The sequence below is a fragment of the Pseudomonas sp. P4_D7 genome, assembly GCF_056401755.1.
This window is the reverse complement of record NZ_JBFUIR010000033.1, coordinates 1-57,300: the sequence shown is the minus strand read 5'-3', so window position 1 is coordinate 57,300 and position 57,300 is coordinate 1. Positions and strand designations below refer to the sequence as shown.

The 57,300-nt window shown below is 59.8% G+C and carries 50 protein-coding genes, 2 pseudogenes and 1 riboswitch (1 of these 53 only partly in view); of the genes and pseudogenes, 33 read left to right on the top strand and 19 right to left on the bottom strand.

The genetic code is table 11. The features are described from left to right. The 3 genes in view from AC1DVF_RS20280 to AC1DVF_RS20270 are tightly spaced (each overlapping or abutting the next) and all read left to right on the top strand, a layout consistent with a single transcriptional unit that may run on beyond the window. On the top strand, positions 1-557 hold the 3' portion of the coding sequence (locus AC1DVF_RS20280; RefSeq protein ID WP_477783043.1) for an exonuclease SbcCD subunit D C-terminal domain-containing protein. Its footprint begins 688 nt before the window's first position; only the last 557 of its 1,245 coding nucleotides appear in the window; the start codon falls outside the window, past its left edge; the stop codon is at positions 555-557. Further along, entirely contained in the window at positions 554-4,195 is a 3,642-nt protein-coding gene (locus AC1DVF_RS20275) for an AAA family ATPase (RefSeq protein ID WP_477783042.1), read from the top strand. Before AC1DVF_RS20280 ends, AC1DVF_RS20275 begins: the two co-directional genes overlap by 4 nt. Beyond that, complete coding sequence (locus AC1DVF_RS20270) at positions 4,192-4,776, top strand: glutathione S-transferase (protein ID WP_460090619.1); 585 nt, start codon at positions 4,192-4,194, stop codon at positions 4,774-4,776. Before AC1DVF_RS20275 ends, AC1DVF_RS20270 begins: the two co-directional genes overlap by 4 nt. A gap of 137 nt (positions 4,777-4,913) precedes the next feature. Here AC1DVF_RS20270 and AC1DVF_RS20265 read toward each other — a convergent pair whose 3' ends face one another. The 8 genes from AC1DVF_RS20265 to AC1DVF_RS20230 form a co-directional block, all read right to left on the bottom strand. Next, positions 4,914-5,171 (bottom strand): hypothetical protein, encoded by a 258-nt coding sequence (locus AC1DVF_RS20265; protein WP_093437845.1) that lies wholly within the window; start codon positions 5,169-5,171, stop codon positions 4,914-4,916. After that, positions 5,168-5,380: a hypothetical protein gene (locus AC1DVF_RS20260; protein WP_093437841.1), complete on the bottom strand. Its 213-nt coding sequence runs from the start codon at positions 5,378-5,380 to the stop codon at positions 5,168-5,170. The genes AC1DVF_RS20265 and AC1DVF_RS20260 overlap by 4 nt, the downstream gene beginning before the upstream one ends. 360 nt (positions 5,381-5,740) lie before the next feature. Then, on the bottom strand, positions 5,741-5,920 hold the full coding sequence (locus AC1DVF_RS20255; RefSeq protein ID WP_007917967.1) for a hypothetical protein: 180 nt from the start codon (positions 5,918-5,920) through the stop codon (positions 5,741-5,743). Between the two features lie 156 nt (positions 5,921-6,076). After that, positions 6,077-7,252 carry a lactonase family protein gene (locus AC1DVF_RS20250; protein WP_477783041.1) on the bottom strand — a complete coding sequence of 392 codons (1,176 nt, stop codon included), beginning with the start codon at positions 7,250-7,252 and terminating at the stop codon, positions 6,077-6,079. Continuing rightward, positions 7,239-7,550, bottom strand: coding sequence for a DUF5629 family protein (locus AC1DVF_RS20245; RefSeq protein ID WP_477783040.1), 312 nt, complete (start codon positions 7,548-7,550; stop codon positions 7,239-7,241). The genes AC1DVF_RS20250 and AC1DVF_RS20245 overlap by 14 nt, the downstream gene beginning before the upstream one ends. Positions 7,551-7,729: 179 nt before the next feature. Beyond that, a complete protein-coding gene (locus tag AC1DVF_RS20240; protein WP_460090617.1) occupies positions 7,730-9,310 on the bottom strand; it encodes an aldehyde dehydrogenase (NADP(+)) in 1,581 nt (526 codons plus the stop codon). 9 nt (positions 9,311-9,319) lie between these two features. Next, the gene (gene araD1, locus AC1DVF_RS20235; RefSeq protein ID WP_477783039.1) at positions 9,320-10,312 is read right to left on the bottom strand and encodes an AraD1 family protein; all 993 of its coding nucleotides are present in this window, start codon (positions 10,310-10,312) and stop codon (positions 9,320-9,322) included. 144 nt (positions 10,313-10,456) lie between these two features. Beyond that, a complete protein-coding gene (locus tag AC1DVF_RS20230; protein ID WP_077573249.1) occupies positions 10,457-11,779 on the bottom strand; it encodes an MFS transporter in 1,323 nt (440 codons plus the stop codon). Positions 11,780-11,972: 193 nt separating this feature from the next. Here AC1DVF_RS20230 and AC1DVF_RS20225 point away from each other — a divergent pair, with 193 nt between their 5' ends. Both AC1DVF_RS20225 and AC1DVF_RS20220 read left to right on the top strand, forming a co-directional pair. Further along, positions 11,973-13,709: an IlvD/Edd family dehydratase gene (locus AC1DVF_RS20225; protein WP_093437804.1), complete on the top strand. Its 1,737-nt coding sequence runs from the start codon at positions 11,973-11,975 to the stop codon at positions 13,707-13,709. A 185-nt stretch (positions 13,710-13,894) separates the two neighbouring features. Further along, entirely contained in the window at positions 13,895-14,614 is a 720-nt protein-coding gene (locus AC1DVF_RS20220) for a FadR/GntR family transcriptional regulator (RefSeq protein WP_093437799.1), read from the top strand. 277 nt (positions 14,615-14,891) lie between these two features. On the opposite strand, the gene AC1DVF_RS20215 is transcribed toward AC1DVF_RS20220, so the two are convergent. Both AC1DVF_RS20215 and AC1DVF_RS20210 read right to left on the bottom strand, forming a co-directional pair. After that, on the bottom strand, positions 14,892-17,276 hold the full coding sequence (locus AC1DVF_RS20215; protein ID WP_477783038.1) for an efflux RND transporter permease subunit: 2,385 nt from the start codon (positions 17,274-17,276) through the stop codon (positions 14,892-14,894). Continuing rightward, the gene (locus AC1DVF_RS20210) at positions 17,273-18,316 is read right to left on the bottom strand and encodes a WD40/YVTN/BNR-like repeat-containing protein (protein WP_477783037.1); all 1,044 of its coding nucleotides are present in this window, start codon (positions 18,314-18,316) and stop codon (positions 17,273-17,275) included. Before AC1DVF_RS20210 ends, AC1DVF_RS20215 begins: the two co-directional genes overlap by 4 nt. A 449-nt stretch (positions 18,317-18,765) precedes the next feature. Here AC1DVF_RS20210 and AC1DVF_RS20205 point away from each other — a divergent pair, with 449 nt between their 5' ends. The 7 genes and pseudogenes from AC1DVF_RS20205 (at position 18,766) to AC1DVF_RS20175 (ending at position 24,011) form a co-directional block, all read left to right on the top strand. Further along, positions 18,766-19,356 carry an amino acid synthesis family protein gene (locus tag AC1DVF_RS20205; RefSeq protein WP_007917992.1) on the top strand — a complete coding sequence of 197 codons (591 nt, stop codon included), beginning with the start codon at positions 18,766-18,768 and terminating at the stop codon, positions 19,354-19,356. Between the two features lie 30 nt (positions 19,357-19,386). Continuing rightward, positions 19,387-20,220, top strand: coding sequence for an alpha/beta fold hydrolase (locus tag AC1DVF_RS20200; RefSeq protein WP_320337015.1), 834 nt, complete (start codon positions 19,387-19,389; stop codon positions 20,218-20,220). Continuing rightward, positions 20,217-21,698 carry an aldehyde dehydrogenase gene (locus AC1DVF_RS20195; protein ID WP_093437780.1) on the top strand — a complete coding sequence of 494 codons (1,482 nt, stop codon included), beginning with the start codon at positions 20,217-20,219 and terminating at the stop codon, positions 21,696-21,698. The genes AC1DVF_RS20200 and AC1DVF_RS20195 overlap by 4 nt, the downstream gene beginning before the upstream one ends. A 12-nt stretch (positions 21,699-21,710) precedes the next feature. Then, positions 21,711-22,148 (top strand): annotated as a pseudogene (locus AC1DVF_RS20190) (flavin reductase family protein); the annotation flags it as partial. 97 nt (positions 22,149-22,245) lie between these two features. Continuing rightward, on the top strand, positions 22,246-22,635 hold the full coding sequence (locus AC1DVF_RS20185; protein ID WP_007968634.1) for a carboxymuconolactone decarboxylase family protein: 390 nt from the start codon (positions 22,246-22,248) through the stop codon (positions 22,633-22,635). Between the two features lie 58 nt (positions 22,636-22,693). Then, positions 22,694-23,446, top strand: coding sequence for a GntR family transcriptional regulator (locus AC1DVF_RS20180; protein ID WP_116256671.1), 753 nt, complete (start codon positions 22,694-22,696; stop codon positions 23,444-23,446). 1 nt (position 23,447) lies between these two features. Further along, the gene (locus tag AC1DVF_RS20175; RefSeq protein ID WP_477783036.1) at positions 23,448-24,011 is read left to right on the top strand and encodes an NUDIX hydrolase; all 564 of its coding nucleotides are present in this window, start codon (positions 23,448-23,450) and stop codon (positions 24,009-24,011) included. A 123-nt stretch (positions 24,012-24,134) separates the two neighbouring features. Here AC1DVF_RS20175 and AC1DVF_RS20170 read toward each other — a convergent pair whose 3' ends face one another. Continuing rightward, positions 24,135-24,431, bottom strand: a complete 297-nt coding sequence (locus tag AC1DVF_RS20170; RefSeq protein ID WP_477783035.1) for a DUF1330 domain-containing protein — start codon at positions 24,429-24,431, stop codon at positions 24,135-24,137. A gap of 68 nt (positions 24,432-24,499) precedes the next feature. On the opposite strand from AC1DVF_RS20170, the gene ribBA reads away from it, so the two are divergent. The 5 genes from ribBA to AC1DVF_RS20145 all read left to right on the top strand — a co-directional run bounded on the left by ribBA (position 24,500) and on the right by AC1DVF_RS20145 (position 29,932). Next, a complete protein-coding gene (gene ribBA / locus AC1DVF_RS20165; RefSeq protein ID WP_093437765.1) occupies positions 24,500-25,609 on the top strand; it encodes a bifunctional 3,4-dihydroxy-2-butanone-4-phosphate synthase/GTP cyclohydrolase II in 1,110 nt (369 codons plus the stop codon). Positions 25,610-25,974: 365 nt separating this feature from the next. After that, positions 25,975-27,000 (top strand): ABC transporter substrate-binding protein, encoded by a 1,026-nt coding sequence (locus AC1DVF_RS20160; protein ID WP_093437763.1) that lies wholly within the window; start codon positions 25,975-25,977, stop codon positions 26,998-27,000. Beyond that, complete coding sequence (locus tag AC1DVF_RS20155; protein ID WP_414926168.1) at positions 26,997-27,944, top strand: ABC transporter permease; 948 nt, start codon at positions 26,997-26,999, stop codon at positions 27,942-27,944. Before AC1DVF_RS20160 ends, AC1DVF_RS20155 begins: the two co-directional genes overlap by 4 nt. A gap of 6 nt (positions 27,945-27,950) precedes the next feature. Then, positions 27,951-28,760, top strand: a complete 810-nt coding sequence (locus AC1DVF_RS20150; protein WP_007918021.1) for an ABC transporter permease — start codon at positions 27,951-27,953, stop codon at positions 28,758-28,760. A 17-nt stretch (positions 28,761-28,777) separates the two neighbouring features. Then, entirely contained in the window at positions 28,778-29,932 is a 1,155-nt protein-coding gene (locus AC1DVF_RS20145; RefSeq protein WP_099758787.1) for an ABC transporter ATP-binding protein, read from the top strand. A gap of 202 nt (positions 29,933-30,134) precedes the next feature. On the opposite strand, the gene map is transcribed toward AC1DVF_RS20145, so the two are convergent. From map to AC1DVF_RS20130, 3 genes are all read right to left on the bottom strand, one after another. Next, positions 30,135-30,926, bottom strand: a complete 792-nt coding sequence (gene map / locus AC1DVF_RS20140) for a type I methionyl aminopeptidase (RefSeq protein WP_460128232.1) — start codon at positions 30,924-30,926, stop codon at positions 30,135-30,137. Continuing rightward, complete coding sequence (locus tag AC1DVF_RS20135; RefSeq protein WP_007918027.1) at positions 30,923-31,150, bottom strand: ParD-like family protein; 228 nt, start codon at positions 31,148-31,150, stop codon at positions 30,923-30,925. The genes map and AC1DVF_RS20135 overlap by 4 nt, the downstream gene beginning before the upstream one ends. Before the next feature lie 64 nt (positions 31,151-31,214). Further along, positions 31,215-32,072, bottom strand: coding sequence for a LysR substrate-binding domain-containing protein (locus tag AC1DVF_RS20130; protein ID WP_477783034.1), 858 nt, complete (start codon positions 32,070-32,072; stop codon positions 31,215-31,217). Positions 32,073-32,181: 109 nt separating this feature from the next. Between AC1DVF_RS20130 and phnD the strand changes: the two genes are divergently transcribed. The 11 genes and pseudogenes from phnD (at position 32,182) to AC1DVF_RS20075 (ending at position 43,516) form a co-directional block, all read left to right on the top strand. Next, the gene (gene phnD / locus AC1DVF_RS20125; RefSeq protein ID WP_093437749.1) at positions 32,182-33,048 is read left to right on the top strand and encodes a phosphonate ABC transporter substrate-binding protein; all 867 of its coding nucleotides are present in this window, start codon (positions 32,182-32,184) and stop codon (positions 33,046-33,048) included. Beyond that, positions 33,045-33,836 (top strand): phosphonate ABC transporter ATP-binding protein, encoded by a 792-nt coding sequence (gene phnC / locus AC1DVF_RS20120; protein ID WP_320337019.1) that lies wholly within the window; start codon positions 33,045-33,047, stop codon positions 33,834-33,836. The genes phnD and phnC overlap by 4 nt, the downstream gene beginning before the upstream one ends. 2 nt (positions 33,837-33,838) lie before the next feature. After that, positions 33,839-34,657 carry a phosphonate ABC transporter, permease protein PhnE gene (phnE, locus tag AC1DVF_RS20115; protein WP_320337020.1) on the top strand — a complete coding sequence of 273 codons (819 nt, stop codon included), beginning with the start codon at positions 33,839-33,841 and terminating at the stop codon, positions 34,655-34,657. A gap of 110 nt (positions 34,658-34,767) precedes the next feature. After that, positions 34,768-35,859: an iron-containing alcohol dehydrogenase PsrA gene (gene psrA / locus AC1DVF_RS20110; protein ID WP_093437740.1), complete on the top strand. Its 1,092-nt coding sequence runs from the start codon at positions 34,768-34,770 to the stop codon at positions 35,857-35,859. Between the two features lie 130 nt (positions 35,860-35,989). Next, a pseudogene (locus AC1DVF_RS20105) lies at positions 35,990-37,283 on the top strand (MFS transporter). Between the two features lie 10 nt (positions 37,284-37,293). Further along, positions 37,294-38,163, top strand: coding sequence for a LysR substrate-binding domain-containing protein (locus AC1DVF_RS20100; RefSeq protein ID WP_460090606.1), 870 nt, complete (start codon positions 37,294-37,296; stop codon positions 38,161-38,163). A gap of 74 nt (positions 38,164-38,237) precedes the next feature. After that, positions 38,238-39,065: a phosphonoacetaldehyde hydrolase gene (gene phnX / locus AC1DVF_RS20095; RefSeq protein ID WP_477783033.1), complete on the top strand. Its 828-nt coding sequence runs from the start codon at positions 38,238-38,240 to the stop codon at positions 39,063-39,065. Between the two features lie 347 nt (positions 39,066-39,412). Beyond that, the gene (locus AC1DVF_RS20090) at positions 39,413-40,348 is read left to right on the top strand and encodes a Ppx/GppA family phosphatase (RefSeq protein WP_320337024.1); all 936 of its coding nucleotides are present in this window, start codon (positions 39,413-39,415) and stop codon (positions 40,346-40,348) included. Between the two features lie 42 nt (positions 40,349-40,390). Then, a riboswitch (cobalamin riboswitch) is annotated at positions 40,391-40,584 on the top strand. Positions 40,585-40,728: 144 nt separating this feature from the next. Continuing rightward, positions 40,729-41,742: an ABC transporter substrate-binding protein gene (locus tag AC1DVF_RS20085; protein WP_116256660.1), complete on the top strand. Its 1,014-nt coding sequence runs from the start codon at positions 40,729-40,731 to the stop codon at positions 41,740-41,742. A gap of 8 nt (positions 41,743-41,750) precedes the next feature. Continuing rightward, the gene (locus tag AC1DVF_RS20080) at positions 41,751-42,755 is read left to right on the top strand and encodes a FecCD family ABC transporter permease (protein ID WP_175559651.1); all 1,005 of its coding nucleotides are present in this window, start codon (positions 41,751-41,753) and stop codon (positions 42,753-42,755) included. Then, positions 42,752-43,516: an ABC transporter ATP-binding protein gene (locus tag AC1DVF_RS20075; protein WP_460128209.1), complete on the top strand. Its 765-nt coding sequence runs from the start codon at positions 42,752-42,754 to the stop codon at positions 43,514-43,516. Before AC1DVF_RS20080 ends, AC1DVF_RS20075 begins: the two co-directional genes overlap by 4 nt. Here AC1DVF_RS20075 and AC1DVF_RS20070 read toward each other — a convergent pair. Together AC1DVF_RS20070 and metE are read right to left on the bottom strand one after the other, a co-directional pair. Continuing rightward, complete coding sequence (locus tag AC1DVF_RS20070; RefSeq protein ID WP_460092202.1) at positions 43,500-44,006, bottom strand: GNAT family N-acetyltransferase; 507 nt, start codon at positions 44,004-44,006, stop codon at positions 43,500-43,502. The two genes, AC1DVF_RS20075 and AC1DVF_RS20070, sit on opposite strands and share 17 nt — an antisense overlap. 207 nt (positions 44,007-44,213) lie before the next feature. Next, complete coding sequence (gene metE, locus AC1DVF_RS20065; protein ID WP_477783032.1) at positions 44,214-46,502, bottom strand: 5-methyltetrahydropteroyltriglutamate--homocysteine S-methyltransferase; 2,289 nt, start codon at positions 46,500-46,502, stop codon at positions 44,214-44,216. A 424-nt stretch (positions 46,503-46,926) separates the two neighbouring features. Here metE and AC1DVF_RS20060 point away from each other — a divergent pair, with 424 nt between their 5' ends. Together AC1DVF_RS20060 and AC1DVF_RS20055 are read left to right on the top strand one after the other, a co-directional pair. Further along, positions 46,927-48,303 (top strand): pyridoxal-phosphate dependent enzyme, encoded by a 1,377-nt coding sequence (locus AC1DVF_RS20060; RefSeq protein ID WP_093437711.1) that lies wholly within the window; start codon positions 46,927-46,929, stop codon positions 48,301-48,303. After that, complete coding sequence (locus AC1DVF_RS20055) at positions 48,300-49,472, top strand: cystathionine gamma-synthase (RefSeq protein ID WP_477783031.1); 1,173 nt, start codon at positions 48,300-48,302, stop codon at positions 49,470-49,472. Before AC1DVF_RS20060 ends, AC1DVF_RS20055 begins: the two co-directional genes overlap by 4 nt. A gap of 645 nt (positions 49,473-50,117) precedes the next feature. Here AC1DVF_RS20055 and AC1DVF_RS20050 read toward each other — a convergent pair. Then, positions 50,118-51,332: a hypothetical protein gene (locus AC1DVF_RS20050; protein ID WP_477783030.1), complete on the bottom strand. Its 1,215-nt coding sequence runs from the start codon at positions 51,330-51,332 to the stop codon at positions 50,118-50,120. 412 nt (positions 51,333-51,744) lie between these two features. Here AC1DVF_RS20050 and AC1DVF_RS20045 point away from each other — a divergent pair, with 412 nt between their 5' ends. Further along, entirely contained in the window at positions 51,745-53,067 is a 1,323-nt protein-coding gene (locus AC1DVF_RS20045) for a tetratricopeptide repeat protein (protein ID WP_477783029.1), read from the top strand. A gap of 198 nt (positions 53,068-53,265) precedes the next feature. Here AC1DVF_RS20045 and AC1DVF_RS20040 read toward each other — a convergent pair whose 3' ends face one another. Next, positions 53,266-54,264, bottom strand: coding sequence for a bile acid:sodium symporter family protein (locus tag AC1DVF_RS20040; RefSeq protein ID WP_110720925.1), 999 nt, complete (start codon positions 54,262-54,264; stop codon positions 53,266-53,268). 84 nt (positions 54,265-54,348) lie between these two features. On the opposite strand from AC1DVF_RS20040, the gene AC1DVF_RS20035 reads away from it, so the two are divergent. After that, positions 54,349-55,137, top strand: coding sequence for an AraC family transcriptional regulator (locus AC1DVF_RS20035; protein WP_099758770.1), 789 nt, complete (start codon positions 54,349-54,351; stop codon positions 55,135-55,137). Here AC1DVF_RS20035 and AC1DVF_RS20030 read toward each other — a convergent pair whose 3' ends face one another. Further along, complete coding sequence (locus tag AC1DVF_RS20030; RefSeq protein WP_477783028.1) at positions 55,138-56,082, bottom strand: Dyp-type peroxidase; 945 nt, start codon at positions 56,080-56,082, stop codon at positions 55,138-55,140. Between the two features lie 164 nt (positions 56,083-56,246). On the opposite strand from AC1DVF_RS20030, the gene AC1DVF_RS20025 reads away from it, so the two are divergent. Then, complete coding sequence (locus tag AC1DVF_RS20025) at positions 56,247-57,221, top strand: TerC family protein (protein WP_477783027.1); 975 nt, start codon at positions 56,247-56,249, stop codon at positions 57,219-57,221. Positions 57,222-57,300: the final 79 nt, after the last annotated feature.

Sequence of the window (57,300 nt, the reverse complement as noted above, 5' to 3'; positions counted from 1 at the left end):
ACAAGCCGCAGAAGGTCAACGGTGAAGAGCGCATCCGCTATAGCGGTTCGCCGATTCCGTTGTCGTTCTCGGAGATCGGCTATCAGCACCAGATTCTCGACGTCACTCTCGACGGCGAAACCCTGGTCAGCGTCGAGCCGAAACTGATCCCGCGTTCGGTCAATCTGCAGCGCATCGGCCCGGCACCGCTGGCCGAAATCCTGCTGCAACTGGCGGACCTGCCGAACATCGACCTGCTCGCCGAAACCCAACGCCAGCCGTGGCTGGAAGTGCGCGTAACCCTCGACGAGCCACAGCCGGATCTGCGCCATCAAGTCGAAAGCGCCCTGCAAGGCAAAGCTGTGCGCCTGGTGCGCATCGCCGCCGAATATGCCGGCAACCGTGGCGCGGATGGCAGCGAGGACGGCACCGCGCTGATCGAACTCGACCAGCTCACTCCGCAGGAACTGTTCAGCCGCGCTTGGCTCGACAACTATGGCAGCGAGGTCGACGAGCAAACGCTGAAGGACTTCGCCGAACTGCTGCAAGACGTACAACTGGAGGGCGAGCAGCCATGAAGATTCTCGCCATTCGCCTGAAGAACCTCGCCTCGCTGGCCGGGCCGTTCGAGATTGATTTCACCGCTGAACCATTGGCCAGTGCCGGTTTGTTTGCGATTACCGGCCCGACCGGCGCGGGTAAAAGTACTTTGCTCGACGCCTTGTGCCTGGCGCTGTTCGGCGCCGTGCCGCGCCTGAACAACACCGGCCGTGACGCCAAGGTTCCGGATGCCGACGGTGAAATCGCCACCGGCGACCCGCGCACCTTGCTGCGTCGCGGTACCGGCGAAGGTTATGCCGAAGTGGATTTCGTCGGTGTCGATGGCCGTCGCTATCGGGCACGTTGGGAAGCTAATCGCGCCCGCGAGAAGGCCGGCGGCAAGTTGCAGGCCAGCCGGCAGAGCCTGCGCGACATCGATCAGGATCAACTGCTCGCCAGCCAGAAAGGTGAATACAAAACTCAGCTGGAAGCTGCGCTCGGCCTGAACTTCGAACAGTTCACCCGCGCCGTGCTGCTGGCGCAGAGCGAGTTCAGCGCGTTCCTCAAGGCCGACGACAACGACCGCAGCGAACTGTTGGAAAAACTCACCGACACCGCGCTGTACACCCGTCTCGGCCGCCGCGCCTTCGACAAGACTAAAGAAGCCCGCGAAGCGCATAAGCTGTTGCAGGATCAGGCGACCGGCGTGACCCCGTTGGCGCCCGAAGCGCGGGCCGAGTTGGATGAGCGCTTCAACGCCGCGCAACAGCAAATGAAGTTGCAGCAGGCGCAGCTCAAACAGCTTGAGCAACAGCACGGCTGGCTCAAGGATTTGCGTGTGTTGCAGGACGCGCAGCAAGCGGCCGCCGAGCAATTGCACAGCGCGCAACAGCATTCGGAAAGTCTGGCCGGCGAGCGGGTGAAACTGACGCGACTGGAGCAGCTCGGCCCGCAGCGACACCAGTTCGCGCGCAAAAGCGAACTCGATGCCCTGCTGACGCCACTGGCCGCGCAAATTGCCGCGCACACCCGGCAACATGCCGAACTGACCGAGCGCCAGACGCAACTGGAGCAGAATCTCGAAGCAGCGAAAGTCGCTCTGAGCGAAGCGCAACAACGGCAAAGTGAAAACGCGCCGCTATTGCGTCAGGCCTTCGAAGAGCAAAGCACCCTCGCCCGTCTGGCCAAGGATGTCGCGCAAAGTACCGAAGCCAGGCTCAATGCGCAGCAGGCTTGCACCGAGGGCCAGAATGCCATTCAAGCCTTGCTGGATAAACAGACCCAAGTCGCCGAACGCCTGCAACGCATCGCCGCTGAGCTGGAGCAAAGTACCCATCTGGCACCACTGAGTGATGCGTGGAATGCCTACCGCGATCGCCTGCAACAGTTGATGTTGATCGGCAATCGCTTGAACAAGGGCCAGACCGAACTGGCGAGCCTCGAAGAAAACGCCACGCGCAGCGCCGCAGAGCTGACCACGCAAAAGCAGCAACTGGAAGTGCTATTCAAGGAGGCCGGCGCCGAACCCGATGCCGTCGCTGAGCAGATCGGCATTCTCGGTACGCTGCTGCAGGACAACCGCAAGCAACTGCGCGCCTTCGAAGATTTATCACGCCTGTGGGCCACGCAACAGGATCTGGACAAGCGCAGCAGCGAGCTGCAACAGCGTCAGCTCAACGCCCAGCAGGAACGCGAACGGCTGACTCAGGACGGCGTGAAAACCAAGGCTGAACTGACCGTCGCCGAGCAAACCCTTAACGTCACTCGCGAACTACTTGAACGCCAGCGTCTGGCGCGCAGTGCCAGTGTCGAAGAATTGCGCGCGCAGTTGCAGGACGATCAGCCGTGCCCGGTCTGCGGCAGCAACGAGCACCCGTATCATCAGCCTGAAGCGCTGCTGCAAAGCCTTGGTCGTCATGATGAAAGCGAGCAGGCCAGCGCCCAGAAAGTCGTCGATCAGCTCAAGGAAAAACTCACTGAACTGCGCGCCGAAGTCGTTGGCGTCATTGCTCAGCAGAAAGAACTGCTGCAACAGCAGGAACAACTGGCCGCCCAGCAACAAGCGTTGGCGCCGAGCCTCGACGCGCATCCGCTGTCCACGCAGTTGTTCAATCAGGACGCCGACAAACGCGATGCCTGGCTCGCCCGGCAAAACGAGCAACTGAACCAGAGCATCACTCAGGACGAACAACGCCAGAACGCCCTGCTCACCTTGCAACAGGATGCCGCGCGGCTGACCCAGCAATTGCGTCAGGCCGAAACTGCGCACCAGCAAGCCGCGCAGCACCTGAGCAATCAGCAGCGTGAGCTGAGCAGCGACCGTCAGCGTCTCGACGAAGAACTCAGCGCGTTCGGCAGTTTGTTGCCGGCCGACACCCTGGAAGCCTTGCGCCAGGAACCGGCCGCGACGTTCATGCAGCTTGACCGGCAGATCGCCGAGCGCCTGGCGCAAGTCGAGCAGCAGAAAGAGGAACAGACCGAGCAGCAACAGCGCCAACAGACGCTGGAGAAAGAACAGGATCGCCAGCAGACCCGTGCACAGCAATTGCTCAGCGCCGAACAGCAATTCACGGCACTCACCGAGCAACAGCAAGCCTGCCAGCAAAAACTCGCCCAGTTGCTTGGCCAGCACAGCAGCGCCGAGCACTGGCAGCAGCAGCTTGAGCAAGCGGTCGAACAGGCGCGCAATGCCGAAACCGCTACCGCGCAGGAACTGCAGAATGTGCGCACGCAACTCGTGCAGATCGCCGCCGAACTCAAGGCGCAGCAAGAGCGTTTGCAGGCACTGGAAAACGAAGAGCAGGACCTGGCCGGCAAGATTGCCGACTGGCGCGCCCGCCACCCGGAGCTGGATGACGGTGGCCTCGAAGATCTGTTGCGAGTCGATGACGGGCAAGTCGCCGAACTGCGCCAGCGCTTGCAGCACAACGAAAAAGCCATCGAACAGGCCAAGGTATTGTTGCAGGAGCGTGATCGCTTGTTGCTCGATCATCAGGCGCAGCACAACGGCAATCTCGATGCCGAACAACTGGCCAGCGCCCTCGCCGACCTGCAGAACCAGTTCACCGTCAGCGAACAGCAATGCGCCGAACTGCGTGCCGAACAGGTCGAAGACCAGCGCCGGCAAAACGCCAATCAGGCGCTGGCGCAGCAGATCGCCTCGGCCTATGCCGAGTATCAGCGCTGGGCGCGATTGAGTGCCTTGATCGGTTCTGCGACCGGCGACACCTTCCGCAAGATCGCCCAGGCCTACAACCTCGATTTACTGGTGCATCACGCCAACGTGCAGTTACGCCAACTGGTCAAGCGCTATCGCCTGAAACGCGGCGGCAGCATGCTCGGCCTGCTGGTGATGGACACGGAAATGGGCGATGAACTGCGCTCGGTGCATTCGTTGTCTGGCGGCGAGACGTTCCTGGTGTCGCTGGCGCTGGCGCTGGGTCTGGCGTCGATGGCGTCGAGCACGCTGAAAATCGAATCGCTGTTTATCGACGAAGGCTTTGGCAGCCTCGACCCGGAGTCGCTGCAACTGGCCATGGATGCGCTCGATGGCTTGCAGGCGCAGGGCCGCAAAGTTGCGGTGATTTCCCACGTGCAGGAAATGCACGAGCGGATTCCGGTACAGATTCAGGTGCAGCGTCAGGGCAATGGTTTGAGCACGCTGGAGGTGAAATGAACACGCTGTACTCCTTCCGCCGCTGCCCGTACGCGATGCGCGCGCGAATGGCGCTGCGTTATTCGGGTGTGCCGGTGGACATCATCGAAGTCAGCCTCAAGGCCAAGCCGGCCGAGATGCTGGCGATCTCGCCCAAGGGCACTGTGCCGGTGCTGGATGCCGGTGGGCAGGTGATAGACGAGAGTCTGGAGATCATGCGCTGGGCGTTGGCGCAGAATGATCCGCAGGATTGGTTGCTTGATGGCGACTCGCGGATTGCTGAATTGATCGAAGCGAATGATCAAGGGTTCAAAGTGCATTTGAATCGCTACAAGTACGCCGAACGTTACCCGGAGCAACCGATGGAGATTTATCGGGCTGAGGGGGCGCTGTACTTGCAGAGGCTGGAGGAGCTGCTGACCGATCGCGATTACTTGCTGGCTGATCATCCGAGCCTGGCGGATATCGCCCTGCTGCCCTTCGTTCGGCAGTTCGCCCATGTTGATCGTGAGTGGTTTGCGCAGACGCCTTATGTTCGGTTGCAGGCCTGGTTGCAGCGCTTCCTTGAGTCCGAACTCTTCACTTCGATCATGAAGAAATAACCCTTACCTTCCTGCTTTGATCGTTCCCCACGCTCTGCGTGGGAATGCCTCAAGGGACGCTCTGCGTTCCAATCGGACGCGGAGCGTCCGGGGCTGCATTCCCACGCGGAGCGTGGGAACGATCAACTCCTACAGGGTCAAGCCAGCGCTTGGCACATGCCCAGTGCCATGCAATCTATCTCGAACGGCCCGAGAAAATCGGCCGAGACTTTTACCGGTGGATTGCCGGCCATCAGCCCCAGGGTATTCGCCCGTTCGATGTTGTGCGCGATGGTGTGATTGGCCTCTATGGCGCGGGCCAATGCACCTACCGAACCTTGGCCGATACCCAATAATGAAGCGCCGTTGGTGAAGAACGCTAAACCGGCGACAACCCAAAGTCTGTAGCCTTTCATGCTCCGCCAACTCCTGCGAGTTCAGCCCGGTCGACCATCACGCTTTGCGAGCGAACTTCGAACTGCACGCCGGGGTGGGCGACTTGAATCGGCGCTTCAAAACTGTGTTCCATCTGCGAGGCGATGCTGACGACCAACACCACGGCCAGGTAAAGACCGATGGCCAGATAGGCGCCGCGTTTGGCTGAATGAAGGATTGCGCTGGCCATGGTGTTCTCCCGTGGGCATGTTTCGATGCCCACAGAATCAATCAAAAAAGCCGTGGCAACCACTCAGGGTTTGCCATAGTAAACATCAGCTTCGTTGATTATTTAGCCAGTCTATTTACGTGTTGAAGAAAACCTATCAGGCCCATTTTTCGATTCGCCCACACACAAAAGCTGCCGAAGGCTGCGATCTGTTGAGTTTGCTGTACGGATCGTTCCCACGCTCTGCGTGGGAATGTAGCCCGTGACGCTCCGCGTCACTGGACGCAGAGCGTCCCTAGAGGCATGCCCACGCAGAGCGTGGGAACGATCAACAAATTCAACAGATCGCAGCCTTCGGCAGCTGTGGTCGAGGCGAAGATTTCAGTGTTGGGCTTTGTGATCCAGCGCAGCGTAGAAGTTGGCGCTCTGTTGCAGGTATTTCTGGGTGTAGCTCTGGGTGTGGGATTTTTTGCTGTTGATTTCAACGTTGGCACTGGCTGGCAGTACAACGGTAGCGGAGATGGCGGAAGCGGCAATCACGGAGAAGAGATTGAAGTTCATGGCGGTAACCCTCGTGTTCGGTTGGCATGTTTGCCCGGTTGGGCCGTGAAGCAAACTTAACGCTCGAGGGTTGATCGCTTGAAATGCTTTGTAGCATTACCCGATATCAGCGCGATTAATACAAAGAGGCAGGCCCCGTAAACCGGGGCCTGTGGCTTATTGTCGCACTAGAAACTTGAGGTCGCTCGGCGCGTCCATCGGCAGTTTCTGCACGGTTTTGCCGAGCAGACCGGTCTTGCCATCGCGCTCGACGACGACAATTTCGTTGCTCTTCTGGTTGGCAATCAGCAGGAACTTACCGCTCGGATCAAGGCTGAACTCGCGCGGGTGATCACCTTCCACCGAACGCTTTTGCAGTTCCTTGAGCTGGCCGCTCGCCGGATCGATCGCAAAGACCAGCAGTTGATTGGCGGTGCCACGGTTGCTGACGTAGAGGAACTCGCCATCCGCCGAGGCGTGCAGCGCCGCCGCAGCCTTGTCCGAAGTCGGCTGGCCGGCGGCCAGATCGACCAGTTGCGTCTGGGTCAGCACGCCGTCGTCGTAGTCGAACACAGCGACTTGCGCGCTCATTTCCATGGTCAGCCAGGCGTGTTTACCGTCAGCACTGAACAGCAGATGACGCGGGCCGCTGCCGGCAGGCAATGCCACGGATGCGGTTTTCGCTGGGGTCAACGGCAGCTCCGGGTTGGCCTTGGGATCGAATTGGTAGATGAAGACTTTGTCTGCGCCCAAGTCATTGGAGAACACGTAGCGTCCGTCCGGCGAAGAGACCGTCGAATGGACGTGATTGGAGGCCTGGCGCTCCGGGTTGACCCGGCTCGCCGGGTGCGCGCTCATCTGCACCACCGGTTTGAGTTTGCCGTCAGCACCCACCGGCAGTACCGCCAGCGTTCCACCCGGGTCTTCCACCACCGAGTAGTTGCTGACGAACAAGTGGCTGGCGTCACCGCTGAGGCTCGAATGAGTCGGCTCGTTGCCCAGGCTCTGCACCTGATTGATCAGGCTCAGGGCGTGAGTCTTCGGGTCGATCGAATAGCTGCTGACACGCCCGACCGAGTCTTTCTGGCCGGGGCCGTTTTCATTGACCACGAACAAGCGACGCTGGTCTTTGGACAGGGTCAGCCATGACGGATTTTCGCTTTTGACCACTTGCAGCGGTTTGGCGTCGATCTGGCCGGTGGCGCTGTCGAAGTTCATGCGATAGATGCCCTGACTGGTGCCGGCGGTGTAGGAGCCGACCAGCAACTGGAAGCTTTCGGCGTACGCCGTGGACAGGCCCATGGCACCGACGCTGCCGGCCATCAGCAGCGGCCAGAATTTACGCATTTTCATTAGTGTCATCCTCGTCGTCGCTGCTGCTGACTACATCGCCAAGGCAGACCAAGCGGTGTTCGCCAGTGGTTTTGGTGTCGCTGGCATAACCAATGACCAGCCAGCTCTGCAGGTCTTCGTCAAACGTTGCCGCTGCAACCTGCGCCGGGGTGAATTCCCAATGCTTGGCCAATCGGCCATCGATGCATTCGATGTGCAGGTTGTCGTCTTCGTCGAGGGCGAATTCGAAGGCGTGCAAGCCGTCGATTTCGACCATGCCGCAGTGTTCGAGGGCGTTGAGAAGGGTTTGGGCAGTCATGGCAAACAGTCTTTCTAGGGGGGAAAGGGCCAATGATAGCTCAATGTGATCCAGAGACCTTATGGGAACCCTTGTGGGAGCGAGCCTGCTCGCGAATGCGGTGTGTCAGGCCAAGAAAGGCTGACTGAAAGAATGCATTCGCGAGCAGGCTCACTCCCACAGGGGATATTGGCTGTCAGTTACAACGCGTCGCGTGAGGGCTTGCCGTCGACGAGGCGCTGGATGCGCAGCGGGTTGGCGTTCTTCAGCGGCTCGGGCAGCAAGCTGTCCGGGTAATTCTGGAAGCACACCGGACGCAGGAAACGGTCGATGGCCAGCGTACCGACCGAAGTACCACGAGCATCAGACGTCGCCGGATACGGCCCGCCATGCACCATCGAATCACACACCTCGACACCCGTCGGATAACCGTTAAGCAGGATCCGCCCGACCTTCTGTTCCAGCAACGGCGTCAGCTCAGGGAAACGTTCAAAGTCCGCCTGCTCGCCAATGATCGTCGCGGTCAGTTGCCCGTGCAGGCCATGCAGCGCAGCGCTGAGTTGCGCCTTGTCCGCCACTTCGACAATCACCGTGGTCGGGCCGAACACTTCTTCCTGCAGCACTTCATCGCCATCGATCAACAGGCTCGCATCGGCCTTGAACAATTGCGGCTGCGCCTGATTACCCTGCTGCGGATTGCCGGCCAGATGCTCGATGCCAGGATGCGCCAGCAGTTTCTGCAAGCCATTACCGTAGCTGCCGAGGGTGCCGGCGTTGAGCATGGTTTGCGCCGGTTGATCACCGATCAAACCCGCAACCTGCTGCACGAACGCGCTGAACTGCGGCGAACGGATGCCGATCACCAGACCGGGATTGGTACAGAACTGACCGCAGCCCTGCACCACCGAAGCGGTCAGGTCACGAGCAACGGTTTCCGAACGCTCGGCAAGTGCCTGCGGCAGGACGATCACCGGGTTGATGCTCGACATCTCGGCAAACACCGGGATCGGTTGCGGGCGTGCGGCGGCCATGTCACACAGTGCGCGTCCGCCTCTGAGCGAACCGGTGAAACCGACTGCCTGAATCGCCGGATGCTTGACCAGCCATTCACCGACGCCCCCGCCGTAGATCATGTTGAACACACCGGCAGGCATCGCGGTTTTTTCCGCTGCACGAATCACCGCGTCAGCGACCAGCTCAGCCGTGGCCATATGACCGCTGTGGGCCTTGAACACCACCGGGCAACCGGCGGCCAGCGCCGCTGCGGTGTCGCCGCCGGCCGTGGAAAACGCCAGTGGAAAGTTGCTTGCACCGAACACCGCGACAGGACCGAGGCCGATGCGGTATTGGCGCAGATCAGGACGTGGCAATGGCTGGCGATCCGGCAACGGCAGATCAATCCGCGCACCGTAGAAATCCCCCCGACGCAGAACCTTGGCGAACAGACGCATCTGCCCGCTGGTGCGTCCGCGCTCGCCCTGAATGCGTCCGGCGGGCAACGCCGTTTCGCGGCAGACCACGGCGACGAAATCATCACCGAGGGCATCGAGTTCATCGGCAATTGCGTCGAGAAACTGCGCGCGGCGTTCGGCGCTGAGGCTGCGATAGGCCGGGTACGCGGCAGCGGCAGCTTTGGCCGCTGCGTCGACTTCTTCTACCGTGGCCTGAATGAAATCGTGCGGCAACTGTTCGCCCGTCGTCGCATCGACGGAGTGCAGTTTGACGTCGCCAGCGGCGCTGCGCTGACCACCAATGTAGTTGTGACCGAGAATCTGAGTCATGGGATCTCCTTAAAGGGTGCCGATGCTGTCCGGTTCAAATGCCGCTGGAACCGGGACAATGCCGTTGGCCAGCGGGGCGCCGAATTCGGCCTGGCTGATTTCGAAGACGTCGCCCGGCTGGGTGCGGATGCCATCGGCGAACGACAGGGTCGCGGTGCCGAAGAAGTGAATGTGCACATCCCCCGGACGCAGGAACTGGCTGTACTTGAAATGGTGGTATTCGAGGTTGGCGAGGCTGTGGCACATGTTCGCCTCGCCGCTGAGAAACTCGTTCTGCCAGAGCACTTCGCCGTCACGCAGGATGCGACTGGTGCCGGCCAGATGTTGAGGCAGTTCACCGGTGCGAAGTTCCGGGCCGTAACTGCAACTGCGCAATTTCGAGTGCGCGAGGTACAGGTAATTCTTGCGCTCCATGATGTGATCGGAGAACTCGTTGCCCACCGCAAAGCCCAGGCGATAAGGCTTGCCGTCGTTGCCAATGAGGTAGAGGCCGGCCATCTCTGGTTCTTCGCCAGCGTCTTCAGCAAACGGCGGCACCGGGAACGGCTGGCCCGGGCGAACGACGATACTGCCGTCGCCCTTGTAGAACCATTCTGGTTGCACACCGGCCTGCCCCGCCGCCGGTTTGCCGCCCTCCACACCCCATTTGAAGATGCGCATGGTGTCGGTCATCGCCGCTTCGTCGCCAGCCTGCTGGTGCATTTTGTCCCGCGCCGAGGCGCTGCCCAGGTGAGTCAGGCCAGTACCGCTGACCAGCATGTGCGCCGGGTCCGGGTGATCGAGAGGCGGCAGAATGCGCAGTTGCGCGAGCAGTTCGGCGTAGTCGTGGCTGATGCCGAGGCCGAGGATCTGCACTTGCTGTTCCAGCGTGTTGCCGGCTTCGATGGCGGCGAGCGCCAGATCGCGCACGCTGCGCGCGTCTAGCACTTCGCGCACCAGATCGTTGTCGACCACGCCGACGCGGCGTTCGCGGTTGCTTAATTCGAATTGAACCAGATGCATGATTTTCTCCTGTGTTATTCGAAACACCGCCGCCCTTTGTAGGAGTGAGCCTGCTCGCGATAGCGGTGTGTCAGTCGACATTTTTTWWSCTGAYACACCGCTATCGCGAGCAGGCTCACTCCTACAGGGGCCGGTTTTGGTCAGTTAGGTGCGGGTGGCGCCACGGGCGCTGGCGGCGAATTGGTCGACTGGCAGGACGTGTTTGCGTTCCAGCACGCGGTAAACCACGCCCGTCAGGATCAAACCGAACACCATCACTCCAGAGAGGAAATACAATCCCGAAGCCAAATTGCCGGTGTACTCCTTCAACGCCCCAATCACGAACGGCCCGATGTACCCGCCCAGGTTCCCTACCGAGTTGATCAACGCGATTCCCGCCGCCGCACTCGCACCGGCAAAGAAGCGCCCAGGCAAGGTCCAGAACACCGCCGTGCAGGAAAACAGCGCAAACGCCACCAGACACAACGCCGCCAATTGCGCCACGGGCAGCGACAGCCACGCACTCAGGAACAAGCCAATCGCACCCAGCACATAAAGAACAGCCAGATGCCCGTAACGATCATTCAAACGATCGGAACTGCGCGGGATGATGAGCAAGCCGATGATCCCGAAGATATACGGCACCGACGACACAAAACCGGTGACCAGATCACTGCCGCCGAACTGTTTGATCAGCGTCGGTAACCATAGACCGAGGCCATAAATGCTCAACGTCACCGGCAGATAAAACAGCGCCAACAGCAACACACGTTTGTCTTTCAGCGCATGCAGCGGATTGCCGTGGCGGGTCTGGCCGTACTCCTGCAGATCCTTTTTCAACTCACCGGTCAGCCAGTCTTTCTCGGCTTGATCCATCCATTTCACTTGTTGCGGGCCGTCCGGCAACCAGCGCAGCACTGGCCAAGTCAGGAGGATCGCCGGGGTGCCGATGACGATGAACAGCCACTGCCAGCCATGCAGACCGAGGACGCCGTCCATGCCGAGTAAGCCGCCGGACACCGGGCCGGTGATCATCATCGCGATCGGCTGGGAGAGGATGAACAGGCCAAGGATCTTGCCGCGATGGCGCACCGGGAACCATTGGGTGATGTAGTAGAGAACGCCGGGGAAGAACCCCGCCTCGGCCGCGCCGAGCAGAAAGCGCATCACGTAGAAACTGTGCGGGCCCTGAACGAAGGCCATGCCGATGGTGATCGCGCCCCAGGTGATCATGATCCGCGCGAACCAGCGCCGTGCGCCGAAGCGTTCGAGCATCAGGTTGCTGGGGATTTCGAGAAGGAAGTAGCCAATGAAGAACAGCCCGGCGCCGAGGCCGTAGGCGGCGTCGCCGATACCGATGTCGGCGCCCATGTGCAGCTTGGCGAAGCCGACGGCGGAGCGATCCACATAGGCGATCAGGTACAGCAGGATCAGGAAGGGAATCAGTTTCAGCGTAATGCGCCGGATTAGCCGCAGTTCCTGGCTCATGAGATCGGTCTCCGATTGTTGTTTTTATAGAACCTCGGGGGACGCCTCTCACGGAAAACCGCCAGGGCCATCCCTCCGTCGAAAACGACTATATAGTATTACTAATTCACCAACAACACTTCCAAACCTAGGATTTTGCGCTTAGATTAGGCCGTAGCTGGAACACTATAGTCATACAATAAGAGAAACGATCATGTCTGATAAGAAACCCACCCTGCGCTCCGCCCAATGGTTTGGCACGGCCGACAAGAACGGCTTCATGTACCGCAGCTGGATGAAGAATCAGGGCATCGCCGACCACCAGTTCCACGGCAAGCCGATCATCGGCATCTGCAACACCTGGTCGGAACTGACCCCGTGCAACGCGCACTTCCGCCAGATCGCGGAGCACGTCAAACGCGGGGTGATCGAGGCCGGTGGTTTTCCAGTGGAATTCCCGGTGTTCTCCAACGGCGAATCGAACCTGCGCCCGACCGCCATGCTCACTCGCAACCTGGCGAGCATGGACGTTGAAGAGGCCATTCGCGGCAACCCGATCGACGGCGTGGTGCTGTTGACCGGTTGCGACAAAACCACCCCGGCACTGCTGATGGGCGCGGCCAGCTGCGATGTGCCGGCGATCGTCGTCACCGGCGGGCCGATGTTGAACGGCAAGCACAAAGGCAAGGACATCGGCTCGGGCACGGTGGTCTGGCAGCTCAGCGAGCAGGTCAAGGCCGGCACCATCACGATTGACGATTTCCTTGCGGCCGAGGGTGGCATGTCGCGTTCGGCAGGCACTTGCAACACCATGGGCACGGCGTCGACCATGGCCTGCATGGCGGAAGCACTGGGCACTTCCCTGCCGCACAACGCGGCGATCCCGGCGGTGGATGCGCGACGTTATGTGTTGGCGCACATGTCCGGTATGCGTGCAGTGGAGATGGTTCGCGAAGACTTGAAACTGTCGAAGATCCTCACCAAGGAAGCCTTCGAAAACGCTATTCGTGTGAACGCAGCTATCGGTGGTTCGACCAACGCGGTGATTCACTTGAAAGCTATCGCTGGACGCATCGGTGTTGAACTGGATCTGGACGACTGGACCCGTATCGGTCGTGGCATGCCGACCATCGTTGATCTGCAGCCGTCGGGGCGCTTCCTGATGGAAGAATTCTATTACGCCGGTGGTTTGCCGGCAGTGCTGCGGCGTCTCGGTGAAGCCAATCTGATCCCTAACCCGAATGCACTGACGGTCAATGGCAAGTCGATCGGCGAGAACACCAAAGATGCGCCGATCTATGGCGAGGACGAGGTGATCCGCACGCTCGACAATCCGATTCGCGCCGATGGCGGGATTTGTGTGTTGCGCGGTAACTTGGCGCCGCTGGGTGCTGTGCTCAAACCGTCCGCCGCGACGCCGGAATTGATGCAGCATCGCGGCCGCGCGGTGGTGTTCGAGAACTTCGACATGTACAAGGCGCGGATCAACGATCCGGAACTGGAGGTCGATAAGGATTCGATTCTGGTGATGAAGAACTGCGGGCCGAAGGGTTATCCGGGCATGGCCGAAGTCGGCAACATGGGCTTGCCGGCCAAGTTGTTGGCCCAGGGTGTGACCGACATGGTGCGCATATCTGATGCGCGGATGAGCGGCACGGCGTATGGCACCGTGGTTTTGCACGTGGCGCCGGAAGCGGCGGCCGGCGGGCCTTTGGCGACGGTGCAGGAAGGCGACTGGATCGAGCTGGATTGCGCCACCGGGCGGCTGCACCTGGACATTCCGGATGCCGAACTGGCGGCACGCATGGCCGATCTGCAGCCGCCGCAGCAGTTGTTGGTGGGCGGCTATCGTCAGTTGTACATCGACCACGTGCTGCAGGCGGATCAGGGCTGTGACTTCGACTTCCTGGTAGGTTGCCGAGGCGCTGAAGTGCCGCGTCATTCTCACTGATCACACAAATCCCTGTGGGAGCGAGCTTGCTCGCGAAGACGGCGGTACATTCAACAGTTATGTTGTTTGACCCACCGCTTTCGCGAGCAAGCTCGCTCCCACAGTTGTTCTTTACCCGCCTCAAGATTGCGCCGTGCCTGCTATGATGCGCGGCATCTCCATCGCTCAGGATCGCGCCACTCCCCATGGATTACCGCAAACCTTCCGACCGCAAAAGCATGCATTCGCGCATCGTCCAGGAACTGGGCATGCAGATCGTCTCCGGACGCTTCTTGCCCGACGACAAACTGCCCGCCGAAGCCCTGCTCTGCGAGGAGTACGCGGTCAGCCGGCCGGTGTTGCGTGAAGCCACGCGGGTGCTGGTGGCCAAGGGGCTGGTGTATTCCAAGCCTCGGGTTGGCACGGTGGTCAAGGCCCGGCGCGAATGGCACATGCTCGACCCGGACGTGCTGCACTGGCTGATGCAAAGCAGCCCGCAGAATGAGTTTTTCAATGTGCTGACCAGTGTGCGCAGCATTATCGAACCGGCGGCTGCCGCTCTCGCCGCTCAACATGCGACCGAGGCTGATATTGCCGCGATTGGTGAGGCGTACCAGCGCATGGAAGCGGCGCCGACACCGGAAGCGTTGTTGCAACCGGATCTGGATTTCCATAGCCGGATTGCCGATGCGACACACAACGACTTGTTGGCGAACCTGTGCAATATGTTGTCGGTGGCGATTGCCGAGGCGTTGAAGCATTCGAATCAGCGGCCGAATCTGCATGAGCTGGCGTTGCCGCGGCATAAGGCGATTTTGACGGCGATCGAGAATCGTGATGCGCTGGGGGCTCGGCATGCGACGTTGGTGCAGTTGGATGATGCGCGTAGTGCTTTGAGTGTTGTGCTTGGCGCTGAACTCTCCTAAGGCTGGAGACCGCTTACCCTCACCCTAGCCCTCCCGAAACGTCGGACCGCCCAGAGGTAGAGGGAACCGATTGGGGGATATTCGAGATTTACGCCGACTTGAACGATTTGCTGTGAATCCATAATCGACTCGGTATTTCAGGTCGATGTATCAAGCAGCACACCTCGGTCAGTCCCCTCTCCCTCCGGGAGAGGGCTAGGGTGAGGGGCTCTTGATCTTAAAACACAAAAAAAGCCGCAACCCTAAGGTTGCGGCTTTGTCGTTTCAGCCCTTCAGATCAATGCGCAAACAGCGAATTGCCCTTCTGCCCCGCCAGTTTCTCAGGCTTGATCAGGAACTTCGCCAGTGCCGGCAACAGCCACAGCGCACCGAACATGTTCCACAGCAGCATGAAGGTCAGCATCAGGCCCATGTCGGCCTGGAACTTGATCGCCGAGAAGATCCAGGTGCACACACCGATCGCCAGGCACAGACCGGTGAACAGCACGGCTTTACCGGTGGATTTCAGCGTCTGGTAATAGGCTTCCTGCAACGGCAGCCCCGCGCGCAGGAAACTCTCCAGACGGCTGTAGATGTAGATGCCGTAGTCGACACCAATCCCCACACCCAGCGCCACCACCGGCAAGGTCGCGACTTTCACGCCGATGCCCATGAACGCCATCAGCGCGTTGCCGAGTACCGAGGTCAGCACCAGCGGCAGGACGATGCACAGCGTCGCCGCCCACGAACGGAAGGTGATCATGCACATCACTGCCACGCAGATGTACACCAGAATCAGGATGGTCAGCTCAGCCTGCTTGATGACTTCGTTGGTGGCCGCTTCGATCCCGGCATTACCGGCGGCGAGGATGAATTCCAGACCGTCCTTGTTGTTGTCCTTGGAGAATTCCTGCACCGCGTGCACTGCACGATCGAGGGTTTCGGCCTTGTGATCGTTGAGGAACACCAGCACCGGCGCCAGCGAGCAACTGTTGTTGTACAGACCGTCGGCGCGGGCAATCGAGTTGTTCAGCACGTCCGGGTTGCGTGACAGGGTTTCCCATTTCAGGTTGCCCTCGTTCATGCCCTTGATCATCTGCTTGGACACGGTCACCAGCGAGATCGCCGACTGCACGCCCTCGGTGTTCTGCATCTTCCACATCAGTTCGTCGATCGGCGCCATGGCTTCGAAGCGTGAGCAGCCTTCGGCCTTGGTCTTGACCATTACCACCAGCACATCGGAACTGGTTGAATAGTTGTTGATGATGAAGTTGTTGTCCTTGTTGTAGCGCGAGTCCGGACGCAGTTCCGGCGCGCCTTGGTCGAGGTCGCCGATTTTCAGGTTCTGGCTGTACCAGAGGCCGCCGCCGAAGGCGATCAGCGCCAGCACCACAGAGACGCGTGCGACTTTCGGATTGGCGAAGTTCGACAGCAGGCGCCAGAACGGATGTTCGCGGTTGGCGTCCTTCTTGCTCCTGGCAATCGCGCGTTTACTGATGCCGACATAGGAGATGGCGACCGGCAGCAGAATCAGGTTGGTGAACACGATCACTGCGACGCCGATCGACGCACCAATGGCCAGTTCACGGATCACGCCGATGTCGATGATCAGCAGCGTGATGAAGCCCACCGCATCCGCGAGAATCGCGATCATCCCCGGCAGGAACAGTTGCCGGAAAGTGCGCCGCGCTGCGGTCAACGCGTTGTCGGCCTCGCTGGATTGCAGGGCGATGCCGTTGATCTTCTGCACGCCGTGGGAAATACCGATGGCGAAAATCAGGAACGGCACCAGCATCGAATACGGATCGAGCCCGAAACCGAAGAAGTGCATCAAGCCGAGCTGCCAGACCACCGCCACCAGCGTCGTACTCAACACCGCGATGGTGCTGCGTACGCAGTTGGTGAACCACAACAGCAGAATCAGGGTGATGACAAACGCGATGCCGAAGAACAGCACGACCATCACCAGACCGTCGATCAGGTCGCCGACCTTCTTGGCGAAACCGACGATGTGGATCTTGACGTTGGGGTTCTGCGCTTCGAACTTGTTGCGGATCTTGTCTTCGAGTTCATGGGAGAACTTGCGGTAGTCCAGCGCGAGCAACTTGCCCTGGTCTTCCGGGTCCGGGTAGGACTCCAGCAGCGGGATGTCGACAATGCTCGACTTGAAGTCGTTGGCCACCAGCCGCCCGACCTGGCCGGACTTGAGCACGTTGTTGCGCAGCAGATCGAGGCTGTCTTGCGAGCCGTTGTAGCTCTGCGGGATCACTTCACCGCCGGCGAAACCCTCTTCGGTCACTTCAGTCCAGCGTACGCTCGGGCTCCACAGCGACTTCAGGCCAGAACGGTCGACGCCGGAAATGTAGAACACCTCGTCGTTGATCTGGCGCAGAGTCTCCATGTACTCCTTGGAGAAGATGTCGCCGTCCTTGGCTTCCACCGAAATGCGCACGGTGTTGCCCAGGTTCGCCAGATCGTTGCGGTGCTCCATCATCTTCTCGATGAACGGATGCTTGAGCGGGATCATTTTTTCGAAACTGGTCGACGGCCGGATCAACGTGGCCTGCCAGAACAGGAAAATACTCACCACCAGGCAGATAAGGATCACTGCCGGACGGTTGTTGAAGATCAGGCGCTCAAGAAACGTCGCCTTGTCCTGCTGAGGAGTGATCAAGGAAGTCATAGCCCCGCCTTCTTATTATTGATCTCGGCACCGTTTGGCAGCGTGGTGTGAACGCCACCCTGCCCGCTCAGAATCAGATTGCCGTCGCCGGCAGCGGTGACCGACGACAGGGAAATACGATCCGGACGGTTGAACACGCTGAAGGTCTCGCCGTTGTCGCTGCTGCTGATCACCGAACCGCCGTTGCCAACGATCACGATCGAGCCATCTTCAAGCAGGGTCGCGCCGGACAGGCCGAATTCCAGCGATCCGCGCGCAGCTTTCAGCTCGACCTGCTGCCAGGTGCTGCCGAAATCCGTCGAGCGATAAAGGTTGCCGCGCAAGCCGTAGGCCAGCAGGGTCTGCGGTTGCGCCGTGCCGATCACGCCGAACAGCGAGCCTTCGTACGGGCCTTCGAGTTTTTCCCAGGTCTGGCCGTCGTCGGCGGAGCGGAACATGCTGCCCGACTCGCCGACGATGAACAGCCCAGCGTCCTTCACCGCCGCGATGGCGTTGAGGTGGAATTGATCTTCGTTGTCGAGGCGGTCGCTGACGTCTTCCCAGTTTTTGCCGCCGTCGGTGGTTTCCAGCAGTGCACCGTACGCTCCCACGGCGAGGCCGCTGTTGACGTCCTTGAACCAGACGTCGAGCAGCGGCGATTCGCGTTTGAGGTCTTCGAATTGCTTGGTCCAGGTCAGACCGCCGTCTGCGCTGGCGAGGATTTGCGCGTCATGGCCGACCGCCCAGCCGTGCTTGTCGTCGACAAAGTACACAGCGGTCAGCAGTTGCCGGCTCGGCACCTTGGCCTGGGTCCAGGTCTTGCCCTGGTCATCGGAATAGAGAATGTGCCCGCGATCGCCGACCGCGACCAGGCGTGCGCCAGCGTGGACGACATCGAGAATCAGGCTTTTCGCGGCTTTGGCGGATTCGGTGGCATAGACCACATCGGCTGGCGCCTCGGCAGCAATCACAGGTGCCGATAACGTGGCCAAGCCCAGCATGGAGAGTGCTGTGGCCAGCAACGCGGTGTTGCGTAACGCCGGCGGGCGGCAACGACTCATAGACCTTCCCCTATTTATTATTGTTAGGCCATTGGCCTTCAAGGGCGCCGCAAGTGTGCTCCGCTGATGGCTGGTCAGAAGCATAGTCCTGAAACCCGCAATCCAGAGCCACTTCGGAAGCTGGCTCATCCTATCGGGCTTTCGAAACGTCTGACAATCGGCGCCACGTTATCTTTTGTTAACCGAAAGCGACCTTCTGTTACGAAGAAATTCCCCTGTGGGAGCGAGCTTGCTCGCGAAAGCGGTGGATCAGCCAATAAAGAGGGTGAACGTTACGCCGCCTTCGCGAGCAAGCTCGCTCCCACAGAGGTTGGTGGTGGTTGTGGGATTTGAATACATGACCATTCGCCGGGGTGATGCGGCAAAAGTTACCGGAGGGACTTGCACGATCGGTATTATGGTATACCATCAGACGCACAGACACTCTTAATCCCCCAACGGAGCAGCTCATGAGTTTCGAAATTCGCAAGATCGTCAGCTATGTCGAAGAAACCTTCATTGAAGGCGGCAAGGCCACTGACAAGCCAGTGACCATGGTCGGCCTCGCCGTGGTGATGAAAAACCCATGGGTGGGCAACGGTTTCGTTGAAGACCTCAAGCCGCAGATCCGCGCCAATTGCTCCGACCTTGGTGCGCTGATGGTCGAGCGTCTGGTCGGCATCATCGGCGGTGCGGAAAAAATCGAGGCCTACGGCAAAGCGGCTGTGGTCGGCGCTGACGGCGAGATCGAGCACGCCTCCGCCGTGATCCACACCCTGCGCTTTGGCAATCACTACCGCGAAGCGGTCAACGCCAAGAGCTACCTGAGCTTTACCAACAAGCGCGGCGGCCCGGGCACTTCGATCCAGATCCCGATGATGCACAAGGACGACGAAGGTCAGCGTTCGCACTACATCACTCTGGAAATGCAGATCGAAGACGCACCGCGTGCCGACGAAATCGTTGTCGTGCTGGGTTGCGCTGACGGTGGCCGTCTGCACCCGCGCATTGGCAATCGCTACATCGATCTGGAAGAGCTGGCCGCCGAAAAAGCCCAGTAATCACAATAAAAGGCATTGCAGGAGCGCTCCATGATTCGGCTCACCGCTGAACTCACCCCGGCTGGCACCAGTTACCTGGCGACCGGCCAAGGCCAGCCCGTGGTATTGATCCACGGCGTGGGCCTGAACAAAGAAATGTGGGGCGGGCAGATCGTCGGTCTGTCCAGCCAGTACCAAGTGATCGCCTACGACATGCTTGGTCATGGCGCCAGCCCGCGACCAGCCAGCGGCACCAACCTGCTCGGTTACGCCGATCAGTTGCTGGAGCTGCTCGATCACCTGAATCTGCCGCAGGCAGCGGTGATCGGTTTCTCCATGGGCGGTCTGGTCGCGCGGGCCTTTGCCCTGCATTACCCGCAGCGCCTGCAAAGCCTGGTGGTGTTGAACAGTGTGTTCAACCGCAGCGAAGAACAGCGTGCCGGCGTCATCGCCCGTACCGCGCAAGCCGCCGAACATGGCCCGGACGCCAATGCCGAAGCGGCGTTGTCGCGCTGGTTCAGCCGCGAGTATCAGGCGGCCAACCCGGCGCAGATCGCCGCATTGCGCCAGACCCTCGCCAATAATGATCCTCAGGGTTACCTGACCACCTACGAATTGTTCGCCACCCAAGACATGTACCGCGCCGACGACCTGGGCAGCATTCAGGCGCCGACGCTGATCGCCACCGGTGAACTCGATCCGGGTTCGACCCCGGAAATGGCCGAGCAACTGGCCCGACGCATCCCCGGTGCGAAGGTTGCCGTGCTGGCCGAGCAACGGCATATGATGCCGGTAGAGTCGCCGCGCCTGGTCAACCAGACGCTGCTGGAATTTCTGCAATTCGCACACTCCCGACAAAACCATATAAAGGGGATCGTTGCATGACACTCGCACGCTTCCAGATGTGCATCGGCGGAGAATGGGTCGACGCCCTCTCCGGCAAGACCTTCGAAAGCCTCAACCCGGCCACGGCGCAAGCCTGGGCCGAACTGCCCGACGCTGATGAGGCGGATGTCGAACGCGCCGTGCAATCGGCACAGACTGCTTTCGACAGCCCGGCATGGCGTGGCCTGACTGCCACCGCACGCGGCAAATTGCTGCGCCGTCTCGGCGACTTGATCGCCGAAAATAAAGAACAACTGGCGCAGCTGGAAAGCCGCGACAACGGCAAGCTGATCCGCGAAACCCGTGGGCAAGTCAGCTATCTGCCGGAGTTTTTCCACTACACCGCCGGCCTCGCCGACAAGCTCGAAGGCGGCACGCTGCCGCTGGATAAGCCCGACCTGTTCGCCTACACCGTGCACGAAGCAATGGGCGTGGTCGCCGCGATCATTCCGTGGAACAGCCCGCTGTACCTGACCGCAATCAAACTCGCCCCGGCCCTCGCCGCTGGCAATACGATTGTGATCAAGCCTTCCGAGCACGCTTCGGCGACCATTCTTGAACTGGCACGTCTGGCGCTCGAAGCCGGGATTCCGCCGGGCGTGGTCAACGTCGTCACCGGTTACGGCCCAAGCACTGGCGCCGCCCTCACCCGCCATCCGCTGATCCGCAAGATTGCCTTCACCGGCGGCGCGGCGACAGCGCGCCATGTGGTGCGCAGCAGCGCCGAGAACTTCGCCAAGCTGTCGCTGGAACTGGGCGGCAAATCACCGAACATCATCTTCGCCGACGCCGATCTGGACAGCGCGATCAACGGCGCGATCGCCGGGATCTACGCGGCCTCCGGACAGAGCTGCGTGTCGGGTTCGCGACTGTTGGTGCAGGACGAGATCTACGACGAATTCGTCAGCCGACTGGTCGAACGCGCCCAGCGCATTCGCATCGGCAACCCGCAAGAAGACCACAGTGAGATGGGCCCGATGGCCACCGCGCAGCAATTGGCAGTGGTCGAAGGTCTGGTCGCCGACGCCATCGCTGAAGGCGCGCGTTTGCGCACTGGCGGCAAGCGCCCGGCGGATCTTGGCGAAGGCTGGTTCTACGAGCCGACGCTGTTCGAATGCGACCGCAATTCGATGAAGATCATGCAGGAAGAAGTCTTCGGCCCGGTGGCGTCGGTGATTCGCTTCAAAGATGAAGCCGAAGCACTGGCGATCGCCAACGACTCACAGTTCGGCCTGGCGGCTGGCATCTGGACCCGTGATCTGGGCCGTGCTCACCGCCTCGCTCGCGATGTGCGCTCCGGGATCATCTGGGTCAACACCTACCGTGCGGTGTCGGCAATGGCCCCGATCGGCGGTTTCAAGAACAGTGGCTATGGACGCGAAAGCGGCATCGATTCGGTGCTGGCCTACACCGAACTGAAAACGGTGTGGATCAACCTTTCTCAGGCACCAATGCCTGATCCGTTTGTGATGCGCTAGGAGTCCTGCGAAATGATCGAACCCGGCATTTACAAAGACGTCATGAGCTCGTTCCCGTCCGGCGTCACGGTGGTCACCACCCTTGACCCTGAGGGTGGGATCGTCGGCATCACCGCCAGCGCTTTTAGCGCGCTGTCGATTGACCCGGCGCTGGTGTTGTTCTGTCCCAACTATGCTTCCGACACTTACCCGGTGCTACGTGACAGCAAGAAATTTGCGATCCATTTGCTGTCGGCTGACCAGACGGCTGAGGCCTATGCTTTCGCCAGTAAAGGCAAGGACAAGGCCAAGGACATCGCGTGGCATTTGAGCGAACTCGGTAACCCGATTCTGGCCAAAGCGACGGCGATCATCGAGTGCGAGTTGTGGCGTGAATACGATGGTGGCGACCACGCGATCATTGTTGGCGCGGTGAAGAACCTGATCCTGCCCGAACAACCGGTGACGCCGCGCGATAGCGGTGGATCAGTCGACATCAATGTTGAATGTCAGTCCGCTATCGCGAGCAGGCTCACTCCTACAAGGGACCGTGGTCACAGGAGGAATGATGAGTAACGAAAAGTATGAGAAGGGCCTGAAGATCCGCACTCAGGTGCTCGGCGAAGCCTACGTGCAGCGTTCGATAGAGAACGCCGACGACTTCACCCGTCCGCTGCAGGAAATGGTTACCGAATACTGCTGGGGCCATGTCTGGGGGCGTGAGGGTTTGTCGCTCAAGGAGCGCAGCATGATCAACCTGGCGATGATCTCGGCGCTCAACCGTCCGCACGAACTCAAGCTGCATGTGCGTGGCGCCTTGCGTAACGGCCTGAGTCGTGAGCAAATACGCGAAATTCTGCTTCAGGTCGGCATTTATTGCGGCGTTCCGGCAGCCGTGGACAGTTTCCGGCTGGCCCGTGAAGCCTTTGCCGAAGCCGACGCCGAGGCCTCCAGTTAAACCCTCGGCTGTTTAGATGCCCGTCTGGCATGGACAGCCAACTTAAAGAGCGGACCCCATGAAACGCCAGCCACTCGACGACAGCTTCAAGGTCAATCGCAACCCCGTTACCCTGCGCGAAATCGTGCTGGATAAACTGCGTAGCGCGATCATGAATTTCCAGCTCATGCCAGGCGATCGTCTGGTCGAGCGCGATCTGTGCGATCGCCTCGGTGTAAGCCGTACGTCGGTGCGTGAAGCCTTGCGTCACCTCGAATCCGAAGGCCTGGTCGAGTTCGCCGATGCCAAAGGTCCGCGTGTCGCCATCATCACATTGGCCGACGCCGTCGATATCTACGAATTGCGTTGCGTGCTGGAAGGTTTGATCGTGCAGCTGTTCACCCTGCGCGCCAAGGCCAAGGACATCAAAGCCCTGGAAAAAGCCCTCGACGACAACCGCAAGGCGCTCAAGGACGGCGAACTGCAACAGGTGATCGACTCGGTGCAGGGTTTCTACGACGTGCTGCTCGAAGGTTCGGGCAACCATGTGGCGGCGACTCAACTGCGCCAGTTGCAGGCGCGTATCAGCTACCTGCGCGCGACCTCGGTGTCCCAGGAAAACCGTCGCGGCGCGAGTAACCACGAAATGGAAAAAATGGTCGAGGCGATCAAAAGCGGCGATCCGCTGGCGGCGCATCAGGCCTGCGTCGATCACGTTCGCGCCGCTGCTGCGGTGGCGCTCGACTACCTCAAGCGCAAACAGGAAGAGACCGGCGCCACGCCGAACATCACCCTGCCCATCGCGCTGAAAGAACCCCGTATAGGTCACTGATATGTTCAGCCCGAGCTATTGCCCGAAATGCGGTGGCCCTGACCTCGGTCAGCAGGTGCCGCCGGGCGATACGCACGAGCGCCTGATGTGCCGCGGCTGCGGCTACATCCACTACGTCAATCCGAAGATCATTGCTGGCTGCATCATCGAGCAGGACGGCAAATACCTCTTGTGCCAACGCGCGATCCCACCGCGCCCGGGCACCTGGACGCTGCCCGCCGGGTTCATGGAAAGCGGCGAGACCACCGAGCAAGCGGCCGTCCGCGAAGTCTGGGAAGAAAGCGGTGTGCGCGCGGAAATCGTCTCGCCGTACTCGATTTTCAGCGTGCCGAAGATCAGCGAGGTGTACATCATCTTCCGTGCGATCGCGCTGCAGATCACCGGGCAGTACGGGCCGGAGACTATGGATTACAAGTTCTTCGCGCCGGAAGAGATTCCGTGGGAACAGATCTATTACCCGGCGATCCGGCAGATTCTCGAGCGCTATATCGAAGAACGCCAGGCTGGGGTGTATGGGATCTACATGGGCAATGACGATAGCGGCAAGATTCACTTTATCCGCTGAAGATTGCCTATCCCCCTGTGGGAGCGAGCTTGCTCGCGAATGCGGTCAGACATTCAACATGTGTATCGACTGACACGACGCCTTCGCGAGCAAGCTCGCTCCCACAGTGTTTAGTGGTGTTGCTTAAATTGGGGCGATGCCTTCAACGATGACGATTTCCGCCCTCGCCCATTCTTCGCGGTAACTTTTCGCTTCCTGGTACGCCGCCGAGTGGTAGCACGCCACGGCTTTTTCGTAGCTCTCGAACTCGATCACCACGCTGCGTTGCGGCGTCTGGCGCCCTTCCATCGCCTCGCTGCGCCCGCCTCTGGCCAGAAACTTCGCGCCAAACGCAGCGAACGCTGCCGGCGCGCGCTGGGTGTATTGGCTGTAGTGATCGGCATCAGCTATATCCACATGAGCAATCCAGTACGCCTTCATAATGACCTCTTTGTTGATTGTGTATTATGGTATACCAATATATTTCCAACGAACCCTGAGAGTCCAGCATGGCCTTCAACAACATCGAAGAAATCATCGAAGATTATCGTCTCGGCAAAATGGTCTTGCTGGTCGATGACGAAGACCGCGAAAACGAAGGCGACCTGCTGCTGGCCGCCGACCGTTGCACGCCCGAGGCGATCAGCTTCATGGCCCGCGAAGCGCGCGGGCTGATTTGTCTGACCCTGACCGACGAACATTGCCAGCGTCTGGGTTTGGAGCAGATGGTGCCGGCCAATGGCAGCGTGTTCAGCACCGCGTTTACCGTATCGATTGAAGCAGCGGTTGGCGTGACCACCGGCATCTCCGCAGCAGATCGCGCTTGCACCGTGGCCGCCGCCGTCGCGCCGAATGCCCGCGCTGAAGATCTGGTGCAGCCCGGCCACATCTTCCCGCTGCGCGCCAAGGAAGGTGGCGTGCTGACCCGCGCCGGCCACACCGAGGCCGGTTGTGACCTGGCGCGTCTGGCCGGTTTTACGCCGGCCTCGGTGATCGTCGAGGTGATGAACGACGACGGCACCATGGCCCGTCGCCCGGATCTGGAAGTGTTTGCGCGCAAGCACGGGATCAAGATCGGCACCATCGCCGACCTGATCCACTATCGCCTGAGCACCGAGCACACCATTGAACGCATYGGCGAACGGGAACTGCCGACGGTGCATGGCACGTTCCGCTTGATCACCTTTGAGGATCGCATCGAGGGCGGCGTGCACATGGCGATGGTCATGGGCGATCTGCGCCGTGAAGAACCGACACTGGTGCGCGTGCATGTGATCGATCCGCTGCGGGATCTGGTTGGCGCGGAATATAGCGGGCCGACGAACTGGACGCTGTGGGCGGCGTTGCAACGGGTCGCGGCTGAGGGGCACGGGGTTGTGGTGGTGCTGGCCAATCACGAGTCTTCGCAGGCGCTGCTGGAGCGGGTGCCGCAGTTGACTCAGCCGCCGAGGCAGTTCAGTCGTTCGCAATCGCGGATTTATTCGGAGGTCGGGACTGGGGCGCAGATTCTGCAGAATCTGGGGGTTGGCAAGCTGCGTCACCTGGGCCCTCCTCTGAAATACGCCGGCCTGACAGGTTATGACCTGGAAGTGGTCGAGAGTATTCCGTTTACCGAGTGAAGCTGCCCTCACCCCAGCCCTCTCCCCGAGGGAGAGGGAGCCGACCGAGGTGTTTAGTCGCTATACGCCGACTTGAGATACCGAGTCGAACTGAGGTTTTGAACAGCCTCCAATCGGCCCCCTCTCCCGAAGGGAGAGGGCTGGGGTGAGGGGCTGGATCTGACATTCACAAAAAACATTCAAGCCGAACGCATCAAATAACCGCCCGGCCAGATAACCGGTAAGGCAAAGTGCTTGCACAAAGTTTGGAATACCATAATATGATATTCCATAGACCGGACATTCCAACGAACGTCCATCTACTGCTCCCGACAGGCGGGCAACAACGCAAGCCCGCTCAAAAACACAACAATGAGGGCGTAAAAATGGTGTTGAACAAAGCTGCAACCGCGATCTTTTTTGCGGGACTGCTCAGCGTTACCGGCCAGGCTGCAATGGCTGCCGAGAGCGTGAACTTCGTCAGCTGGGGCGGAAGCACCCAGGATGCGCAGAAACAGGCCTGGGCCGATCCGTTCAGCAAGGCCAGCGGCATCACCGTCGTGCAGGATGGCCCGACTGACTACGGCAAACTCAAAGCCATGGTCGAGAGCGGCAACGTGCAGTGGGACGTGGTCGATGTCGAAGCCGATTTCGCCCTGCGCGCCGCCGCTGAAGGCCTGCTCGAACCCCTCGATTTCAAAGTGATCCAGCGCGACAAGATCGACCCGCGTTTCGTCAGCGATCACGGCGTCGGCTCGTTCTTCTTCTCCTTCGTCCTCGGCTACAACGAGGGCAAACTCGGCGCCAACAAGCCACAGGACTGGAGCGCCCTGTTCGACACCAAAACCTACCCGGGCAAACGCGCGCTGTATAAATGGCCAAGCCCTGGCGTGCTCGAACTGGCGCTGCTGGCCGACGGCGTGGCGGCCGACAAGCTCTACCCGCTGGATCTGGATCGCGCCTTCAAAAAACTCGACACCATCAAGAAGGACATCGTCTGGTGGGGCGGCGGCGCGCAGTCGCAGCAACTGCTGGCGTCAGGTGAAGCGAGCATGGGCCAGTTCTGGAACGGTCGCATTCACGCCCTGCAAGAAGACGGCGCACCGGTCGGCGTGAGCTGGAAACAGAATCTGGTCATGGCCGACATTCTGGTGATTCCAAAAGGCTCGAAAAACAAGGACGCGGCGATGAAGTTCCTCGCCGCCGCCAGCGGCGCCAAAGGCCAGGCCGACTTCTCCAACCTGACCGCCTACGCCCCGGTCAACCTCGACAGTGTGGAGCGTCTGGATTCGACGCTGGCCCCCAACCTGCCGACTGCCTACGCTAAGGATCAGATCACTCTTGATTTCGCGTACTGGGCCAAAAACGGCCAGGCCATCGCGACACGGTGGAACGAATGGCTGGTCAAATGAAAATGGCGGCCACCGCGTCCCGTCCCTCCACTGCCACCGGGGGCGCCACCGGCGCTGCCGGTTCGGCCCACGGAACACAGGCGGTTGCGATGCAGCAAGCCCCGTCCCTCAGACAACGCTGGCGCGGCGCCGGCAACCTCGCTCCGGCGCTGTTGTTCATCGGCCTGTTCTTTCTCGCGCCGTTGATTGGCCTGCTGTTGCGCGGCGTGCTCGAACCGACCCCGGGCCTTGGCAACTATGAACAACTGTTCGCCAACTCGGCGTACGCCCGAGTGTTGCTCAACACCTTCTCGGTGGCCGGGCTGGTAACGCTGTTCAGCCTGTTGCTGGGCTTTCCGCTGGCTTGGGCGATCACCCTGGTACCGCGTGGCTGGGGTCGCTGGATTCTCAACATCGTGCTGCTGTCGATGTGGACCAGCCTGCTCGCCCGTACGTATTCGTGGCTGGTGCTGCTGCAAGCGTCGGGCGTGATCAACAAGGCTCTGATGGCGATGGGCATCATCGATCAGCCGCTGGAAATGGTCCACAACCTCACCGGCGTGGTGATCGGCATGAGCTACATCATGATCCCGTTCATCGTCCTGCCGTTGCAGGCAACCATGCAGGCCATCGACCCGATGATTCTGCAGGCCGGTTCGATTTGCGGAGCCAGCCCGTGGACCAACTTCTTCCGGGTGTTCCTGCCGCTGTGCCGGCCGGGTCTGGCCTCCGGTGGCTTGATGGTGTTCGTCATGTCGCTCGGTTACTACGTGACCCCGGCGCTGCTCGGCGGCGCGCAGAACATGATGCTGCCGGAGTTCATCATTCAGCAGGTGCAATCGTTCCTCAACTGGGGCCTGGCCAGTGCCGGCGCCGCGTTGCTGATCGCGATCACTTTGGTGCTGTTCTACTTCTACCTGAAGCTTCAGCCGGAATCCCCGGTTGGCGCCAGTAACGCGAGGTAAGCCGACATGCTCCTGACCCCCAATGCGATGAGCCGGCGCATGCGCTTCGGTTTGTATGCAACCACCGGGCTGATCGGTCTGTTCCTGCTGTTGCCGATCGTCTTCATCGTGCTGCTATCGTTCGGCTCCTCGCAGTGGCTGGTGTTTCCGCCACCGGGCTGGACGCTGAAATGGTACGGCCAGTTCTTCTCCAACCCCGATTGGATGAACGCCGCCGCGGCCAGCCTCAAGGTCGCCGTGCTGACCACGATCTGCGCCGTGGCCCTCGGTCTGCCGACTGCGTTTGCGCTGGTTCGCGGGCGTTTTCCCGGTCGGGAAATGCTCTACGGTCTGTTCACCCTGCCGATGATCGTGCCGCTGGTGATCATCGCCGTGGCGGTGTACGCGCTGTTCCTCAAGCTCGGTTACACCGGGACGATGTTCGCCTTCGTCGTCAGCCATGTGATCGTCGCGTTGCCGTTCACCATCATCTCGATCATCAACTCGCTGAAGCTGTTCGATCAGTCGATTGAAGACGCGGCGGTGATCTGCGGTGCTTCGCGCCTGCAAGCGGTGTTCAAGGTGACGTTCCCGGCGATCCGTCCGGGCATGGTCGCCGGCGCCCTCTTCGCCTTCCTCGTTTCGTGGGACGAAGTGGTGCTCAGCGTGATGATGGCAAGTCCCACACTGCAAACGCTTCCCGTGAAAATGTGGACCACCTTGCGCCAGGACCTGACGCCAGTGATCGCCGTCGCTTCGACGCTGCTGATCGGCTTGTCGGTTTTGGTCATGGTCATCGCCGCCGCGCTGCGCCGGCGCAACGAAATCAGCGCCTGAGCGCCCAGGAGTACGACATGAGTGCCGTGATCAAAGACGCTTCCCAGCAGAATGACAAACCCCTGGTCAGCCTGCGCAATCTGAACAAGCACTACGGCGACTTTGCCGCCGTCGACAACATCTCGCTGGACATCAAGGACGGTGAATTCCTGACCTTCCTCGGCTCCAGCGGCTCGGGCAAAAGCACCACGCTGTCGATGCTCGCCGGCTTTGAAACGCCGAGCAGTGGCGAGATCCTCGTCAACGGTCAGTCGCTGGTGAATGTGCCTCCGCACAAGCGTGACATCGGCATGGTGTTCCAGCGTTATTCGCTGTTCCCGCATTTGTCGGTGCGCGACAACATCGCGTTTCCGCTGGCGATCCGCAAACTCGCCGCCGCCGAACGTGACAAACGTGTCGACGCGATGTTGAAACTGGTCCAGCTCGAACAGTTCGCCCATCGCCGCCCTTCGCAACTGTCTGGCGGCCAGCAGCAACGTGTCGCCATTGCCCGGGCGCTGGTTTACGAACCACGCATCCTGCTGATGGATGAACCGCTGGGGGCGCTGGATAAAAAGCTGCGTGAAGATCTGCAGGATGAGTTGCGCCAACTGCATCGTCGCCTGGGCATCACCATTGTTTACGTGACCCACGACCAGGAAGAAGCCATGCGTTTGTCGCAGCGCATTGCGATTTTCAGTCACGGCAAGATTGTGGGTCTGGGCAGTGGTTATGACCTTTATCAGAACCCGCCGAATGCGTTTGTGGCGTCGTTCCTGGGTAATTCGAACTTCCTCAAGCTCAAGGCGCAGGGCAATGCGGCGGCTTCGTTTGAAGGACAGTCATTGTCGATTCGACTGACCGCTGGGCTGCATACGGATCAGGATGTATTGCTGATGGTGCGGCCGGAAAAAGCCTTGGCGTTGAGCGTGGCGCAAGCGATCAGCGAACCGCTGCCGTCGGGGTGGAATGAGGTTTCAGCGAAGGTGGTGGAGGTGTTGTTTCTGGGTGAGAGCCAGACTTGCAGTGTGGTTACGTCGGGCGGCACATCAATGACGGTGAAAGCGTTGTCGGCTGCTGGCATGCCGCTCAAGGCTGGCGATCCGGTGCAAGTGCGCTGGGCCACCGCAGACGCCTGCGTTTACACCGAATGGACCGACAGCGACCTGAACAAGGCTGCGGGTTCTCACTGATAGCGTGTTGTCTGTGAGATTTACCCCCTCACCCCAGCCCTCTCCCCCAAGGGGGGCGAGGGGGAAAGGGAGCAGATCGGGGGCTTTTCAGGACCTGAGTTCGACTCAGGACTTTCAAGTCGATGTATAACGCCAAAACAACCCGGTCAGTCCCCTCTCCCTCTGGGAGAGGGCTAGGGTGAGGGAAACAGTCGACGCGGTATCAGACAATAGCGCGGTAGCCTTCAATCTCATCTGGCCACGCGGTCAAGATCTCAAACCCCGTCTCCGTCACCGCCACCATATGCTCCCACTGCGCCGACAACGAGCCATCCTTGGTCAGCACCGTCCAGCCATCCGGCATGTTTTTCACATGACGCTTGCCGGCATTGAGCATCGGCTCCACGGTAAAAATCATCCCGGCCTTGAGCTTCATGCCCTGATTCGGAAAGCCGTAATGCAGGATCTGCGGCTCATCGTGATAGACCTTGCCGATCCCGTGCCCGCAGTACTCGCGCACCACGCTGAAGCCTTCTTTCTCCGCCAGGCTCTGGATCGCGTGGCCGATATCGCCCAGCGTGGCGCCCGGTTTCACCACGCGGATGCCCGCGCACATCGCCTCGTAGGTGGTCTTGATCAGGTGCTGCGCTTCAGGTGTCGCCTCACCGACCACGTACATGCGGCTGGTATCACCGAACCAGCCGTCCTTGATCACCGCGATGTCGAGGTTGACGATGTCGCCATCCTTCAGCGGCGTGCCCGATGGGATGCCGTGGCACACCACGTCGTTGACCGAGGCGCAGACGGTTTTCGGAAAGCCGTGATAACCGACGTTGGCCGGCACCGCTTTCTGCACGTTGACGATGTAGTCGTTGCACAGCCGATCCAGTTCATCGGTGGTCACGCCGGCCTTGACGTGCGGCACCAGCATTGCCAGCACTTCAGCGGCGAGTTTGCCGGCAGCGCGCGATTGCGCGATGTCGGCCGGGGTGTTGATCTTGATCTGGTTTCTCATGCGCTGACGGCTTCCTGAGTCAGTTGTTGCAGGTCGAGCCCGCCATTTTGTTCGGCGCGAATCAGCAAGCGGCAGATCGCACTGTGGTCGAGGTTGGGGTGCAGTTCGGCGAGCATGCCGATGCGCATCCAGTGCTCGGCTTGCGCGTTGATCGAGCGGCTGAGGGCGTTGCTGGAGATCCGCAGATTCTCGTGCATGTCCTCTGAAATCTTTACGATGCCCATATATGAATCCGATACGATATGTATATGGATCGTATATTAGCCAAGGCTTAAGCGAAATTGCAAATCAACCCAGCGCCGCATCGAAAAACGATGAGATAAGCCGACTGGAACGCCGCTCCGCCAAGCAGTACAAATAAGTCTCGGTAAAGAGTTCTTCGCCCTCGATTCTGATCGTGCGGATGTTCGGGTCGGCAATGAACTCCGCTTCTGACACCACCCCCAACCCCAGCCCGCGCACCACCGCCTCACGCAACGCCTCACGACTGCCAATTTCCATGGCGATCCTCGGTTTCACCTGCGCCGCATTCAGAGCCTGTTCCAGCACCAGTCGTGTGGTCGAACCGGGCTCGCGTTGCAGCAGCCGCTGCCCTTCCAGTTCCTCCAGCCGCACGCTGCCACGATTGGCCAGCGAATGTTCATGGTGCGCGAACAAGATGATCGCGTGCCGCGCATAACGCACCGAACACAACGCCGGATCATCCTGACGCCCGGCCAGCACGGCGATGTCGGTCACATAGTTTTCCAGATCCGACAGCACCTGTGCCGAGTTGCCGACGCGGATCGACACATCGATATTCGGATGTTGTTGCAAATAGCTGTCGACCATTTCGATCACATGAAACGGCCCCACCGCACCAACCTTGAGTTGACCACTGTCGAGCCGTCCGGAGTCGCGCAGCAGGTTGTGCGCTTCCAGTTCCAGCAAGGCAATCCGTTGCGCGATCGGCAGCAACTGCCGCCCGACATCGGAAAGCTCGATCCGCCGCCCGCGCCGATGGAACAGCTCAACATTGTGCTGGCGTTCCAAGGCTTGTACTTGCGTGGTCAGGGTCGGCTGGCTCAAGCCTGACGCCCGCGCCCCGGCACTGAAACTGCCGTGACGGGCGACGGCGAGAAAGGCCCGCAGTTTGGCGCTGGACATCCATAGACTCCATCAATAGTTAGCTGTCGTTTCGCATATTGAATTGATTGAATGACTGTCACGTGACAGACCTAGCCTGTGGCAACTCCCAACCACACCGTGGAATGCCATGAAAACAATCAAACAGTTTCTGCGTGTCGCCAGCCTCACCGTCATTGCCCTCGGCGCCAGCCAGGTCTGGGCCAAGGACAAACTGACCATTGGCTTGATCCCCTCGGAAGATTCCCAGGCGATGATCGAATCGAGCAAACAGGTGCTCGACGATCTGCAAGCCAAAATCGGCATGCCGGTGGTGCCGTTCGTGGCTACCGACTACAACGGCATCATCGAAGCGCTGCGTTCGGGCAAACTCGACGTCGCCTATCTCGGGCCGTTTTCCTACGTGCTGGCGACCTCGGTGGCGGATGTCGAGGCGTTTTCGGTGGCGGTGACCAAGAAGACCGGGCAGAGCGCGTACAAAAGCGTGATTCTGGCGCGCAAGGACAGCGGCATTCATTCGCTGGCCGACCTCAAGGGCCATACGTTCGCATTCGTCGACCCGAGCTCAGCGTCCGGGCATCTGTTTCCCAAAGCTGGCCTTGAGCAGGCCGGTTTTGCTCCGGACAGCCTGTTCAAACGGGTGATTTTCTCCGGCTCCCACGACGCCAGCATCCTCGCGGTCGAGAACAAGAAAGTCGACGCGGCGGCCGTGGCTGACCGCATCTTCGCCAGTGCCGTGGCCAAAGGTGTGGTGAAGCAGGATGACTTCGAAATTGTCTGGAGTTCCAAGCCGATTCCTGAGTCGCCGATGGTCTGGCGCAAGGCGCTCGATCCGCAACTGAAGAAGAAAATCGCCGACGCGCTGGCTTCAATCAAGGACGTGCCGTGGGGTGATCAGGGCGTACTCAATGGTTTCCAGCCGACCACCGACGCGTCGTATGACGTGGTGCGCGAAACCGCCAAGGTGCTCGATCTCGATTTGCGGAGCATGAAATGATCAGCATCCGCCAACTGACCAAACACTACGGCAGCAACCCGGTATTGCGCGGCATCGACCTTGAAGTCGCTGCGGGCGAATTCGTCGTGGTGCTCGGTCAGTCCGGCGCCGGTAAATCGACCTTGCTGCGTTGTATCAATCGCTTGGCGCAGGCCGACAGCGGCACGCTGAACGTGGCCGGCATCGACGCCCTCGCCTGCCCTGACACCAGCGTTCTGCGCCGTGAAGTGGCGATGATTTTTCAGCACCACAACGTCGTGCCTCGCCTGAGTGTGCTGAAGAACGTGCTGACCGGTCGCCTCGGTTCCGTCGGCACCCTCGCCTCGATTTTGCAGCTGTTCCGCCGTGACGATGTGGCGTTGGCGATGCAATGCCTGGAGCGCGTCGAACTGGCGCACAAGGCTGGCGAGCGCACCGATTCGTTGTCTGGCGGACAAAAACAGCGCGTCGGCATCGCCCGCGCGTTGGCGCAACGACCGCAGGTGATTCTGGCCGATGAACCGATTGCCAGCCTTGACCCGAAGACCGCGCGCCTGGTGTTGCAGTACTTGCGCGATGCCACCCGCGAACTGGGCATCACCGTGCTGTGCAATCTGCATCAGGTCGAATACGCCCGTGAGTTCGGCGACCGCGTGGTCGGCCTCGCGCACGGCAGTCTGGTGTTCGATGGCAAAGCGTCGAGCATGACCGACGCCGATCTGGCGCGAATCTATCCGGGGCAATCAACAGAGTCCTCCGCTGACGTCCCGACGACCACCCTGTCCTACCGCACTGTATCGAGGGCCTGAGCATGCAATCGCAAAACTATCAGTGGGTCGGCGATCGTCCCCGTGGCCCGCGCAGTTGGCTGACCACCGGCGCCGTCGTCCTGATCGTGCTGTGGACGCTGAACTGGAGCGCACAAGGCGCGCAGCTCAGCCTCGGTGAACTGGCCGCCGGGTTGCCGCAGATCGGCGACTTTCTCTCGCGCACCTTTCCGCCGGACCTGAGCATCCTGCCGCGTCTGATCGCGCCTGCGGTGGAAACCTTGCAGATCGCCATTTGGGGAACCCTGCTTGGCGTCTTACTGGCGGTTCCAATGTCGTTTCTCGCCGCGCGCAATTTAAGCCGCAACCGCTGGCTGTTTCACGCCACCCGCCAGGCGCTGAATTTCACCCGCAGCATCAACGAACTGATCCTCGCCCTGATCTTCGTCTCGGCGGTTGGACTCGGCCCGTTCCCCGGCGTATTGGCGCTGGCTCTGCATGGCCTGGGCATGCTCGGCAAATTCTTCGCCGAGAGCATCGAAGAGATCGACCAAGGCCCGATTGAAGCGCTGCAAGCGACCGGTGCGCGGCCGTTGCAGGTGATTGTGTTTGGTGTTTTGCCGCAGGTCATCACCGCGTGGATTGCGGTGATCCTGTACCGCTTCGAGGTCAACCTGCGCTCGGCCACGGTGCTGGGCATGGTCGGTGCCGGCGGTTTGGGGTTCGAGCTGGTGAGCAGTCTCAAGCTGTTCAAATATCAGGAAACCGCGACCTGCATCATCGTCATCACCTTCATGGTGATAGTCGCCGACGCCATCTCCAGCCGCCTGCGCGCGGCGATCCAGAGCGGTTCGGCGCACTAGCGTAAAGCTGCTATCGGCTCAGCCGATTCAAACCTGCGATTTATCGATTTGTGCCGTTGTCGGTCGCCCTCGACTATGTGACCACACGACAACAACAAGAAGGATTGACCATGACTGCCCGCTTCCAGAACCCCGTCGACACCCGTTTCGGCTGGGGCAGCCTGCAAGACCTTGCCGCCATCACCGAGCAGCAGCGCGTCGCCCTCGTAACCTTCCCTGAGGCCCGAGGGCTGGGCTTGGTGGACCGTTTGCAAAGCTTGCTCGGCGAACGCCTGATCTACGTTTTCGAAGACGTCCAGCCCAACCCCGACGTCGCCCATCTGCGCAGCACTTACGAGCACTTCTGGCAACACGCCGCTGATTGTGACGTGGTCCTCGCCGTGGGCGGCGGCAGCGCCATCGATACCGCCAAGGCGTTGATCGTCGGCACCGAATCCGGCCGTTTCGATGAACTGCTGAGCCTGCTGGCGACAGGCAAACCGTTCACCCCGGCCCGTTGCAAACAACTGATCGCCGCACCGACTACTGCCGGCACGGGCAGCGAAGTCACGCCGTGGGCGACGATCTGGGACAGCGCCAGCCAGAAGAAATACTCGCTTCATCTGGATTGCACCTGGCCACGGGTGGCGATCATCGACCCGCAACTGATGCTCACCGTGCCGGCCGGCGTCACCGTTTCCACCGGGCTCGACGCCCTGTCGCACGCGCTGGAGGCGATCTGGAACGTCAACGCCAACCCGGTCTCAGACACCTTTGCCATTTCCGCAATTGAAGACATTCTCGAATGCCTGCCGCGTTTGCACAAAGATCTGTCGAGCCAAGAGTTGCGCACGCGCATGGCACTGGCCGCACTCAAGGCCGGGCTGGCGTTTTCCAACACCAAAACCGCGCTGGCGCACTCGATTTCCTATGAGATGACCTTGCGCCACGGTTTGCCCCACGGCATCGCCTGCTCCTTCACCTTGCCGCTGGTTTTGGGTTTGGCCTGGGGCCACGACGCTACTCGCGACCGTACCTTGCAACGGGTATTCGGCGCGGACCTGAGCAAAGCCCAACAGCAACTGCGCGAGTTCCTGCACAGCCTCGGGGTGAAGACCGAGTTTGCCGATTACGGCGTCTCGGCCAAGGACGCCGAAGCCATCATCCAGCTCGCAATGCAAGGTGCGCGCGGCAAGAACTTCATCGGTTCACAAGCCGCCTGACGCCTGATAACACCCGAGTCACCCAAGCACCACCAGCGGCATGCAGCCGCGGTGATTTCCTGTCGCACCAAAAAAGAGTGCACCCCGCCGACGACACCCGGCGGGAACCGACAACAATAAGGAAAAGATCATGAATCGTGCCGAAACAATGCCTGGTCTCGCCGTCCGTTCTGCCTCGTTCCGGGTCGCCCAGTGGCGCATGCTGCTGGCAGCGATGTTCTGTTACCTGTTTTTCTACACCGGTCGGCAGACCTTCGGTTTTGCCATTCCGGGGATTCAGGCCGAGTTCGGCCTGAGCAAGGAAACCCTCGGCTGGGCCTCTGCAGCGATGCTCTGGGCCTACGCGATTGGGCAGGCGATCAACGGCAACCTCGCCGATAAATTCGGTGGCCGACGGATCATGACGCTGGGTGCGGTGCTGTCCTGCGGTGCCAACTGGGTGACCAGTTTTGCCGGTGGTTTCACCAGCCTGATTCTGCCGTGGGGCGTCAACGGTTACTTTCAGGCCTTGGGCTGGGCGCCGGGTGGTCGACTGATTGCCAATTGGTGGGCAGCAGGTGAGCGCGGCAAGGTCTATGGTTTTTACACCTTCGCCGCCGGCTGCGCGTCGATTCTGTCGTACGTCACCTCTATCGTCGTGCTCGAAGTGCTGCAACTGGAATGGCGCTGGATCTTCCGCTTGCCCGTGCTGCTGATGCTCGCCGGCGGGATCATTTTCTATCTGGTCGCCCGCGAACGCCCGCAGGATCTGGGCTTCGAACCGGTGGGTGATACCGGTGTGGCCAACGCTGACGACAAACATCAGGAAGCCGCGCAGGGCGAAGTCGAGTCCTCGGCACAACGCTATAAAGCCGTGCTGAAGAATCCCCGCCTGCTGATCGCTGCGCTGTCCCTGGGCTTTCAGAACGCGGCGCGCTACGGCTTGATCGTCTGGGTGCCGGTGCACTTTCTCGGCGCCAACTGGAAAAGCGGCGACAGCATGGTCGACCCGAAATGGATCACCGTCGCCCTCCCCGTCGGCATGGCGGTTGGCGCGTTGAGCAATGGCTGGGTGTCGGACAAGTTGTTCGGTTCCAAGCGGTATCTGGCGATCATGCTCTATATGGTGCTGGGCGCGGCGACCAGCCTGTGGATGTGGAGCCTGCCACCACACAGCGTCATCGGCCTGATCGCCCTGTTCCTGTGCGGCTTCTTCGTCTACGGCCCGGCCTCGAGTTTCTGGGCGCTGTGCCCGGATCTGGTCGGGGCACAGCGCCGGCACCGCGACCGGGATCATGAACTTCTCGTCCTACCTGTTCGCCGGCCTGGCTGAGCCGATGATCGGTCGTTTGCTTGACACCACAGCAAACACGTCTCTCATCTTCATAGTGGTCACCAGCGCCTGCCTGTGCAGCGCGGCAGTGGCATTGTTCATTCGACGCTGACGGGGCTTGCATGTACCAGTATCACAAGTGGTTGCGTTCGTTTCATGCGGTGGCCAAGACCGGCAGTTTTACCCTTGCGGCAGAGTTCCTCAGCGTCGGTCAGCCGACCGTCAGCGAACAGGTCAATGCGCTGGAAAACACCTTCTCGGTCGAGCTGTTCCATCGCCGTGGCCGCTACATCGAAATGAGCGCCGCCGGGCACAAGCTCTATGCGATCACTCAGGGCCTGTTCGGTCAGGAGGATGAAGCCGTGCAACTGTTGCAGAGCTTCAAGCAGCGCAAGACCGGAATGCTGCGCCTCGGCGCGGTGTCACCGCCGATTGCCATGAACCTGACCTATGAGCTGATGCAGCGCCATCCGGATATCGAACTGGAAACCTCGTTTTCTTCGGAAAAGGACACCCTGGCGCGGTTGTTCAACTTTGATATCGACGTGGCGATTCTGGCCTTGTCGGAATTCGATGAGCGCTTCCACACGCGGTTGTATCACCGCTATCCGATCATCGCCGTGGTGCGTGATGACCATCCGTGGGCCAGTCAGGCGCAGGTTCACATCAGTGAAATCAGTGGCGAAAAATGGGTGATGCGCGAATCCAGTGCACGCACCCGACAACTGGTGGAAGAAAGCTGCAAGCGCCTCAATATCGATCTCAACTGCGTCATGCAACTCAACAGCCGCGAAGCCATCGTCCACGCGATCGTCAAGGGCATCGGCATCGGGTTTGTCTCGGCGGTCGAGTACGCCGAAACCCCGGGCACCACGCCGATCACCTTTGTCGATCACCCGTTCTTTATCGAATACCACCTGTGCTGCCTCGGCATCCGCCGGAACCGGCCAGTGATTGCCGAACTGTTTGATGCGAATCCACCGCTGACCTGATCAGCACTGACCCTTGAACCGCCTACCTCATTGCCGAGGGACGGCCCACGCTTACCTGAAAACGGAGATTGACCATGCAGTACCAACAACCGACTCACCTGCAAGCCGCGATCCTCGACTGGGCCGGCACCGTTGTCGATTTCGGCTCGTTTGCGCCGACGCAGATTTTCGTCGAGGCCTTTGCCGAGTTTGGCGTCGCCGTGTCGCTGGAAGAAGCGCGCGGGCCAATGGGCATGGGCAAGTGGGATCACATTCGCACGCTGTGCAACCTGCCGCAGATTGCCGAGCGTTACCGCGCGGCGTTTGATCGCTTGCCGAGTGACGACGATGTAACGGCAATCTACGAACGTTTCATGCCGCTGCAGATCGAGAAAATCGCCCTGCATTCGGCGCTGATTCCGGGCGCGCTCGAAGCCATTGCAGCATTGCGCGACAAGGGTTTGAAAATCGGTTCGTGCTCGGGCTACCCGGCGGTGGTAATGGCCAAGGTTGTCGAACTGGCGCAGGAAAATGGCTATGTCGCCGATCATGTCGTTGCCACCGATGAAGTGCCGAATGGCCGGCCGTATCCGGCGCAGGCGTTGGCCAACGTGATTACCCTGGGCATCGATGACGTGGCCGCCTGCGTCAAGGTCGACGACACCTGGCCGGGAATTCTCGAAGGCCGCGCCGCCGGCATGTGGACGGTGGCGTTGACCTGTTCCGGCAACGCACTGGGCCTGACCTATGAGCAATACAAGGCGTTGCCGTCGGATCGACTGGYGGAAGAACGCGCGCGGATCGGCAAGATGTTCGCCCCTTCGCGCCCGCACTACCTGATCGACACCATCGCCGAACTGCCCGAAGTGATCGAAGACATCAATGCGCGCCTGGCCCGGGGCGAAACTCCTCAGTCCTGCTGATTGATCGTCCGCACCCCGCGCTGATCGTTCCCACGCTCTGCGTGGGAATGCAGCCCGTGACGCTCCGCGTCACTGGACGCGGAGCGTCCCTAGAGGCGTTCCCACGCGGAGCGTGGGAACGATCAACAGCCAAATCGCGGGCAAAAAAAAKCTGCCAAAACTGGCAGCAAAAACTTTAAGAACACGCGATGTATTGGCCTCAGCATAGACGCCGGATAATGACAGTGTCATGACAGTCGCAAATTCATTCAACCGCCCCGCCCCCGTCATCAGGATGTCATCAAGATCACGGCAGAATCCTCGCAAACCGTCTTGAGCCTCGCGACGGATGCTCTGCAAGGATTCCCATGAAAGACGACGCCTCGCTGTTTGCCGCCATCGACCTGGGTTCGAACGCCTTTCGCCTGATGATCGGCCAGTCGGTGCGCAGCCGCAAAGGCTTGCAGATTCAGGAAGTGAAAACCCTGCGCGAACCGGTGCGCCTCGCCGAAGGCTTTGATGGCGGCGCACTGGATGCCTTGGCACTGGATCGCGGCTGGCAGGCGTTGGCGCGGTTCGGCAAGAAGCTGCGTGGTTTCGAGGCCGGCCGTGTTCGTGCGGTGGCCACAAGCGCGGTGCGTGAAGCGGACAACGCGCAACTGTTTCTGGCCAGTGCCGAGCGGCATCTGGGCTTTCCCATCGACGTCATTTGCGGCCATGAAGAGGCGCGGCTGGTCTACGCCGGCGTAACTCACGCCTTGCCCAGCGCCGACGACCTGCGCCTGGTAGTCGACATCGGCGGCGGCTCCACCGAGCTGATCCTCGGCCAGGGCTCACAACCCTTGTTAACCGAAAGCATCGCCATCGGCAGCGGCACCTTGAGCACGCGATTCTTTCGCGGCGGCGATGTGTCCGCCAGCGCGCTACAGGAGGCCGAACGCTTCGCCATCCTGCAGTTTGAAAAAGTTGCCCGGCGCTACCGTGCTCAGGGCTGGCAGCAAACCATCGGCTCTTCCGGCACCGCGCGCATGCTCGCCAAAGTACTCAAGACCAATCGCCTCAACGACTTCGGCCAGGACGGCATCACCTACGGCGGCCTGCTGCGCCTGTCGCTGCTGTTGTTGAAGGTAAACAACGTGCAACAGCTCAAGCTCGCAGGCCTGCAACCACACCGCCAGAGCATTCTGCCCGGCGGTCTGGTGTTAATGCTGGCGGCATTCAAAGTGTTCGGTATCGCACAAATGCTGCCCTCCGAACCGGGCCTGCGTCTGGGCGTGTTGCACGGTTTGATGAGCCAGCACTAATCCTCGCCGCAACAGATTCGTCTCCCCTTCAGCGGCTTGATCGACTAACATGCCGCCGCTGGTTCCCGAACGGGACTAATAGGGAATCCGGGGTGCTTGCACAGCATTGACCGGAACTGCCCCCGCAACTGTAGGTGCCGAGCCTGCTCCACGACTGCCACTGGGTGAATCCCGGGAAGGCCGGAGCCAGGCGATGACGCATCAGTCAGGAGACCTGCCGGCACAGTGATTACTAACCGGCGGGGTGTCCGGGAAGGACATCGTGCCGTGCGCGTCTTCGTTGGCTGCCCGGCCTTGCGCTGTTTTCCTGACCGCGTTCGATGGTGTGTTTCCAGACCGTACTCTCCCGCTCCCCGTAYGGTTCCCCTGGAGACTGCCCTATGCTGCTGCCCCGCGTTGCCACCCTCATTACCGGCCTGAGCCTTGGCGCCCTGGCGCAGGCGGCCCCGACGGTCTATCCACTGACCGTCGAAAACTGCGGCAGCACCCTGACCTTCCAGCACGCACCGACGCGCACCGTGACCATCGGCCAGGCCGGCACGGAGATGCTCTACGCCATGGGACTGGGCGACAAAGTCGTCGGCACCTCACTGTGGTTCAACAATGTGCTGGCCAAATACAAGGCACAAAACGACCAGATCGAGCGCCTGGCTGACAACGAGCCGAGTTTCGAGTCGGTAATCGGCAAGCGTCCGGAACTGGTCGCCGTGGAACTGGAATGGATGGTCGGCCCGCAAGGCGCGGTGGGCACGCGCGAGCAGTTTCATGAACTGAAGATTCCAACGTACCTGCTGCCTTCCGATTGCGAAGCCAAGGACAACCTCGTCGGCGCCGATGGCACGCGACTGGCGCCGTTTCGCATCGAGACGATTTACAAAAGCGTGAGCCAACTGGCGCAGATCTTCGATGTTCAGGAGCGTGGCCAGCAGCTCAATGATCAACTCAAGGCCAGTCTCGCCAAATCGATTGCCACCGCCCAAGGCAAACAGCTCAAAGACGCCAGCGCGCTGGTGTGGTTCTCCAGCGCACAAATGGACATCGAGCCGTTCGTGGCCGGGCACAAAGGCGTTCCCGATTTCATGCTCAGCACCCTCGGCGTGCGCAACGTGGTGGCGTCCGATGAGGAGTGGCCAACCGTCGGTTGGGAAACCATCGCCAAGGCCAATCCGACCTTCCTGGTCATCGCGCGCATGGATCGTCGACGTTTCCCCGCCGACGACTATGAAAAGAAACTCGCCTTCCTGCGCAGTGATCCGGTGACGCGCAACATGGACGCGGTGAAACACAACCGCATCATCATTGTCGACGCCATGGCCCTGCAGGCGAGCCTGCGCATGTTCGAGGGCATTGAGCAATTGGCCACGGCTATCAACGGCTATGACCTGTCGCAATGAGTGCCAGCCTGATCCGCACGCTCCTGGCCCTGGCGACCCTGTTGATTGCAGTGGTCGCCGGCGTGGCCATCGGTGAAACCTCGATTGCACCGGACGTGGTGTTGCAAGTGCTGGCGAACAAATTGTGGGGCGCCGGGCATGTCCTCGACCCGATCGATGAAGGCATCGTCTGGAACTACCGCCTGACCCGGGCATTGGTCGCGGCGGCATGCGGTGCAGGGTTAGCGACCTGCGGAGTGATTTTGCAGTCGCTGCTGCGCAATCCGTTGGCCGATCCCTATCTGCTGGGCATTTCTGCCGGCGCCTCGACTGGGGCAGTGATGGTCGCGCTGCTTGGCGTAGGTGCCGGGATCATCTCGCTCTCGGTCGGTGCCTTCGCCGGCGCGGTCACGGCGTTCGTGCTGGTGATTGTGCTGGCGCGGGTCAGCGGCTCGGCCAGCGGTACCGGGCAGATCATTCTCGCGGGGATCGCCGGTTCGCAGCTGTTCAATGCGCTGACAGCGTTTCTGATCACCCGCTCGGCCAGCTCCGAGCAGGCGCGCGGGATCATGTTCTGGTTGCTGGGCAATCTTGGCGGCGTGCGCTGGCCATCGGTGTGGCTGGCGGTGCCAGTGGCCGTGTTGGGGTTGGTTGTGTGCCTGTGGCATCGGCGGGCGCTGGATGCGTTTACCTTTGGTGCGGATTCGGCGGCGTCGCTCGGCATTCCGGTGCGGCGTGTGCAGATTCTGCTGATCGGTTGTGCAGCGCTGGTGACGGCAGTGATGGTGTCGATTGTCGGCTCGATCGGTTTTGTCGGTCTGGTCATTCCTCATGCCGCGCGTCTGTTGCTGGGCACCGGTCATGCGCGGTTGCTGCCGGCCAGTGCGTTGGGTGGCGCGGTGTTTCTGATAGCCGCCGATGTGCTGTCGCGCACACTGATCAAGGGCCAGGTGATTCCGGTCGGGGTGATTACCGCGCTGGTCGGCGCGCCGGTGTTCGCCTTGATTCTGGTCGGCCGCAGGTCGGCACGATGAACAGTGTCTTGAGTTGTTCCGGCCTGAGCTTCAGGGTGCGCGGCGCCGAGTTGCTCAACGGTGTCAGCCTTGAGGTTCAGCGTGGCGAAACCCTGGGCATTGTCGGGCCGAATGGCGCGGGCAAATCCACTCTGTTGAAGTTGCTGGCCGGGCTGCGTGAACCGAGCGCTGGCCAGGTGCTGCTTGAAGGTCAACGCCTGGGCAAAATGGCCCGACGCAGCATTGCGCAAAAGCTTGCGGTGGTTGAGCAACAAGCTGATACCGACGATGGCATTCGCGTGTTCGACGCAGTGGCGTTGGGGCGTACGCCGTGGTTGTCGGCGCTGCAACCGTGGTCGCAGGCCGACGACGCGATTGTTCAGCAGGCGCTGACCGACGTTGACGCAATGCACCTGCGCACGCGTTTGTGGCGCAGCCTGTCCGGCGGTGAACGGCAGCGGGTGCACATCGCCCGGGCACTGGCGCAGCGGCCGCAGATTCTGTTGCTCGACGAGCCGGCCAATCACCTCGACATTCAGCATCAACTGACCATTCTCAACGTGGTGCGGGCGTTGCCGGTGACCACGCTGATCGCTCTGCATGATCTCAATCAGGCGCTGAAGTGTGATCGTCTGGCGGTGCTGGAACGCGGGCGGCTGGTGGCGTTGGGCGAACCGTTGGCGGTGCTGACGCCGCAGCGCTTACAGGAGACGTTCGGGGTCAGGGCGCATTACCTGACGGACCCGTTCGATGGGGCGCAGATTCTCAGATTTCACTCATGACGTTGTGCATGTGGGTTGTTTGCCAGACCGGGTCAGCGTCGACGTCGATAATCTTGAAGCCTTGGCGCTGCCAGAATTCGATGGCGCCCGGCAGAAATGGATGGGTGTGCAGGTAGATCACTTCTACTTCGCTGGCGACTGCCAGATCTTTGATTGATCGATATAGCGCACCGGCCAGACCTGAGCGGCGCTGCGATGGAAGGACAAACAGCCGTACGATTTCCACCACTTTAAGGTCCGGATAAGGCAAGTGCGGGAAGCGTCGGTCGTAAGGATGATAGCCGATCGAGGCCACGATCTGCCCTTCATGGCGAGCGATCAGAAAGCGCCCTGCCCCACGCAGATAAACCTCGGCAAAACGCGCCAGATCGTCAGGCATGCCGGTCGCGCTGAGCTTGGGGAAAAGCTCGGCGCGGGCCTTTAGAACAAAATCCAGCACCTCGGGAATGTCTGCGTCAGACACGGTTTGGATAACGGGTTGATGATTCATGCAGCGGCAAACACCTGGATTGCGGCTGGCCACAGTAGCAACAACAGGTCCCGCGAGGCCATCCAGAATTTCATGACTTGCCCAAAACCCTGTGGGAGCGAGCTTGCTCGCGAAGGCGGCAGATCATCCAACATTGATGTTGACTGAATGGACGCTTTCGCGAGCAAGCTCGCTCCCACAGGTGTTGTATTTCATGCAAGCCGAGCGTTATGCCAGCTCTTTGCGCAGTTGCCGGGCGGCGGTAACCATGTGCACCAGCGCCGCTTCGGTTTCTGGCCAGCCACGGGTTTTCAAACCGCAATCCGGGTTGACCCACAGGCGTTCTGCCGGAATCCGCTTGGCAGCCTTGCGCAGCAAATTAGCCATTTCCGAGGCATCCGGGATGCGTGGCGAGTGGATGTCGTAGACGCCCGGGCCGATTTCGTTCGGGTAGGCGAAGGCTTCGAAGGCATCCAGCAACTCCATGTCGGAACGCGAGGTTTCGATAGTGATCACGTCGGCATCCATCGCTGCAATCGACTCAATCACATCGTTGAATTCGCTGTAGCACATGTGCGTGTGGATCTGCGTTTCGTCACGCACACCGGAGGCGCATAGGCGGAATACTTCCGTCGCCCAGTCCAGATAAGGCTGCCACTGCGCCTGACGCAACGGCAGACCTTCACGGAACGCCGCTTCGTCGATCTGCACGATCTTGATGCCGGCGGCTTCCAGATCGACCACTTCATCGCGGATCGCCAGCGCCAGTTGCCGGGCCTGCACTTCACGGCTGACATCCTCACGCGGGAACGACCACATCAGCATGGTCACCGGGCCGGTCAGCATGCCTTTCATGACCTTGTCGGTCAGACCTTGGGCGTAGCGAATCCACTCGACCGTCATGGCTTTCGGGCGGCTGAGGTCGCCGAAGATCACCGCCGGTTTCACGCAACGCGAACCGTAGCTCTGCACCCAGCCAAACCGGGTGAATACGTAGCCGTCGAGTTGCTCGGCGAAGTACTCGACCATGTCGTTGCGCTCGGCCTCACCGTGCACCAGCACATCGAGGCCCAGACGTTCCTGGATTTCCACCGCGTGGCGAATCTCGCTGTGCATGGCTTCGGTGTATTCGGCTTCGGTCAGCTTGCCCTGTTTGAACGACTGACGAGCGAGGCGGATCGACGCGGTTTGCGGGAACGAACCGATCGTCGTGGTCGGGAACAGTGGTAGATCAAGACCTGCGCGCTGTTTGGCGATGCGCTGGGCAAACAGCGACTGACGCTGGCTGTCCTTGGCCGTGATCGCCGCAACTCGCGCCTGAACCGCAGGTTTGTGAATGCGCGGGGAAGCTGCACGTGCAGCCTGCACCGAGCGACTTTCAGTCAATGCACGTAGCACTTTCGGCGCTTCCGGCTGATTGACGGCATGCGCCAGAACCGCCACTTCTTCGCACTTCTGTACAGCGAAGGCCAGCCAGCTTTTCAGCTCGGCATCGAGTTTGTCTTCACGGCCCAGATCCACCGGGCTGTGCAGCAGCGAACAGGACGGCGCGACCCACAGACGCTCACCCAGACGCTCATGAGCATGGCGCAATGTCGCCAAGGCGTTTTCCAGATCGCAGCGCCAGACATTCCGCCCGTTGACCACGCCCAGGGACAACACTTTGTAGGCCGGCAGACGATCGAGAATGGTCGGGTACTGTTCCGGCGCGCGGACCAGATCAATGTGCAGACCATCAACCGGCAGGTTCGCCGCCAGACCAAGATTTTCTTCCAGACCACCAAAGTAAGTCGCGAGCAGTTTCTTCAGTGGATCACGCTGAATCTGGTTGTAGGCACGCTCGAACGCGTTCTTCCATTCCTGCGGCAGATCAAGGACCAGAATCGGCTCGTCGATCTGTACCCATTCCACACCTTGAGCGGCGAGGCGCGCGAAGATCTGCCCGTACAGCGGCAGCAAACGATCGAGCAATTCCAGCTTGTCGAATTCCGCGCCCTTGGCCTTGCCCAGCCACAGATACGTCAGTGGGCCGATAATCACCGGTTTGACGTTGTGGCCCAGCGCACGGGCTTCTTCGACTTCTTCGAACAACTGCTCCCAGCCCAACTGGAACTGTTGATCCGCACTGAATTCCGGGACCAGGTAGTGATAGTTGGTGTCGAACCACTTGGTCATTTCCTGGGCGTGCGCACCGCCGCAGCAACTGTCGCTGACGCCACGGGCCATGCCAAACAGGGTTTGCAGATTGGCTTTGCCGTCGTGTGGACGGAAGCGCTCAGGGATTACGCCAAACATCAGCGAGTGCGTCAGCACTTGGTCGTACCAGGCGAAATCGCCGACCGGAAGCAATTCGATACCGGCGTTTTTTTGCAGGTCCCATTGGGCCTTGCGCAGTTCACGGCCAACATCACGCAGGCCGGCCTCGTTCAGTTCTCCTTTCCAGAACGCCTCTTGCGCTTTCTTCAGTTCGCGGTCGCGACCGATGCGCGGAAATCCAAGGGAATGGGCCAGTGCCATAACAAACAACTCCAATGTCCTGTTGATGGCGGCCATTGTCGGCATCGGTCACTGGTGAGACAAACTCATTTTAATCGCGATCAACACGAGTTTCCCTCATGATCAAAAGATTGCTGCTTGTCGCTTGTAAACACTCCGTAGCCGAGAGCGCGCGTGAAGGATGAACGGTTTTTTGCGCCAGGGAATTTCTCGCCAATTCAAGCTGTTCGTCGCCCTGAAGACGCCCTTTGAAAACTCAATGACGCCTCTGTGTAAACGTACTCGAACCCGCCCCGGCAGGTCTCTGATTTCGATCTATGGTTAGATCGAAATGGCAGCATTTGCGGCCGACTAAAGGTTGCGACAGCTGATGTCTGAGCCTATGTTGCACGCGAGTCTTTTCCCCGCGATTGGAACGCGATCAACACCATTAAGAGGTGAAGAAATGTCAAAGGAATCACGCCCTGCCGTACTTGGGCTGATAGGCAACACTCCGCTGGTTCAAGTCACTCGTTTCGATACTGGCCCGTGCACACTGTTTCTCAAGCTCGAATCGCAGAACCCCGGTGGTTCGATCAAGGACCGTATCGGTCTGGCCATGATCGACGCTGCCGAGCGTGATGGTCGTCTGCAACCCGGCGGCACCATCGTTGAGGCCACCGCCGGCAACACCGGCCTGGGCCTGGCACTGGTGGGCCGCGCCAAAGGTTATCGCGTGGTGCTGGTGGTGCCAGACAAAATGTCCACCGAGAAAGTCCTGCACTTGAAGGCCATGGGCGCCGAAGTGCACATCACCCGCTCCGACGTCGGCAAGGGCCATCCCGAGTATTACCAGGATGTCGCCGCCCGTTTGGCGAAAGACATTCCCGGCGCATTCTTCGCCGACCAGTTCAACAACCCGGCCAACCCGCTGGCCCACGAATGCAGCACCGCGCCGGAGATCTGGGCGCAGACCGAACATGACCTGGACGCGATCGTCGTCGGTGTCGGTTCGGCCGGTACGCTGACGGGCCTGAGCCGCTTCTTCAAACGCGTGCAGCCGGATCTGGAAATGGTCCTCGCCGATCCGGTCGGTTCGGTGATGGCGCAATACAGCCGCGACGGTTCTCTGCCCAAGCCCGGTTCATGGGCCGTGGAAGGCATCGGCGAGGACTTCATTCCGTCGATCACCGACCTCTCCAGCGTGCGCCACGCCTATTCGATCAGCGATGAAGAAAGCTTCGCTCACGCCCGCCAGTTGCTCAAGGCCGAAGGCATTCTCGGCGGCTCGTCGACCGGCACTCTGCTCGCTGCGGCGCTGCGTTACTGCCGCGAACAGACCGAGCCGAAACGTGTGGTCAGCTTCGTTTGCGACACCGGCACGCGTTACCTGTCGAAGGTTTACAACGACCAGTGGATGACCGATCAGGGCCTGTTGCAGCGCAAGGGCTACGGCGATTTGCGCGACTTGATCGCCCGGCGTTTCGAGGACGGCCGCGTGATCAGCGTAGGCCCGGATGACACCCTGCTCACCGCATTCCAGCGCATGCGCCTGGCGGATGTCTCGCAACTGCCGGTGCTGGTGGAAGGCAAGCAACTGGTCGGGGTGATCGACGAATCAGACATCCTGCTGGCGGTGCACGAAGACGCCGCCCGCTTCAGCCAATCGGTGTCCAGCGTGATGACCGACAAACTGCAGACCCTCGCCCCTGGCGCCAGCCTCGCTGAACTGGAAGCGGTGCTCAGCCGTGGCCTCGTCGCAATCATTGCCGATGCATCGGGCTTCCATGGCCTGATCACCCGCACCGACATGCTCAACCAATTACGGAGATCCCTCGCATGAGTCAGCACGACGATAAATCCCAAGGCTTCGCGACCCGGGTGATCCACGCCGGGCAGGAACCGGACCCGACCACCGGCGCGCTGATGCCGCCGATATACGCCAACTCCACCTATCTGCAAGACAGCCCCGGCGTGCACAAGGGTTTCGATTACGGCCGCTCGCACAACCCGACGCGTTTTGCCCTGGAGCGTTGCGTGGCGGACCTTGAAGGCGGCACCCAGGCGTTTGCGCTCGCCTCCGGGCTGGCGACGATTTCCACGGTGCTCGAACTGATCGATGCCGGTTCGCACGTGATCTCCGGCAATGACTTGTACGGCGGCACGTTCCGCCTGTTCGACAAGGTCCGTCAGCGCAGTGCCGGACACCGTTTCAGCTACGTCGATCTGACTGACCTGGCGGCGTTCGAAGCGGCGCTGCAGGACGACACACGCCTGGTGATTGTCGAGTCACCGACCAACCCGCTGCTGAGCCTGTCGGACCTCGCCGCTATCGCCCGTATCTGCCGCGCTCGCGGGATTATCAGCGTGGCCGACAACACCTTTGCCAGCCCGTATATCCAGCGGCCGCTGGAGCTGGGTTTCGACATCGTGCTGCACTCGACCACCAAGTACCTGAACGGTCACTCCGATGTAATCGGCGGCATCGCCGTGGTCGGCCAGAACCAAGAACTGGCCGAGAAGCTGGGCTTCTTGCAGAACGCGGTCGGTGCGATTGCCGGGCCGTTCGATGCATTTCTCACCCTGCGCGGGGTGAAGACTTTGGCCCTGCGCATGGAACGTCATTGCAGCAACGCACTGGATCTGGCGCAGTGGCTGGAGCAGCAACCGCAGGTCAAACGGGTCTACTACCCGGGGCTGCCGTCGCATCCACAGCATGAGTTGGCCAAGCGCCAGATGCGTGGTTTTGGCGGGATGATTTCGGTTGATCTGAACAGCGATCTGGACGGTGCGCGACGCTTCCTCGAGAACGTGAAAATCTTCGCCCTGGCGGAAAGTCTCGGCGGTGTTGAAAGCCTGATCGAGCATCCGGCGATCATGACTCACGCGACCATTCCGGCTGATACCCGGGCGAAACTGGGGATCGGCGATGGCCTGGTGCGTCTGTCGGTGGGCGTCGAAGACGTCGAAGACCTGCGTGCTGATCTGGCGCAGGCGCTGCAAGCGATCTGACCTGGCAAGAACGACAAAGCCCGCTTCGTGCGGGCTTTGGTGTTCGAGCAGGCGGCCAGTGCTGGTCTCTGGCTTACAAGGTTTATCGGGCTTCCCACAGTACCGGGTCAAATTGAAAAGGTACGGCCTCGGCTGCTTCACACGGCATAAGGGCTGGATCTCAGCGCGGAGATCTTTCTAACCGTGTACCTTTCGGAGCGCGCCCCACGCCCCCTTGCTATCCGATTGCGCATCAGTCTGCGTCTTCGCCTACATCTTTGAGCCTAGCAAAGGCTCCACGAACCTGTTCAGTGTTTTTAGACGGATTTCTTTTTTGCCCGTGGCTGCAAGGAAGCGAAACGACTATCCCCTTACCCTTCGTCCTTCCGGCCAATGGCCGGCAAATGCCCATCTATGCTGGAACAGTTGCCTTTGCGCAGCCGCTCTGTTCGCGCAATGGATAATATTTTTACGGCTGCGCTCTGCAACACGTTTTACTGAATGAATGCGCGGGGCCGGCGGCTTTCGTAAAACTTACAAGTTTTGCCACATTGCTGCTGAGATAGAGGCCATCGCTCAGTCATAAAAAAACCGAAAGCCTTGTCCAGGCTTTCGGCGTGTTGTCTTGCAGATGTTCACGCAGCGTTGTAGGCCGCTACATCAAGCTCAATCCATGGACACCCGCTTACCCATAAACTGCAGGCCATCTGACGTTCCAAGCACTCGCAAAGCCTGTTTGTAGCCATAGAACTCGCCTGGGTCATCACCTGCTGGGATCGTGTCGAGACCATTCACAACGGCCGTATGCTCGCCGAAGCACAAGAAACGCGGAGCGTAAGGCGTTGCTCCATCAGAGACATAAAGCACTGGGGATTTTTGGTCTCGATGCTGCCGCCAAGAGAAATATGACCGAACCGCTCCGGCAAGCACCTCACTCGCGGGATCGTTTCTAGAGAATAAAACCACATAAGGACGCCACAGACTTTCGTGTTCGCACGACACACCAACATCAAATTTTCGGCTGTTCAAGGTGTTGATCAGATCCAGTACGGTACGCTCATCATCTTTCTCGATTTTGGGAACCGAGTCGTATGGCCAGGACTTGTCGTCGGTAACCCACAGCGGCTGCGCATTGTAATACGCCAGGTGTTTGGCAGCTTCATTCACTGAATAGAACGGAATAGGTTCAAACCCGTTTCTGCTCCCCATTTGATTGCGCGATTTTGCGTTTTCGTGAGCACTGCGCGTTAGGGCGTCTGCCCACCCGCTGTGTTTAAGGTTCTCCTGGATGTTCTTTGGCAGTACATCGGTGATCGCTTCAACCCACCACCTTGCCTCAGTACTGATCGATACTGGTAGATTCCGGTCACGCAGATCTAATGAGCGGAAACCATCCAGAACATCCTCGGCACCAAGCCTTTTGATGGCACCGTAAATTATCGTGTCCTGAAGCGAAGCCGCTTCCGTCTCCACCAGGATTAAACCAGGTAGCTTCTTGAGGCTCATTTGCTCGAAAAAAAGAACCAGAGCGGCGTCTATCGAGTGTTCTTGCTCGCCGGTGAAAACAACGGGACCGTTCTCCGTGTACTCAATACCCAACCGGTAAATTGCATTGAGTACATCCTGGTGCCGATCGTTGCGTCCAAGAATAGTCCAGAACGGGGCTTGTTTATCCATACCCAAGCGCTGGGCTAGATTCTCGACGTCAGAAAGGGATTTGAATCCTCGCGAAACGGCCACAGCCTGTTGGCAGACCTTCAGCGGATACTCTGTTCCGAATACGTGCCCGGAGTGTTTTTGGAGGCGTTTTGCATCGCGTTTTAACGCCGTTACGTTACGAACAACGGTCGCGGTGAGGCTACGAATCAGGGTTATCGCCATAAATTCCTCTTGGTGCTTATAGGCACCTTACGGTCATAAATGCTGGCTCTTGGTGAAGATGTACTTCAGCCGGGTTGAGCCGTGAGTGCTGCAGTGCGTCCCTCTCAGGTTTCAATGCGCCGCACTAGCGCAGGCGTGACGGTAATTCAATTCTTCGGGTAAGCGCAACGTCGTGAGGTTGAAATAGCGTTTTCCGACGACCTGATTCAGGCGTTTCCAACTGTCTCTGCTCTGCTTGAGCGACGTATAATCATGATTGTGCAGGGCACTTTTAGCCCACCCTGCGCGCGAAGTGACTCAGCGTAGACTCGACAACACAAGTGTCGAAATATTCGCCTGCTGCGCTTCGCCCCTTAGTGTCAAACATTATATGGAATACGGCGCTCGCCTCTTAACTACACAGGGAAGGAAAATGAATCATTATAAAAATATAATTAAATCGATTACAGGTTTGCTTTTTTTATTTAATTCAGTCACTGCATTAGCAGTGCTTACGCCAAAGCAACAGGCAGCCAAGGAACGCGGCATTTCACTATACAACCAGGAACAAAATGCAGAGCCTGAAYTGCGCATTGCCGCTGAGGCTGGCGATGCAGAAGCACAATTTTATTTGGCGGAACAACTTCGCCAACTGGAACTTAATAAAACATCAGATTCGAAAGAGTCGCTAAAGTGGTTCGTGGCTTCTGCTAATCAAGGCAATTTGTTCTCCCTCTATCAGTTGTCTCACAACGTCAAGCTGTGTGTTATCGCTTCACTTTGTCCAAAAGGGGAAAAAAGCTGGAATGAATGGCATCAAGAGTTTAAAAAAACGTTAATGGAGAAGTTCGCCTCAAATGACTTACAACAACTAGGCGAACTAAATGACTGGGTGGCCAAGTCGGATGTTGTAGGAGAGTGGTTTCATCTACAGGATGAGCTTCGGTATGCAAAATACCACCGGGTGGAAGATACTCGTGAGTGGCTGGTAAATTCTGCTAATCAAGGAAATTTTAACTCCCTGCTTCGTCTGGCTCTAAGTGATGGAGATACATTATGTACCATCGTCGAGAATTGCCCGAAAGGAGATAAAACCCAGCGCGAATGGAAATTAGAATTTGAGAAAACCGCAAAGGAAAAAATTGCCTCCGGCGACATGGAAGCCGCCTATTTATTATACGTAGGCAATTCTGATCTTAATATGCTGATTAAGTCAGCAGAGGGAGGCTACCCATTCGCACAATATCAGCTTGCCAGGAGTTACTCAGCTGGCGAGGGCTTTTTTTGGTGGTTTGGGCAGCGCCGCAAAGAAGTCATCAAGTGGTATAAGCGAGCGGCTGAAAATGGCTATCCAAAAGCAATGGTTGAATATGCAGCCTCTATTTATGAAGATAACGGAGATCTATCAGTTTCCCGGTATTGGCTAGAGGAATCTGCGAAGGTGGGTGACAAAAACGGTATCGCTTTACTTGCTCGAGAGTATGCAAGCAATCCAAATTACTATGGCTTTCCATTTGATCTGGTGAAGGCTTATGGCCTTATCTTCTTTTTAGCGGGCCTGGATAATGACAAGTATGAAATAGAGGACAATCGGGAGACATTAGAAAATTATTCTGAAAAAATGACACCCGAACAAATCGAGCAAGGCAAAGCCTTTGCCGAAAAATGGAAGGTCGCTCACCCGCTTGAAGGCATTCAATCCCAGCGGCCAGCGGGATCGGAAACAGGTGGCAAGCTTCGTGCGTCAAGTCGCTGAGGCCATGGTTGTAATTGTCGCATGCGATCAGTGACGACTTACTGCAGATCCTGCCATCTGGCCAGTAACACAACAATCCTGTGGAAGCCGAACTTGCTCGTGAAGGCTTCGGCACGTTCAAACCATCGTGGCAGACACACCGCTTTCACGAGCAAGCTCTGCTCCAAGGATTCGGTCGCTTGGAAGTGAGGTGTCAGCTCACGGGTCGACTTGCGCCATCAGCTCGGGCACCGATTCCGGGCGTTTCGCATAACGCTGCGCCAGCACCGCACAGACCATCAACTGGATCTGATGGAACAACATCAACGGCAGAATCAACACGCCAATCGTGCTACCGGCAAACAATACCTGCGCCATTGGCACGCCGGTGGCCAGACTCTTTTTCGAGCCGCAGAACAGAATGGTGATGCGATCTTCCTGGCTGAAGCCGAACGCCTTGCCCAACAGCGTCGACGCCAACAGCACCAGCGCCAGCAGAATGCAGCAGACCACCACCAGCCCCAGCAGATCGACCACGGGAATCTGATGCCAGATACCTTCGTTGACCGCCTCGCTGAACGCGCCGTAAACCACCAACAGAATCGAACCCTGATCGACAAACTTCAGCCAGTTCTTGTTGCGTCCGACCCACGCACCAATCCAGCGACGGGCGATCTGCCCGGCAATGAATGGCAGGAGCAATTGCACGCTGATTTTCAGGATCGCATCCAGCGTCGAACCGCCATCACCGTGGACGTCGAGCAACAGCGTCACCAACAGCGGCGTGAGGAAAATCCCGAACAGGCTCGACGCCGCCGCGCTGCAAATCGCCGCCGGAATATTCCCCCGCGCCAGCGAGGTGAAGGCGATCGCCGACTGCACCGTGGCCGGCAATGCGCACAGGTAAAGCATGCCCATGTACAGCTTGTCGCCGATCAGCGGTGACAGCAGCGGTTTCAGCGCCAGGCCCAGTAGCGGGAAAAGGACAAACGTCAGGCCAAACACCAGCAAATGCAGGCGCCAGTGGCCGGCGCCAGCAATGATCGATTCGCGCGAGAGCTTGGCGCCATGCAGGAAAAACAGCAGGGCGATGGCGATGTTGGTCAACCAGCCAAAGCCGACGGCGACCTGGCCGCTCGCCGGCAGGAAACTGGCCAGCAGCACGACGCCAATCAGCGTCAGGGTAAAGTTGTCAGGCAAAAAACGTGGGCGAGTCATGGTCGGTTCATCCGGGGGTTGCCAGTGCGTGCCGACGACTCTAACGTGACTGCCAATTACCGACTAACGCCGAAGGGTCACAAGATGCCGCCTAAAGGACATGAGAAAAGCGTCCGTCGCAGCATTCCCGGGCTGCCCAGCCTGCCGCGTCCTCTCTACGGCCGCACCGAATCGCTGCCCAATCGCGCCCTGACCCGGCGGCATAGTCACCCGTGGGTGCAGCTGTCCTACGCGATTCAGGGCGTGCTGGAAATCCAGACCAGCGCCGGCCGCTTTGTCGCTCCGCCGGAGCGCGCCGTGTGGATCCCGGCGGGTGTGCCGCATCGGGTGTTCAGCTCGCCGCACACGGAAATGCGCAGTCTCTACATCGATTGCAGCGTCGCCGGATGGGCGCTTGAGCGCTGCCATGTGCTCGGTGTCAGCGACCTGCTCCGGGAATTGATTCGCGCGTTCAGTGAGGTTCCGGTGGAATACGAGCAAAGCGGCCCGCACGGACGTCTGGCCCAGGTCATCCTTGATCAATTGGCCGAGGCGCCGCAGATCGATCTGATGCTGCCGTTGCCACAAGACGCCCGCTTGAAGCAGATCTACCAGAGCCTGGAGCAACACCCGGAACAGCAGACCACGCTGAGCCACTGGAGCGAGAAGTTCGGCGTCACCGAAAAGACCCTCACCCGCCTGTTTCAACGCGACACCGGCCTGACCTTCCGCGCCTGGCGCCAGCGTTTGCGCCTGCTCGGTGCACTGACACCGCTGGAAAAAGGCGAACGCGTCACCGACGTTGCGCTGGCCTGTGGTTACGACTCGACCTCGGCGTTTATCGCTGCGTTTCGCCAACAGTTTGGCGAAACGCCGGGGGAGTTTTTTCGCTGATCAGCGATCCGCCAGTGCTTCCAGCAAGTCCGCTGACGGCACGAAATACAGGCTGCCAGTGACGGCGGTGCTGAAATCCAGCAACTTGTCGTAATTACCCGGTGGCTTGCCGACAAACATGTTTTCCAGCATCTGCTCCATCGGCTCCGGCGAGCGCGCGTAGCCGATGAAGAAGGTGCCGAACTCCCCTGCCCCCGGCCGGCCGAACGGCATGTTGTCACGGAGGATTTTCACTTCCTCGCCGGCTGCGTTGGTGATGGTGGTCAGTGCGCTGTGCGAGTTGCTCGGTTTGACCGCGTCATCCAGTTCGATATCGGAGAGCTTGGTGCGACCGATAACGCGCTCCTGTGCTTCAACACTCAGGCCGTTCCACGCGGTCATGTTGTGCTGGTATTTCTGCACCAGCACGTRGCTGCCGCCGCTGAACTCGGGGTCTTCGTCACCGACGATGGTGAAGTTGACCGCTTTGCGCCCGACCGGGTTTTCCGTGCCGTCGACAAAACCGATGATGCTGCGCATGTCGAAATAGCGAAATCCTTGAACCTCATCGACCACCGTCACCGCCTCGCCGAGAACCGCCATGATTTGCGTGGCCAGTTCAAAACACAGGTCCATTTGATCGGCGCGAATGTGCAGCAGCAGATCGCCCGGGGTTGCCGGAGCGTGCCGCCCTTCCTCGCCAAACTCGCGAAAATCGTGCAGCGACGCAGGGCGCGGATGGCCAAACAGGCGATCCCAGGCGTTCGAGGAAAAGCCGCAGATGCAGGTCAGATTGCCGGTCGGTACGCGCTTGCCAACCGAACGCACCAGCCCGGCAACATCGCCGCACCAGTCTTTGACGGTTTGCGCGGTTTCAGGCCCGGCATTCAGCGTCGCGACGATGAAAATCGCACTGCTGGTGATCGGACTGCACACCGCTTGAGGTTCGAGAATGTCGGTATTCATCGCTGAAAACATTGCTCCGTAAAAAATGCCCGAGCTGATAACGAGGGCAGATAGTTCGTTTTTATCGAACTGTTGCGTAGAAATAAACGATTTTTCTTTGCCGCAAACTCGTCGCTAGCATGGCCTCGTCTGACCCCAATCCAAGAATAGACAGGGAGCGTGACATGCCAGCCACCAACATCAATATCGGCGAACCGTGGATGTGGGCCGCCTTCATCGTCTTCGTGCTTGCCATGCTGGCATTGGACCTGTTTGTCTTCGGTGGGCGCAAGGCGCACCGGGTATCGGTTCGCGAAGCCTTGTCCTGGGTCATCGCCTGGTGCCTGCTGGCACTGAGTTTCGCGGCGCTGCTTTGGTGGTATTTGCACGGTGCGTTCGGCGCTGACATTGCCCGGCAGAAAACCCTCGAATTCCTTACCGGTTATCTGATCGAGCAATCGCTGTCGATCGACAACATGTTCGTCTTCGTGATGATCTTCAGCTACTTCGCCGTACCTCCGGAGTTACAGCGGCGGGTGCTGCTGTACGGCGTGCTCGGGGCGATCGTGATGCGCGCGGTGATGATTTTCGCCGGCGTGTGGCTGGTGTCGCAGTTCGAGTGGCTGCTGTACGCGTTCGGCGTGTTCCTGATCATCACCGGGATCAAGATGCTGGTGTTTGCCGACCACCAGCCAGACTTGGACAAGAATCCGTTGCTGCGCTGGGTGCGCGGGCATATGCGCATCACCAGCAGCTTTCATGGCGAACGGTTTTTCGTCTTGCAGAATGGCGTGCGCTGGGCCACGCCGATGTTTCTGGTGCTGGTGCTGATCGAGGCCAGTGACCTGATGTTCGCGGTCGACAGCATCCCGGCGATCTTCGCCGTGACGACTGATCCGTTCATTGTCTTCACCTCGAATATCTTCGCGATCATGGGCCTGCGCGCGCTGTATTTTCTGCTGGCAGATATGGCGGACCGCTTTCACTTGCTCAAGTATGGGTTGGCGATTGTGTTGGTGTTTATCGGCGGCAAGATGGTGTTGATGCCGTGGTTGCACATGCCGGTGGAATGGTCGCTGGCGGTGGTGGGTGGGGTGATCCTTGGCTCAGTCCTGCTCAGCTTGGTCATGACCAGAGATGCCGAGCGCCGCACGGAATGACACACCACAAAACCTTGTAGGAGTGAGCCTGCTCGCGATAGCGGTCTGCCAGTCAACACAGCGGTCTGCCAGTCAACAC

Excerpts from the sequence above, each read along its gene's own strand:
- AC1DVF_RS20090 (WP_320337024.1), top strand. The coding sequence starts at position 39,413 with ATGAAAGACGACGCCTCGCTGTTTGCCGCCATCGACCTGGGTTCGAAC.
- AC1DVF_RS20245 (WP_477783040.1), bottom strand. The coding sequence starts at position 7,550 with ATGACTGCCCAAACCCTTCTCAACGCCCTCGAACACTGCGGCATGGTC.
- AC1DVF_RS20075 (WP_460128209.1), top strand. The coding sequence starts at position 42,752 with ATGAACAGTGTCTTGAGTTGTTCCGGCCTGAGCTTCAGGGTGCGCGGC.
- AC1DVF_RS20155 (WP_414926168.1), top strand. The coding sequence starts at position 26,997 with ATGAAAATGGCGGCCACCGCGTCCCGTCCCTCCACTGCCACCGGGGGC.
- AC1DVF_RS20175 (WP_477783036.1), top strand. The coding sequence starts at position 23,448 with ATGTTCAGCCCGAGCTATTGCCCGAAATGCGGTGGCCCTGACCTCGGT.
- phnD (WP_093437749.1), top strand. The coding sequence starts at position 32,182 with ATGAAAACAATCAAACAGTTTCTGCGTGTCGCCAGCCTCACCGTCATT.
- AC1DVF_RS20040 (WP_110720925.1), bottom strand. The coding sequence starts at position 54,264 with ATGACTCGCCCACGTTTTTTGCCTGACAACTTTACCCTGACGCTGATT.
- AC1DVF_RS20225 (WP_093437804.1), top strand. The coding sequence starts at position 11,973 with ATGTCTGATAAGAAACCCACCCTGCGCTCCGCCCAATGGTTTGGCACG.
- AC1DVF_RS20170 (WP_477783035.1), bottom strand. The coding sequence starts at position 24,431 with ATGAAGGCGTACTGGATTGCTCATGTGGATATAGCTGATGCCGATCAC.
- AC1DVF_RS20180 (WP_116256671.1), top strand. The coding sequence starts at position 22,694 with ATGAAACGCCAGCCACTCGACGACAGCTTCAAGGTCAATCGCAACCCC.
- AC1DVF_RS20050 (WP_477783030.1), bottom strand. The coding sequence starts at position 51,332 with ATGGCGATAACCCTGATTCGTAGCCTCACCGCGACCGTTGTTCGTAAC.
- psrA (WP_093437740.1), top strand. The coding sequence starts at position 34,768 with ATGACTGCCCGCTTCCAGAACCCCGTCGACACCCGTTTCGGCTGGGGC.
- AC1DVF_RS20205 (WP_007917992.1), top strand. The coding sequence starts at position 18,766 with ATGAGTTTCGAAATTCGCAAGATCGTCAGCTATGTCGAAGAAACCTTC.
- AC1DVF_RS20135 (WP_007918027.1), bottom strand. The coding sequence starts at position 31,150 with ATGGGCATCGTAAAGATTTCAGAGGACATGCACGAGAATCTGCGGATC.
- AC1DVF_RS20060 (WP_093437711.1), top strand. The coding sequence starts at position 46,927 with ATGTCAAAGGAATCACGCCCTGCCGTACTTGGGCTGATAGGCAACACT.
- AC1DVF_RS20195 (WP_093437780.1), top strand. The coding sequence starts at position 20,217 with ATGACACTCGCACGCTTCCAGATGTGCATCGGCGGAGAATGGGTCGAC.
- AC1DVF_RS20275 (WP_477783042.1), top strand. The coding sequence starts at position 554 with ATGAAGATTCTCGCCATTCGCCTGAAGAACCTCGCCTCGCTGGCCGGG.
- phnE (WP_320337020.1), top strand. The coding sequence starts at position 33,839 with ATGCAATCGCAAAACTATCAGTGGGTCGGCGATCGTCCCCGTGGCCCG.
- AC1DVF_RS20150 (WP_007918021.1), top strand. The coding sequence starts at position 27,951 with ATGCTCCTGACCCCCAATGCGATGAGCCGGCGCATGCGCTTCGGTTTG.
- map (WP_460128232.1), bottom strand. The coding sequence starts at position 30,926 with ATGAGAAACCAGATCAAGATCAACACCCCGGCCGACATCGCGCAATCG.
- AC1DVF_RS20130 (WP_477783034.1), bottom strand. The coding sequence starts at position 32,072 with ATGTCCAGCGCCAAACTGCGGGCCTTTCTCGCCGTCGCCCGTCACGGC.
- AC1DVF_RS20145 (WP_099758787.1), top strand. The coding sequence starts at position 28,778 with ATGAGTGCCGTGATCAAAGACGCTTCCCAGCAGAATGACAAACCCCTG.
- AC1DVF_RS20085 (WP_116256660.1), top strand. The coding sequence starts at position 40,729 with ATGCTGCTGCCCCGCGTTGCCACCCTCATTACCGGCCTGAGCCTTGGC.
- AC1DVF_RS20215 (WP_477783038.1), bottom strand. The coding sequence starts at position 17,276 with ATGACTTCCTTGATCACTCCTCAGCAGGACAAGGCGACGTTTCTTGAG.
- AC1DVF_RS20240 (WP_460090617.1), bottom strand. The coding sequence starts at position 9,310 with ATGACTCAGATTCTCGGTCACAACTACATTGGTGGTCAGCGCAGCGCC.
- AC1DVF_RS20185 (WP_007968634.1), top strand. The coding sequence starts at position 22,246 with ATGAGTAACGAAAAGTATGAGAAGGGCCTGAAGATCCGCACTCAGGTG.
- AC1DVF_RS20250 (WP_477783041.1), bottom strand. The coding sequence starts at position 7,252 with ATGAAAATGCGTAAATTCTGGCCGCTGCTGATGGCCGGCAGCGTCGGT.
- AC1DVF_RS20070 (WP_460092202.1), bottom strand. The coding sequence starts at position 44,006 with ATGAATCATCAACCCGTTATCCAAACCGTGTCTGACGCAGACATTCCC.
- AC1DVF_RS20025 (WP_477783027.1), top strand. The coding sequence starts at position 56,247 with ATGCCAGCCACCAACATCAATATCGGCGAACCGTGGATGTGGGCCGCC.
- AC1DVF_RS20230 (WP_077573249.1), bottom strand. The coding sequence starts at position 11,779 with ATGAGCCAGGAACTGCGGCTAATCCGGCGCATTACGCTGAAACTGATT.
- AC1DVF_RS20210 (WP_477783037.1), bottom strand. The coding sequence starts at position 18,316 with ATGAGTCGTTGCCGCCCGCCGGCGTTACGCAACACCGCGTTGCTGGCC.
- AC1DVF_RS20255 (WP_007917967.1), bottom strand. The coding sequence starts at position 5,920 with ATGAACTTCAATCTCTTCTCCGTGATTGCCGCTTCCGCCATCTCCGCT.
- AC1DVF_RS20260 (WP_093437841.1), bottom strand. The coding sequence starts at position 5,380 with ATGGCCAGCGCAATCCTTCATTCAGCCAAACGCGGCGCCTATCTGGCC.
- AC1DVF_RS20055 (WP_477783031.1), top strand. The coding sequence starts at position 48,300 with ATGAGTCAGCACGACGATAAATCCCAAGGCTTCGCGACCCGGGTGATC.
- phnC (WP_320337019.1), top strand. The coding sequence starts at position 33,045 with ATGATCAGCATCCGCCAACTGACCAAACACTACGGCAGCAACCCGGTA.
- AC1DVF_RS20220 (WP_093437799.1), top strand. The coding sequence starts at position 13,895 with ATGGATTACCGCAAACCTTCCGACCGCAAAAGCATGCATTCGCGCATC.
- metE (WP_477783032.1), bottom strand. The coding sequence starts at position 46,502 with ATGGCACTGGCCCATTCCCTTGGATTTCCGCGCATCGGTCGCGACCGC.
- AC1DVF_RS20200 (WP_320337015.1), top strand. The coding sequence starts at position 19,387 with ATGATTCGGCTCACCGCTGAACTCACCCCGGCTGGCACCAGTTACCTG.
- AC1DVF_RS20160 (WP_093437763.1), top strand. The coding sequence starts at position 25,975 with ATGGTGTTGAACAAAGCTGCAACCGCGATCTTTTTTGCGGGACTGCTC.
- AC1DVF_RS20035 (WP_099758770.1), top strand. The coding sequence starts at position 54,349 with ATGCCGCCTAAAGGACATGAGAAAAGCGTCCGTCGCAGCATTCCCGGG.
- AC1DVF_RS20265 (WP_093437845.1), bottom strand. The coding sequence starts at position 5,171 with ATGAAAGGCTACAGACTTTGGGTTGTCGCCGGTTTAGCGTTCTTCACC.
- AC1DVF_RS20100 (WP_460090606.1), top strand. The coding sequence starts at position 37,294 with ATGTACCAGTATCACAAGTGGTTGCGTTCGTTTCATGCGGTGGCCAAG.
- araD1 (WP_477783039.1), bottom strand. The coding sequence starts at position 10,312 with ATGCATCTGGTTCAATTCGAATTAAGCAACCGCGAACGCCGCGTCGGC.
- AC1DVF_RS20270 (WP_460090619.1), top strand. The coding sequence starts at position 4,192 with ATGAACACGCTGTACTCCTTCCGCCGCTGCCCGTACGCGATGCGCGCG.